Annotated in this window: 63 protein-coding genes and 3 tRNA genes; 14 read left to right on the top strand and 52 right to left on the bottom strand. The window is 65.4% G+C overall.

Going from position 1 to position 43,653, the window contains the following annotated elements; genetic code table 11:
* The 17 genes from CZ674_RS04585 to CZ674_RS04505 all read right to left on the bottom strand — a co-directional run.
* The coding region (locus CZ674_RS04585) for a phage tail family protein (RefSeq protein ID WP_143244635.1) at positions 1-702 on the bottom strand (702 nt) is incomplete at its 3' end.
* Positions 699-3,494 carry a tape measure protein gene (locus tag CZ674_RS04580; RefSeq protein WP_086991361.1) on the bottom strand — a complete coding sequence of 932 codons (2,796 nt, stop codon included), beginning with the start codon at positions 3,492-3,494 and terminating at the stop codon, positions 699-701. The genes CZ674_RS04585 and CZ674_RS04580, both read right to left, overlap by 4 nt.
* Positions 3,495-3,497: 3 nt before the next feature.
* Positions 3,498-3,698 carry a hypothetical protein gene (locus CZ674_RS13965; RefSeq protein WP_143244634.1) on the bottom strand — a complete coding sequence of 67 codons (201 nt, stop codon included), beginning with the start codon at positions 3,696-3,698 and terminating at the stop codon, positions 3,498-3,500.
* 167 nt (positions 3,699-3,865) lie between these two features.
* Positions 3,866-4,162 carry a hypothetical protein gene (locus tag CZ674_RS04570; protein ID WP_086991359.1) on the bottom strand — a complete coding sequence of 99 codons (297 nt, stop codon included), beginning with the start codon at positions 4,160-4,162 and terminating at the stop codon, positions 3,866-3,868.
* An 89-nt stretch (positions 4,163-4,251) separates the two neighbouring features.
* Positions 4,252-4,833, bottom strand: coding sequence for a phage tail tube protein (locus tag CZ674_RS04565; protein ID WP_086991358.1), 582 nt, complete (start codon positions 4,831-4,833; stop codon positions 4,252-4,254).
* 61 nt (positions 4,834-4,894) lie between these two features.
* On the bottom strand, positions 4,895-5,287 hold the full coding sequence (locus CZ674_RS04560) for a hypothetical protein (protein ID WP_086991357.1): 393 nt from the start codon (positions 5,285-5,287) through the stop codon (positions 4,895-4,897).
* 2 nt (positions 5,288-5,289) lie between these two features.
* Positions 5,290-5,541: a hypothetical protein gene (locus CZ674_RS04555; protein ID WP_086991356.1), complete on the bottom strand. Its 252-nt coding sequence runs from the start codon at positions 5,539-5,541 to the stop codon at positions 5,290-5,292.
* Complete coding sequence (locus CZ674_RS04550) at positions 5,541-5,882, bottom strand: head-tail adaptor protein (RefSeq protein WP_086991355.1); 342 nt, start codon at positions 5,880-5,882, stop codon at positions 5,541-5,543. Before CZ674_RS04550 ends, CZ674_RS04555 begins: the two co-directional genes overlap by 1 nt.
* The gene (locus CZ674_RS04545; RefSeq protein ID WP_086991354.1) at positions 5,879-6,436 is read right to left on the bottom strand and encodes a hypothetical protein; all 558 of its coding nucleotides are present in this window, start codon (positions 6,434-6,436) and stop codon (positions 5,879-5,881) included. Before CZ674_RS04545 ends, CZ674_RS04550 begins: the two co-directional genes overlap by 4 nt.
* Before the next feature lie 2 nt (positions 6,437-6,438).
* Positions 6,439-6,723, bottom strand: coding sequence for a hypothetical protein (locus CZ674_RS04540; RefSeq protein ID WP_086991353.1), 285 nt, complete (start codon positions 6,721-6,723; stop codon positions 6,439-6,441).
* 65 nt (positions 6,724-6,788) lie between these two features.
* On the bottom strand, positions 6,789-8,003 hold the full coding sequence (locus tag CZ674_RS04535) for a phage major capsid protein (RefSeq protein WP_086991352.1): 1,215 nt from the start codon (positions 8,001-8,003) through the stop codon (positions 6,789-6,791).
* A gap of 22 nt (positions 8,004-8,025) precedes the next feature.
* Positions 8,026-9,213, bottom strand: coding sequence for an HK97 family phage prohead protease (locus CZ674_RS14355; RefSeq protein WP_234988423.1), 1,188 nt, complete (start codon positions 9,211-9,213; stop codon positions 8,026-8,028).
* A gap of 10 nt (positions 9,214-9,223) precedes the next feature.
* Complete coding sequence (locus tag CZ674_RS04525; RefSeq protein ID WP_086991351.1) at positions 9,224-11,218, bottom strand: phage portal protein; 1,995 nt, start codon at positions 11,216-11,218, stop codon at positions 9,224-9,226.
* A 14-nt stretch (positions 11,219-11,232) separates the two neighbouring features.
* Positions 11,233-12,651 carry a hypothetical protein gene (locus CZ674_RS04520; RefSeq protein ID WP_200810042.1) on the bottom strand — a complete coding sequence of 473 codons (1,419 nt, stop codon included), beginning with the start codon at positions 12,649-12,651 and terminating at the stop codon, positions 11,233-11,235.
* A 190-nt stretch (positions 12,652-12,841) separates the two neighbouring features.
* Entirely contained in the window at positions 12,842-13,456 is a 615-nt protein-coding gene (locus CZ674_RS04515; RefSeq protein WP_086991350.1) for a terminase small subunit, read from the bottom strand.
* Positions 13,453-14,727, bottom strand: coding sequence for a DNA modification methylase (locus CZ674_RS04510; protein WP_086991349.1), 1,275 nt, complete (start codon positions 14,725-14,727; stop codon positions 13,453-13,455). Before CZ674_RS04510 ends, CZ674_RS04515 begins: the two co-directional genes overlap by 4 nt.
* An 85-nt stretch (positions 14,728-14,812) precedes the next feature.
* Positions 14,813-15,112, bottom strand: coding sequence for a hypothetical protein (locus tag CZ674_RS04505; RefSeq protein WP_086991348.1), 300 nt, complete (start codon positions 15,110-15,112; stop codon positions 14,813-14,815).
* A gap of 52 nt (positions 15,113-15,164) precedes the next feature.
* On the opposite strand from CZ674_RS04505, the gene CZ674_RS04500 reads away from it, so the two are divergent.
* Positions 15,165-15,368 (top strand): hypothetical protein, encoded by a 204-nt coding sequence (locus tag CZ674_RS04500; protein ID WP_086991347.1) that lies wholly within the window; start codon positions 15,165-15,167, stop codon positions 15,366-15,368.
* On the opposite strand, the gene metK is transcribed toward CZ674_RS04500, so the two are convergent.
* From metK to CZ674_RS04370, 29 genes are all read right to left on the bottom strand, one after another.
* Positions 15,365-16,537, bottom strand: coding sequence for a methionine adenosyltransferase (gene metK / locus CZ674_RS04495; protein ID WP_086991346.1), 1,173 nt, complete (start codon positions 16,535-16,537; stop codon positions 15,365-15,367). The two genes, CZ674_RS04500 and metK, sit on opposite strands and share 4 nt — an antisense overlap.
* A 323-nt stretch (positions 16,538-16,860) precedes the next feature.
* Complete coding sequence (locus tag CZ674_RS14125; RefSeq protein ID WP_159456894.1) at positions 16,861-17,025, bottom strand: hypothetical protein; 165 nt, start codon at positions 17,023-17,025, stop codon at positions 16,861-16,863.
* On the bottom strand, positions 17,022-17,354 hold the full coding sequence (locus CZ674_RS04490) for a hypothetical protein (RefSeq protein WP_086991345.1): 333 nt from the start codon (positions 17,352-17,354) through the stop codon (positions 17,022-17,024). The genes CZ674_RS14125 and CZ674_RS04490 overlap by 4 nt, the downstream gene beginning before the upstream one ends.
* Positions 17,351-17,707: a hypothetical protein gene (locus CZ674_RS04485; RefSeq protein WP_086991344.1), complete on the bottom strand. Its 357-nt coding sequence runs from the start codon at positions 17,705-17,707 to the stop codon at positions 17,351-17,353. The genes CZ674_RS04490 and CZ674_RS04485 overlap by 4 nt, the downstream gene beginning before the upstream one ends.
* Positions 17,704-17,919, bottom strand: coding sequence for a hypothetical protein (locus CZ674_RS04480; RefSeq protein ID WP_086991343.1), 216 nt, complete (start codon positions 17,917-17,919; stop codon positions 17,704-17,706). The genes CZ674_RS04485 and CZ674_RS04480 overlap by 4 nt, the downstream gene beginning before the upstream one ends.
* Positions 17,919-18,107, bottom strand: a complete 189-nt coding sequence (locus CZ674_RS04475) for a hypothetical protein (protein ID WP_086991342.1) — start codon at positions 18,105-18,107, stop codon at positions 17,919-17,921. The genes CZ674_RS04480 and CZ674_RS04475 overlap by 1 nt, the downstream gene beginning before the upstream one ends.
* A 74-nt stretch (positions 18,108-18,181) precedes the next feature.
* A complete protein-coding gene (locus CZ674_RS04470; RefSeq protein ID WP_143244633.1) occupies positions 18,182-18,556 on the bottom strand; it encodes a hypothetical protein in 375 nt (124 codons plus the stop codon).
* On the bottom strand, positions 18,537-18,971 hold the full coding sequence (locus tag CZ674_RS04465) for a hypothetical protein (protein ID WP_086991340.1): 435 nt from the start codon (positions 18,969-18,971) through the stop codon (positions 18,537-18,539). Before CZ674_RS04465 ends, CZ674_RS04470 begins: the two co-directional genes overlap by 20 nt.
* 71 nt (positions 18,972-19,042) lie before the next feature.
* The gene (locus CZ674_RS14245; RefSeq protein WP_086991339.1) at positions 19,043-19,537 is read right to left on the bottom strand and encodes a hypothetical protein; all 495 of its coding nucleotides are present in this window, start codon (positions 19,535-19,537) and stop codon (positions 19,043-19,045) included.
* Positions 19,538-19,580: 43 nt separating this feature from the next.
* Positions 19,581-19,862: an HNH endonuclease gene (locus CZ674_RS14600; protein WP_086991338.1), complete on the bottom strand. Its 282-nt coding sequence runs from the start codon at positions 19,860-19,862 to the stop codon at positions 19,581-19,583.
* Positions 19,863-20,033: 171 nt separating this feature from the next.
* The gene (locus CZ674_RS04450; protein WP_086991337.1) at positions 20,034-20,270 is read right to left on the bottom strand and encodes a hypothetical protein; all 237 of its coding nucleotides are present in this window, start codon (positions 20,268-20,270) and stop codon (positions 20,034-20,036) included.
* Complete coding sequence (locus tag CZ674_RS04445) at positions 20,267-20,710, bottom strand: GIY-YIG nuclease family protein (protein WP_086991336.1); 444 nt, start codon at positions 20,708-20,710, stop codon at positions 20,267-20,269. The genes CZ674_RS04450 and CZ674_RS04445 overlap by 4 nt, the downstream gene beginning before the upstream one ends.
* A 2-nt stretch (positions 20,711-20,712) precedes the next feature.
* A complete protein-coding gene (locus tag CZ674_RS04440; protein WP_086991335.1) occupies positions 20,713-20,931 on the bottom strand; it encodes a hypothetical protein in 219 nt (72 codons plus the stop codon).
* Positions 20,928-21,665, bottom strand: a complete 738-nt coding sequence (locus CZ674_RS04435) for a hypothetical protein (protein ID WP_159456893.1) — start codon at positions 21,663-21,665, stop codon at positions 20,928-20,930. The genes CZ674_RS04440 and CZ674_RS04435 overlap by 4 nt, the downstream gene beginning before the upstream one ends.
* A 186-nt stretch (positions 21,666-21,851) precedes the next feature.
* Positions 21,852-22,319, bottom strand: a complete 468-nt coding sequence (locus CZ674_RS04430; RefSeq protein ID WP_086991333.1) for a single-stranded DNA-binding protein — start codon at positions 22,317-22,319, stop codon at positions 21,852-21,854.
* Between the two features lie 158 nt (positions 22,320-22,477).
* A complete protein-coding gene (locus CZ674_RS04425; protein ID WP_200810041.1) occupies positions 22,478-23,179 on the bottom strand; it encodes a hypothetical protein in 702 nt (233 codons plus the stop codon).
* A gap of 351 nt (positions 23,180-23,530) precedes the next feature.
* The gene (locus CZ674_RS14120) at positions 23,531-23,695 is read right to left on the bottom strand and encodes a hypothetical protein (protein WP_159456892.1); all 165 of its coding nucleotides are present in this window, start codon (positions 23,693-23,695) and stop codon (positions 23,531-23,533) included.
* Positions 23,692-24,099, bottom strand: a complete 408-nt coding sequence (locus tag CZ674_RS04420) for a hypothetical protein (RefSeq protein WP_086991332.1) — start codon at positions 24,097-24,099, stop codon at positions 23,692-23,694. Before CZ674_RS04420 ends, CZ674_RS14120 begins: the two co-directional genes overlap by 4 nt.
* Complete coding sequence (locus CZ674_RS04415; protein ID WP_086991331.1) at positions 24,092-24,361, bottom strand: hypothetical protein; 270 nt, start codon at positions 24,359-24,361, stop codon at positions 24,092-24,094. The genes CZ674_RS04420 and CZ674_RS04415 overlap by 8 nt, the downstream gene beginning before the upstream one ends.
* 19 nt (positions 24,362-24,380) lie before the next feature.
* Complete coding sequence (locus CZ674_RS04410) at positions 24,381-24,677, bottom strand: hypothetical protein (RefSeq protein WP_086991330.1); 297 nt, start codon at positions 24,675-24,677, stop codon at positions 24,381-24,383.
* Positions 24,670-25,107 carry a hypothetical protein gene (locus CZ674_RS04405; RefSeq protein WP_086991329.1) on the bottom strand — a complete coding sequence of 146 codons (438 nt, stop codon included), beginning with the start codon at positions 25,105-25,107 and terminating at the stop codon, positions 24,670-24,672. Before CZ674_RS04405 ends, CZ674_RS04410 begins: the two co-directional genes overlap by 8 nt.
* Complete coding sequence (locus CZ674_RS04400) at positions 25,100-25,807, bottom strand: hypothetical protein (protein WP_086991328.1); 708 nt, start codon at positions 25,805-25,807, stop codon at positions 25,100-25,102. The genes CZ674_RS04405 and CZ674_RS04400 overlap by 8 nt, the downstream gene beginning before the upstream one ends.
* Entirely contained in the window at positions 25,804-26,463 is a 660-nt protein-coding gene (locus CZ674_RS04395; protein WP_086991327.1) for an ERF family protein, read from the bottom strand. Before CZ674_RS04395 ends, CZ674_RS04400 begins: the two co-directional genes overlap by 4 nt.
* A gap of 2 nt (positions 26,464-26,465) precedes the next feature.
* Positions 26,466-27,425: a YqaJ viral recombinase family protein gene (locus CZ674_RS04390; protein WP_086991326.1), complete on the bottom strand. Its 960-nt coding sequence runs from the start codon at positions 27,423-27,425 to the stop codon at positions 26,466-26,468.
* A complete protein-coding gene (locus CZ674_RS14510; RefSeq protein WP_268802385.1) occupies positions 27,422-27,553 on the bottom strand; it encodes a hypothetical protein in 132 nt (43 codons plus the stop codon). The genes CZ674_RS04390 and CZ674_RS14510 overlap by 4 nt, the downstream gene beginning before the upstream one ends.
* Positions 27,550-27,966, bottom strand: coding sequence for a hypothetical protein (locus CZ674_RS04385; protein ID WP_086991325.1), 417 nt, complete (start codon positions 27,964-27,966; stop codon positions 27,550-27,552). The genes CZ674_RS14510 and CZ674_RS04385 overlap by 4 nt, the downstream gene beginning before the upstream one ends.
* A complete protein-coding gene (locus tag CZ674_RS04380) occupies positions 27,963-28,244 on the bottom strand; it encodes a hypothetical protein (protein ID WP_086991324.1) in 282 nt (93 codons plus the stop codon). The genes CZ674_RS04385 and CZ674_RS04380 overlap by 4 nt, the downstream gene beginning before the upstream one ends.
* Positions 28,231-28,566: a hypothetical protein gene (locus CZ674_RS04375; protein ID WP_086991323.1), complete on the bottom strand. Its 336-nt coding sequence runs from the start codon at positions 28,564-28,566 to the stop codon at positions 28,231-28,233. Before CZ674_RS04375 ends, CZ674_RS04380 begins: the two co-directional genes overlap by 14 nt.
* A gap of 125 nt (positions 28,567-28,691) precedes the next feature.
* A complete protein-coding gene (locus CZ674_RS04370; protein WP_143244632.1) occupies positions 28,692-28,967 on the bottom strand; it encodes a helix-turn-helix domain-containing protein in 276 nt (91 codons plus the stop codon).
* Between the two features lie 47 nt (positions 28,968-29,014).
* Here CZ674_RS04370 and CZ674_RS04365 point away from each other — a divergent pair, with 47 nt between their 5' ends.
* From CZ674_RS04365 to CZ674_RS04355, 3 genes are read left to right on the top strand one after another with little or no spacing between them, the layout of a single operon-like run.
* On the top strand, positions 29,015-29,401 hold the full coding sequence (locus CZ674_RS04365) for a helix-turn-helix domain-containing protein (RefSeq protein ID WP_086991321.1): 387 nt from the start codon (positions 29,015-29,017) through the stop codon (positions 29,399-29,401).
* 28 nt (positions 29,402-29,429) lie between these two features.
* Positions 29,430-29,834 (top strand): ImmA/IrrE family metallo-endopeptidase, encoded by a 405-nt coding sequence (locus CZ674_RS04360; RefSeq protein ID WP_159456891.1) that lies wholly within the window; start codon positions 29,430-29,432, stop codon positions 29,832-29,834.
* Positions 29,831-31,318 carry a recombinase family protein gene (locus CZ674_RS04355; protein WP_086991319.1) on the top strand — a complete coding sequence of 496 codons (1,488 nt, stop codon included), beginning with the start codon at positions 29,831-29,833 and terminating at the stop codon, positions 31,316-31,318. Before CZ674_RS04360 ends, CZ674_RS04355 begins: the two co-directional genes overlap by 4 nt.
* A gap of 50 nt (positions 31,319-31,368) precedes the next feature.
* On the opposite strand, the gene CZ674_RS04350 is transcribed toward CZ674_RS04355, so the two are convergent.
* The 3 genes from CZ674_RS04350 to CZ674_RS04340 all read right to left on the bottom strand — a co-directional run bounded on the left by CZ674_RS04350 (position 31,369) and on the right by CZ674_RS04340 (position 33,244).
* Positions 31,369-31,641: a hypothetical protein gene (locus CZ674_RS04350; RefSeq protein ID WP_086991318.1), complete on the bottom strand. Its 273-nt coding sequence runs from the start codon at positions 31,639-31,641 to the stop codon at positions 31,369-31,371.
* Positions 31,634-32,167, bottom strand: coding sequence for a hypothetical protein (locus CZ674_RS04345; RefSeq protein WP_086991317.1), 534 nt, complete (start codon positions 32,165-32,167; stop codon positions 31,634-31,636). The genes CZ674_RS04350 and CZ674_RS04345 overlap by 8 nt, the downstream gene beginning before the upstream one ends.
* Positions 32,168-32,251: 84 nt before the next feature.
* Positions 32,252-33,244: an LCP family protein gene (locus CZ674_RS04340; protein WP_143244631.1), complete on the bottom strand. Its 993-nt coding sequence runs from the start codon at positions 33,242-33,244 to the stop codon at positions 32,252-32,254.
* 352 nt (positions 33,245-33,596) lie between these two features.
* Between CZ674_RS04340 and CZ674_RS04335 the strand changes: the two genes are divergently transcribed.
* Positions 33,597-34,190, top strand: coding sequence for a GNAT family N-acetyltransferase (locus CZ674_RS04335; protein ID WP_086991315.1), 594 nt, complete (start codon positions 33,597-33,599; stop codon positions 34,188-34,190).
* Between the two features lie 67 nt (positions 34,191-34,257).
* Positions 34,258-35,502: a YibE/F family protein gene (locus CZ674_RS04330; RefSeq protein ID WP_086991314.1), complete on the top strand. Its 1,245-nt coding sequence runs from the start codon at positions 34,258-34,260 to the stop codon at positions 35,500-35,502.
* 231 nt (positions 35,503-35,733) lie between these two features.
* Here the strand turns inward: CZ674_RS04330 and CZ674_RS04325 are convergent.
* A tRNA-Tyr gene (locus CZ674_RS04325) sits at positions 35,734-35,818 on the bottom strand.
* A 74-nt stretch (positions 35,819-35,892) separates the two neighbouring features.
* On the opposite strand from CZ674_RS04325, the gene CZ674_RS04320 reads away from it, so the two are divergent.
* Both CZ674_RS04320 and CZ674_RS04315 read left to right on the top strand, forming a co-directional pair.
* Positions 35,893-36,705: an inositol monophosphatase family protein gene (locus CZ674_RS04320; RefSeq protein WP_086991313.1), complete on the top strand. Its 813-nt coding sequence runs from the start codon at positions 35,893-35,895 to the stop codon at positions 36,703-36,705.
* Between the two features lie 122 nt (positions 36,706-36,827).
* A complete protein-coding gene (locus CZ674_RS04315) occupies positions 36,828-38,270 on the top strand; it encodes a M23 family metallopeptidase (protein WP_086991312.1) in 1,443 nt (480 codons plus the stop codon).
* 10 nt (positions 38,271-38,280) lie between these two features.
* On the opposite strand, the gene CZ674_RS04310 is transcribed toward CZ674_RS04315, so the two are convergent.
* On the bottom strand, positions 38,281-39,915 hold the full coding sequence (locus tag CZ674_RS04310) for a glycoside hydrolase family 13 protein (protein WP_086991311.1): 1,635 nt from the start codon (positions 39,913-39,915) through the stop codon (positions 38,281-38,283).
* A gap of 38 nt (positions 39,916-39,953) precedes the next feature.
* On the opposite strand from CZ674_RS04310, the gene CZ674_RS04305 reads away from it, so the two are divergent.
* The 6 genes from CZ674_RS04305 (at position 39,954) to CZ674_RS04280 (ending at position 43,351) form a co-directional block, all read left to right on the top strand.
* Complete coding sequence (locus CZ674_RS04305) at positions 39,954-41,531, top strand: sodium-dependent transporter (protein ID WP_086991310.1); 1,578 nt, start codon at positions 39,954-39,956, stop codon at positions 41,529-41,531.
* Entirely contained in the window at positions 41,528-41,641 is a 114-nt protein-coding gene (locus CZ674_RS13955) for a methionine/alanine import family NSS transporter small subunit (RefSeq protein ID WP_143244630.1), read from the top strand. Before CZ674_RS04305 ends, CZ674_RS13955 begins: the two co-directional genes overlap by 4 nt.
* Positions 41,641-42,636 (top strand): epimerase, encoded by a 996-nt coding sequence (locus tag CZ674_RS04300; RefSeq protein WP_086991309.1) that lies wholly within the window; start codon positions 41,641-41,643, stop codon positions 42,634-42,636. Before CZ674_RS13955 ends, CZ674_RS04300 begins: the two co-directional genes overlap by 1 nt.
* A 75-nt stretch (positions 42,637-42,711) precedes the next feature.
* A tRNA-Thr gene (locus tag CZ674_RS04295) sits at positions 42,712-42,783 on the top strand.
* A 4-nt stretch (positions 42,784-42,787) separates the two neighbouring features.
* Positions 42,788-42,864 (top strand) — tRNA-Met (locus tag CZ674_RS04290).
* A gap of 277 nt (positions 42,865-43,141) precedes the next feature.
* Positions 43,142-43,351 carry a hypothetical protein gene (locus CZ674_RS04280; RefSeq protein WP_086991307.1) on the top strand — a complete coding sequence of 70 codons (210 nt, stop codon included), beginning with the start codon at positions 43,142-43,144 and terminating at the stop codon, positions 43,349-43,351.
* Between the two features lie 12 nt (positions 43,352-43,363).
* Here the strand turns inward: CZ674_RS04280 and CZ674_RS04275 are convergent, their stop codons facing one another.
* Entirely contained in the window at positions 43,364-43,603 is a 240-nt protein-coding gene (locus CZ674_RS04275) for an integrase core domain-containing protein (RefSeq protein WP_086991306.1), read from the bottom strand.
* Positions 43,604-43,653: the final 50 nt, after the last annotated feature.

Genomic DNA, 43,653 nt, shown 5'->3' with positions numbered 1-43,653 from the left:
AGCCGTCACACTGGCGGCATAAACCCCCCGACTCAACCAAACCCTCAGCAGACCCACCTTCGTATTGCCGAGCCAACGGGCGAACTCGAAACGGTCCCAGTCCAACCGCAGCACTTCGCCACTCAGGAGCGGCCCCGTGACAGTCAGAGAGACAGCACCGATAGTCACTTGCACCGTCTGCTGGGCGGTCAGGCGGCCCTCGATTTCGACCGTTGGGAAGCTCCGAGCATTGCCGAGCGACCTCGTAATAGTTCCGATGAATGGAGTCGGGGTCCCGTCCCAGCTCTCGTCCTCAACCGGCCTGCCGTACGCTTCGAGCGCGTCGAACGCGACCTCGGAACGAAGCTGAAAGCCCGTGCCGGTGTCCCAGGTGAGCCGCTCCCACACGATGGGGGCGGCAACGATCGCCTGCCACTTCCAGCCAGGTACGGCGTCGATGGTCAGGTCCTGTTCACCGCGCGCCGGATCGACCGCGAGCACGAACGCTTCGCTGATCTCGCGGGCATCGTCGGGACTGTTCCCCTGCACGATCACGTCGAACGTGAACCGCGCCGAAGTGCGAGTGGTGCCACCGAGCATCACACCATCGGTGCCCGGGGCCTCCAGCGTTTCGAGCTGGAGACCCGCGAGCGAAGGCAACTCACGCAGCGTCGCAATGACGCACAGCGAGTCCGAATCGAACGGACCGAAGGTGAAGCTCATACCGTTGCTCCTCCGAGGTTGATTTTTCCGCCAGCGCGTGCGGCACGCTCAGCGCGCTCGTAAAGCGCCTTCGACAGTTCGTCGACACGGCGCTCGCTGTCGACGACGAGCTGCTCGACGTTCACGAGCGGACCATTCACGGTGGTACCAGCCGAGCCGTTACCCGACAGGCCCTCTTCCAATGCCCGGTTCACGAGCCCCGTGTCGACAACCGACTCGGGCCGCCCCGCCTCAGCGAGGATCGCCAGCGTGCCACCACGACGCGGCAGCACAGTCGCACCATCGGCGAGCATCGGGATAGACGGAATGTTCAGACCGAAAGTGCCGCCACCGACACCCGGCACCCAATCAGGGATCGATACAGACAGCCCGTTCAGTCCGCTGATCGCGGAGTTGACCAGGCTGATAATGCCGTTCACGGGGCCGCGAACGATGTTCACGATGCCCGAGAAGGCGTTGGACACGGCGTCACGGATGCCCTGAAAGACGTTGCCGAATGCGCGACCGGCGTTGCGGACCGCGCTCACGATCCCGTCCCACAGGTTCGAGAAGAACGAACCGACCGACGACCAGGTGGAGCGCCACCAGGACACGATGCTGCCGACCACAGACTGGATCGTGCTCTGCACGCCCCGAATCGCGTTCGAGGCTGCGTCGACGATCGACCGCCACAGGTTCGAGAAGAACGAACCGACCGACGACCATATGTTGTTCCACCAGGCGACGACGGCAGATACGATCGAGCGCACCGTGGCGACGTACCAAGTCAGGTAACTGACGACGAGCTGCACGATCGAGTCCCACAAATTCGTGAAGAACGAGCCGACACCTGACCACAGGTCGTTCCACCAGGTAGCGATCCCATTCGTCACCGACTGAATCCAGTCGGTGAACCCCTGCCAGGCGGACGTCGCGACGTCGACGATGCCCTGCCACAGGGCGACGAAGAACGCCGACACGGCCTCCCAGATCGCGATCGCTGTCTCCTTCACCCATTCCCAGGCGGCGACGAGCCAGTCGACGAAGCCCTGCCAGATTTCTTGGCCAAGCTCGGTCTGCGTGAAGAACCAGATCAGGCCAGCGACGAGAGCGACGATCGCCGTAATTATGAGGCCGATCGGGTTCGCCGACATCGCGGCATTCATCAGCCACTGCGCTGCGGTCACAGCACGGGAGGCAACCGCAGCGGCTACCAGCGCTGCACGCTGCGCAACCATGACCGCGGTGTTCTTGACCCACGCACCGGTCGACGCGGCAACCGCCGCGATCTGCCGACCGATCGCGACGACGAAGTCACGCGCGTACATGGCGCGCAATTGCGTCGTGACGACCAGGTCCTTGCCCTTCGCGACCGTCGAGGCCGTGAACGCGGCGGCCTTCTTGTAGAGGCCAGTGATCATGCCCACGAAGTTCATAGCCCCGGTGACGGCCTTGTAGCCGACCCAGGCGGTGGCAGCTGCACCCACTGCGATCGCGAGGCCCTGCAGCACACCCGGTGTCTCAGCCACCCATGTGATGAAGCCAGACAGGGCAGTGATCGCGCCGACAATAATCGGGGTCGCGATCTGCAGCGCCTGCACGAGCACACCGCCGACGACACCCGCGATCTCCGACAGTGCGGGTGCGGCGGCCGTCCCGGCATCGAGCACGGCGGCGAACAGGTCACCGAGAGCCGCCTGCAGCTCAGGGGTCACAGCGACCAGGCCGACGAACGCAGCGATCGCGAGACCGACCGGCCCACCGAGAATGCCGAGCTTGGAAGCGAACCCGCCGAGCCCGGGAACCATGCGCAGCAGCGGGCCGAGGCCGCTGGACCCGAGCGCGATGAACGCTCCGGTCAGCGGGGCGATGATCTGCGGCGCGACCTTGAACTCGCCGAGTCCGCCCTGGAGCGCTTCGGTAAGCCAGTCGAGCACCGGGGCGAGCTTGTCGCCGATCACCGCGCCAATGTCCGCGGCCTTATCTTCGAGTGGCCCGAGCGCGGTGGTGAGTCCCTGGAACAGTGGCGCAAGCTTCGGGAAGATGCCGCCGAGGATGCCCGAGCCGACGCGACCGATCGCGGCGAGCACGTTCGCCATAGCGCCCGAGAAGGTGTCGCCGCTGGATGCGGCAGCACCGCCAAGGCTGGTCTCCATCGCGGCCTGGAAGGTCTCGAAGTCGATCTCGCCACGCGATGCCATTTTGGAGGCTTCCTCCGCGGTGACACCCATGTAGTCCGCGAGAGATGCGAGCGCGGGCACACCCGCGTCGTGCAACTGGTTAATGACGTCCATCTGCACTTTGTTGGAGGCGGCAACCTTGTTGAAGATCGCGCCCATAGAACCCATGTCGGTCCCGGCGATCGTCGCAGCGTCAGCGACAAGCGACAGAGTCCGCTCCAGGTCCTTGCCCGGCTTGATGCCAGCAGCGACCGACGACGCGGCCACCGTGGCGGCGGCGTCCATGCCGAACGCTGTGCCCTTCACGGACGCGAGCGCGTTCTTCATGATCGCGTCGACCGAGTCGGCCGAGTGGCCAAGACCGTTCAGCTTCTGCGTCGCCTGGTCGAGCGCGTTCAGTCGACCCAGGCCCTTGACCAGGGCCGTGCCGAGCAGACCGGCGGCGACCGCGACTGTGCCGGTCGCGGCCGCCTTGATACCGGCACCGATGTTCGAGGCGAACTGGCCACCGAGGCCGCGCCCGACTTTACGGGTGTCGACACCGCCAAGCTCTTTCGCGATCTGCCCCTGGACACCCTCGAACGAGGGCACCAGGCGCACCCAGGCGGTTGCAAGTTCTACACCCTTAGCCATCGGTCACCTCCGCTCTTTGCGCTTCGATTCCCACCAGTCGTTGAACTGGCGAATCGGGATCGGCTTACTGCCGATCTGACGGCCGCGGCGCTTCTCCCAAGGCCGCTGCAGCGGCTTCGGCCGCGGCGCGTGCCTCTTGCCCGCCCGCTGCCAATTTGCGTGTGCGAGCAGGTCGAAGATGCCTGCCAGAATCTGGTCACGCACCGACCACTGCTCGCCGTGGATAGCTCTCGACGTCGCTGTTTCAGGGTTCGCCTGTAGTCGGCGGACCATGACCAACAGGTCACGCCAGGAGAACGTGAGGCCGACCTCCGCCAACCGCCAGCTGCGGTCGAGAAGGTCGGCCTCTACGTGCTCGTAGTGTTCGTCGATCAGCTCGACGAGAGCGAAGATTCCCCCAGGGTGATGCCGCTATCGGCCTGCCACGCCTCGAGCATCTCCTTCAGGTACTTGACCGGCACAGGCAGCAGTGCCGTGCCGAGGCCGGGAGCGATTTCGTCGAGCACGGCGTAGACGCCGCCTTCGTTCTCGTCAGCCTCCGCGAACGCCTGCGCCTGCGCGCCGGTCATGTACTCGGCCTTCGGCAGGCTGAACTTGCCGTCTGCCGTTTCGATCTCGAACTTGTCCTGCTTGATTGACTTTTTCCAGTCGGGCACCTTGTAGCCCATGGGAACCTCCGTGAATGGTTTTTGGGGAACGGGGGAACAGCAGAGCGCCCGGCCGGTTCCCCGCGGCCGAGCGCTCTGGTTAGGTTCGACTAGGCGCTGACCACGCCGTCGTCGGTGAAGATGTAGATCGAGTTGCCGACCGCATCCGGGTAGGTGGAGAGCGTCACCGGGAGGGTGACGGCCGCGGACGCGGTAAGAGGAATCTCGCCGCGCTCAGTGATCTGACCGTGCGGCACCATGACCAGTGCGCGGCGCTCGCCGTCCTTGAGCTTGAAGTACCAAGCCTTGATCGGGCGAACACTGGCACCGATCGCCGCACGCACCTGCGTGCCATGCTCGGCGGTCGCCTCCGTGACCTCGACGTTGTCGTCGCCCATGTAGTTCTTGAGCGCGCCGACAGACAGCTCCAGGTGCGTCCAGGCGATCGTGCCGTCGAACTCGGCCAGCACGCGACGGATCGTCTGCAGCGCCCAGTCCTTGATCGTTTCGGTCGACTCCGACGGCGTGATCGTCACGCCGTCCTCGTTGACGTATCCCGAATCTTCGAGAGCGGTCAGGACTGCATCGTCGATGGTGTCGGGAATGACGTCGGTTTCAGGGCCAGACAGGATCGCGCCGGTCGTGGCCTGGTCGGGTGCTCCGATGAACACCGCTTTGCTATTGACGCTCATGCGTCTGCCCCTTTCAGGCGTGGATGAAGCACGACCCGGTCGGGCCGCGCATGATGGGGAACTACGTCGTGCGCCGCAGGTCAGCGGTCACCGTTGCGGTGAACCGGTACCTGGTCGGCACAGACGGCATAGGAAGATTTGCAGGGAGCGCGACGACGCGGACGCCGTAGCAAGGGACGCCGCCGAGCGATCCCGCGCGACCTGCGGCTTGCAGGTGCGCGATCATCTCTGCGCTGATTCGGCGAGCCCGGCCCTCGGTCGTCGCGAACCCTTCGAGGGCGAGCGTCGCTGAGTCGGTGACCAGGTCGCGACTGGTACCGCCAGTGCTGACGATGCGGCCGAACTCCTCCAGCAGAGGGTTCGGCACTCGGGTGCCGATGTGCACGTCCATGCGGTCGTTCAGCTCGGCGACGGCCACAGCTTCGTCGTCGGTCGGTATGAGTAGTTCCGCCATGGTCACCGTCCCGCGTCGATCGCTTTACTGAGGCGGCGCTGTTCCGCTTCCGCTTTCCGTGCGGCCGTGTCCTTGGTGGTCACGAACACGACAGCACGGTCGCGGTTCACAGTCGCGTTGACGTCGTGCTTGTTGCCCGCCGCTGCGGCAATTCGCTTGCCTCGTGATTCCAGCTCGCGGGCGACCTCGGGCGATTGCAACAGCCGCACAATGCCCGTTGAGTTCAGCTTGATACGAACGTCCTTGATAGCCATTAGCCCTCCCAGCGCTCTAGACGAATGATCGAATGACTTGTCAGCGGCGTCGGTCCTGGCTGGCGCAGTACGCCGCCGTCGATCACGAACAGTTCGCCGAACAGCCGCACACGGTCGGTGGCGGTCACGTCAGCGACGAGGGGACCACGCAGCGTGTACGCGGTCGACGACCCGTCGCGGTTGGCCTCGTCCTCGGAGGTCGAGCCCGCGTCGATCGCCCAGCCCGTCGATTCGAGCTCGGCCGCGGTCGCCCAGTCACGAGTACGGTTGCCCCTTCCGTCGTCGACGAGCGGGGCGCGCACGATCGTGATGGTGTGCCGGGCGACGGCCCCCGCGATCACGGGAGCCGCCCTATCCGGTACTCGTCCAGCACCGACTCCTCCGCGGGCAGCAGCAGGACGCCACCGGCCTGGTTGAAGCCGATCTGCGTGTGAGTGACGGCGACGCCACCGGCCTGCTCGCGGACGAACCCGAGGGGGGACCCGAGCGCGCGAGCCGCGACCTGCAGGGTCAGCGACACAATCGACTCGGGCACCGGGTCGTACCCGGCGGTGAAAGTCACGTTGACGTCGCGGCCTTCGATGTTCGTCCATCCCACGTCGGGGTCGACGCGGACACGGTCGAGCAACTCGGCATCCCAATCGGTGCCGTCGACGGTGACCGAGTCCACCGACTTGATCTGCATGGCGCGCAGCCACACAGACTCGCGGCCATGACCACGGCGAACGTGCTGCACCGGCATGACCGGGGCAACGTGCCAGCGGCAGTAGTCGCGGATTATCCGCGACGCGGCCGCCAGCTCCTGCTCCAGGTACGGGTGAGTCTCGGTTGTGATCGCGCCCTGGGACCGGTCCTCCATGAGCTGCGCCGAGGCGAACGGCTCCGGGGCGGCCACGGTTACCAGTCCGTTTCGGCTGCTGATTCGTCCGCTGTGTCGGCAGTTGCCTCAGCGGCCGCTTCGGCAGTCGATTCGTCCGCCGTGTCGGAGGCCGACGCCTTCTTGTTTGCAGCGGGTGTCCGCGCCTTGTTCTTCGGCGCATCCTCCGCCTTGGAGTTCGGTTCGGCCTTCGCACGCCCCGGCTTGAGAACGGCTGCCTTGCCGTAGCGCTTGGCGTCGGCCTCGTTCAGTTCCATCGTGTGATCGATCCCGCCGATGTTGACGGTGTAGGTCTTGTGAGCCACGGGTCACTTCCTTTCGTGTGTGGCCGAGTGCTCGGCCCCGGGCGAACCCGAGGCCGAGCGTTGGGCTAGAGGCCCTCGGTGATGTTGACCTTCACGAAGGCCGACGGGTACTTGACCTGCAGACCCAGGCGGCGACGGACGCGCACCGTGATCTTGTCGTTGGTGAAGTCGTCCTGGTGCGAGTTCGTCGACTCGACGCGGACGCCACCCTTGTTGAACACCTTTGCCGACGCGAACGCGCCGACCAGGGGCTCGCCCTGCGGAGCAGCGAGGGTGACGATCGTGCGCAGTCCCCACACCGGGGGGTTTTCGAGGATGCCGCCCTGGCCGTACTGACCGGCGAAGTAGCCGCCGCCGAAGTACTGGCCGTTGCCGTCCTTGCCGAGGCGCAGTTCCTCGTAGTCGAGCGGGTGAATCATCAGGCCGTCAGCCGAGAACTGCGTCGCGGTCTGCACCTTCTGAATCGCCTTGAACAGCGCGTCGGCCACGGTGTCCTCGCCGCGCTCGTGCGTCTGCACGCCCGAGCGGTTGCGGATGCCGAGCAGGTTCTGGCCGGTGCCGTCACCCGAAAGGATCTGTACCTCCGACCGGTTGGCCAGGTCGTAGAGAGCCGTCGAGTTGATCTCGGACACGACATAGTCGAGGTCCTCAGCCATGTCGTCGGTCATCTTGAACCAGCCAGCGACCTCCGACAGAGCGTCGGTGCGCCAGGTCGGGTCGGCGACGTGCAGCTGCGGCTTCTGGCCGCCCTCCGCAACCATGCCGGTGCCGCCCTCGATCGCACCGAACACCGGGTAGGTGATCGCCGTGCCGCTGACGGTGCCGGAGCCGAGCAGGTCCTCGACGACCAGACGCTCGCGCTTCGGGAGCACGAACGAACGGTCAATGTCGGTGACGAGCGGGCCGTATGCTCCCTCGTGGCCGCCGACAGCCTGTGTGTCGGTTGCGGCCTTGAACTCGGGTGCGGTGATTGTGCCGCGCTCCTTGAGGCTGCGCTGGCCCAGGTGCTTGATGAAGTGCGCGCCGAGCGACTTCGCCGGGGTGTTGTCAGGGCCCTTGGGGGTCGGGTCAGTGTCCGACTTCATGTTGCTGATGCGATCCATGAGCGCCATCGACTTCTCGCCGCGCTCGATCTGCTCCTTCAGCTCCATGGCCTCGGTCGACTTCGTTTCGAGGTCGGTCATTTCCGTTTCGGTCAGGTCGCGGCTTGACGCCTTCGCGCCGTCCACGATTGCCCGCATCGCCTTCTGCAGCGCGGCGAGCTTCTCCTTGGGGTTCATGATGAAGCCCCTTTCTCCCTCGTCAGAGGGTCAGTGATATGAGGTAGTTCGCCCGGGCACGACGGGTCGGGTTGACGCCGAGGCCCTCGGACTTGACGCGATCAGCGCCCTCGTCCTTGGCATCGGCTTGACCGCCGGACGTTGCCTGGTCGTTCGCCTGCCCCGGCTGGGGCAGTACGTTCTTGATTGCGTCGACGGCGTCGGCGAGAGTGCCGAGCGCGTCGCGCAGAATCTCGGTGTGGTCGGTGCCGAGCAGCTGCCCGCCCTTCACCGCGGCCGCGAGTGCATCCGCAGCCGACTTGACGGCGACAACCGATGTGTCTCGGTTCGCGCCGACGGGCACGAAACTGAACTCGAACACGTCGAGGTCGCGCAGCTCGTATGCGTCGGTACCGTCCTCGAGTTTCACGAGGCCGCCGTCGAGCACGTCGTAGGCAAACGAAAGTTCGCGCAGACGGCCGGACTTGACGAGGCGGTAGACCTTCGCGGCGGTCGCGTCCTCCAGGTCGAATACGCCCTTGACCCACCAGCCGTGCTCGTCCTCGCCCTCGTCGATCGCGGACGCGATCCACATGTGCGGGTCGTCCATGCGGTGTCCGAACAGGCCAGGCAGGACCGCGCCAAGCTCCTTGCGCTGGACGATGCCGCGGGCGAATGCGCCCTTGGCGACGACGTCGCCGTAGGAGTCTGGTGTGCGGGTGAACGTCGACGGGTAGACGAGGAACTCGCCTTCATTGAGACCTTCGGTCTTGAACTTCACGGGCAGATTCTTGAACTTCATGTGCCCTCCCTTGGGGCGTAGGGTGCCGTTCGTCGGCACGTCGATTTGCGGAGGGTTCTCGTACCAGGCGCGGATCACGTCGGCGGTTCCGTCGGGTCGTTCCTTGGCTCGGTCGAGGCAGGTGTCGATGCCGGGGTCGAGCAAGATCAGCTGCGCGTCCGCTTCGCGGTACCGGTGGAGTTGCTCCTGTTTCGGAGAAGTGTGGATAATCCACGCCTCCGGTTCTGGGTCGTCGAGCAGGGCGTCGATCACGGCGGAACGGGCGAGGAACGCTGCCTGCGCCACCGCACCCTCCGCCGCATGCGACACGGACGAGCCGAGTGCCTGGGCGAGCTTGTCGAAGTCGACAACCACGGCACCTTCACTCGCGTTCTCAGCGCAGTAGGTGGACTTGCCCGCGCACGGCGGACCAATCACGATGTGGATCACTTGACCTCCATCAGGCGTAGTTGACGCGCACCTGGCATTCGCAGCCCGATACTCCGGCGGCACCGAGCGCGGGGTCGCCCGGCCAGTTCGCACCGTTGGAGAACTTCTCGTCGATGCCGACCGTTTCGCCGTTCACCGCTGCGTGCGCAGGCCGCGGGCTCGTTGACGTGACCAGCCAGGTCTTGGACTTAGCCCCGGTCTGCTTGCCCGCCTCGACCACAGCGAATGCCGCCAGGGTCGTGAGCAGAGTCGCGACGATCGTGCCGAGTCGGCCGTCCTTCGCGTTCTCGAAGGCATGCGCAGGATCACTGACCCCATCGGGTCCAGTGCCTGCAAGGATCGCCGCCACCTGGTCCCTGGTTGTCGCGTTGATCGCTCCGGCGCGGGACTTCGCGACCTCGGCTAGGAACGCTTCGGTTCTAGACACGTCGTAGTCACCGTCGGCGAAGCCGACAGCGTCGAGCGCCGCGGTCGCCACTTCCCGGGTGGTGTTCAGCGCCAGCGCCAGCAGGTCGGCCGCGAGTTCACGGTCCCACCGTGCGCCGTCCCACCAGTCGGGGTCTTTCGTCCCGAGGCGCGACAACACCGACTTCGCCTGCCGGTCAAAGAATGCGGCGATCACTTCCTCTGCCTTGGCTCGGTGAGAGTCCGGCACTTGCGACTTGCGACCAGCGATCTCGGCGGCCAAGTCGGGGTGCGATTTCGCCAGCTCTTCGAGCATCCGCGCAGCGGGAGTCGTAGTCCGACTGAACACGGCGTCGCCGACGTGCTTCGGTGCTGAGTCCAGCGGTGACGCCTGGCCACCGATCAGCACGTTCAGAGGGGTCGCGATCTGCGCCGCATCGCCTCCGAGGGCGGGCATGTTTCGCAGCCCGCGGCCCTCGTCGGGTGTCATCCAGGGGCGGCCGATAGCGGCCTGCAGCGCAGCCGCCTGCGACTCGAAGTCGCCCTGCAGCTTCTCCTCGATATTGAACTCGACGTAGGCGCGATCGTTGTTCGATACGCGAGGTACCAGAAATGTGTTGATGCGGTCCTCGATCATCGCGAGCATCGGCCCGAGAGTTTCCGTGTACAGCATCTTGCGGAACTCCTTGGTGTTCGAGAAGTTCGCGTTGTCGAGAATGCCGACCATTACTGGGTTGACGTGGTAGACGGCGGCGACGGTCGAGAGGGCGAGCTTCGCGACCTCAGACCACTCTTCTTCGCGGGCGTTGAAGCCAATGCGCTTCAGCTCCATCCCGTCCTCAAGAATTGGGGTGCCGCCAGCCTTCTTGCCGTCCTTGCCGGTCCATCGGTCCTTCCAGTCGCGGGCGAACCGCTCCCGTGCAGCGTCGGACCACTTCGCGTCCTTCGGCCGCGTGAGGTACGCGCCGACGCGGCCGCCGCGCTGCCAGACCTGTTCGCGGTAGGACCACGCCTGCACTTGCTCGGCGAGCACCTGCTTCAGAGTCTCGACCGGTGATGTGCCGTACTTCGGTCGGCCTGGGTTCCAGCCGTGGAACACAAGCATGTCCTCGGCCGGAATCTCAGAGCGTGTGCCGTCAGGGTTCTGAATGACGAAGCGGCCCGCCTGGTAGAACGTGCCGCCGCGCTGCTCAACGACCCACGCCGGGGGGATCGGCTGGATGCGCCAGCCCGACGGTGCCTCGTTGTCCAGGCCGACGAACCAATAGGCAGCGTCGTAGAGACCAATATCGGAGGCGAGACCCTGCAGCAGCTCGAACGTCGTCATAGACGGGTTCGGTCGCTTCAGCAGCACTGCCAGCGGGTCGTCCTGCAGCCGCTGGCGATCTGTGTCAGATGTGCGCGCGTACGCTTTCAAACCCAGGTGGGCGACGTTGCGCGCGACGAACGACATGACGATGCGAAGCTGCGGCTGCGTCCGGTACAGCTCTTCGGGCGTCAGCCCGAGGATCATCTTCCGAAACGTCGGTCCGAGGTATTCGATGTGCTGATTTTCGTCAGCACCGCCGAACAGGGCACCTATGGCGTCACGAATTCCCACGCTGACTCCTTCGGCTATTCGAGAACCATGAGGCCCTCGCTTTCATACGCCGACTCGTGAGTCGGCTCTGGGTTGGTCATGAGCAGCCCGACGGCTGCGATCGCGGCGACGAGCGCCGCCGGGTCGGTCGGGGACCCCTTGCGGTCGATCACCCAGCCGTCGCCGAGCGCTCGAATATCCGCCGAGTTCGCGGGCACGTCCAATGCCGGTTGACCGTTGTGCGTGAGCCGCACCACGGGGTCCTTCTCTGCAACGGCGGAGCGCAACAAGTCGAAGAAGATGCCGTGCCAGCCCGCAAGCTGTGGACCTTCCCACGGGTGCGGTTCCAGGCCCGCCTCTTCGAGCGCGTCCCACATAGACGAGATCGGTGCACCGCGCCGCTGCAGCGCCAGGTGCTCCGGCTTCACACGCCGATCCGGCGACAGCAGCCAACCGATCAGCCAGTCAGGGCCGGGGCGCTGCGCGGCAATGTCAACGCGCGCCCGCCCCTCGGTGTCCCAATAGGCGATCGCGACGTACACCCATTCGCGGTTGTGCGACATATCGATGCCATAGCAGGCGGGCCGGTTCGAGTCGCGGGTCACGCCGCGAGCGCGGCGATCCTCCAGGCGATCGAGTGACGTCGCCCACGACTTCGCGGGGAACGGACCGAGCCCGGCCATGTTCACGAACTGGCACATGACCTCGGTTCGGAACACCCACTCGGGGTCAGTCGCAGCAGCGGCCGCAATGGCGCGTTCTTCGATCGTGTAGCCCAGTGAAGGGTTCGCCTCGCACCAGCCGTCCCGATCCCACACGTCCCGGTCGGGCGCTGCAGACCACTCGAAGATGCCGAGCGAACTGTCGGGCTCGATCGCGTCCGGCAGGTCGACCATGCCGTCCTTACCGTCCGGCCAGCCGAGTTCACGGTGAGCCAGCGAGCGCAAGTGACGAAGCACGACCGACGCGAGGTCACCCGCGTTCGATGCCGCCCATATCTGGGCGTGCCGACGGGCCATCGTCGTCTTGGTGACAGCGCCCCACGCTTGCCAGTTCTGGTGTTCGCGCAGCTCGTCGAGCAGCACGAGATCACCTGAGAGGCCACGGCCACCGCGGCGCGATGCAGCAGCGACTTTGTACCGCTCGCCAGTGCTCAGGCGCAGTGCCTTCTTGCCGTTCGTGCGGTCGACGTGCTCGATCATCTCGGCAAGCTCGGGGATTGCCTCGGCGGTTTCGACCGCCCCCATCCACTGCTCTTCGGCGATGTCGAGGGACTGTGCCGTGCCGATCACAAGCGGTGCGCCGTCGACGTACATTCGCCAGAGCGACAGCACCTGCATCAGGAGCGACTTACCGTTCTGGCGCGCGACCAGCAGGACAACGGTCTTGAACCGGTACGTGCCGTCGGGGTTGAGCTCAAGCGCCCGGATCAGCAGCGCTTTCTGCCAAGGCAAGAGAGTGACGTCGAGGATCGATTCAGCGAACTCGATGCACTCGTAGCCGCGCGATGTTTCCCGCGTCAGCTCGCGCAGCGGGGCAGTCGAAATGCGCGGCTCGGTGCAACCGACCTTGCGCTTGAAGGACTGGCCCCTTGTGGGGCCACCGACCGCGGCCGCGTAAGTCGAGCCCGGGCCACGAGTACCGCTACGCCGCTGATGCCCCTCCGCGGAGCGCTTGTAGCTTTGCGCGTTTCGTTTGGTCTCCACTCGATGCCTTCGCCTTCAATGCAGCCCGAGCAGCTGGGGTAGCCCCCAGCTCTCGCAGAATGTTCATCAGGTGTGGCATCAAATAGAGCGCCTTCGTTTCGGCGGTAGCGTCACCAGACGCCGCAGCAGTGTCGATGCGCTCCGCAATGCGACGACCAGACGCGACGATTGATGCATCCTCCGGCTCGGTAGCGAGCGCCTCGATCGTCTGGTCGAATGACTCGGTCATGATCGACTCGCCACGGGCGGCGATCCCCGCCAGCCGGACCCGAGCCTCGGTGAGCTTCTGCGCTGTTTCCACAGCTTTCAGATCGCCCTTGATTGCTTTTACCCACACCGCCTGCTGCAGTCGGTCGAGCCGGTCGAGTTCCATCGCGCGTACGTCGGCGGGATCGAACTCGGTGCCCTGTGCCTGCATGGCACGATTGATGCTCGCCTGGGCAGCCGCCGTGGTCGAGAAGCCAAGCTGCTCGGCGATACGCGGCAGAGCCAGGCCAGCGCGTCGCAGGTCGAGTGCCTGGGCGTCACGCTTAGCGCGGTCGGTGGCCTTCATGGCGCATCGGTGAAGGTGACAGGTTCGCCGTCGCGAATCGGGGTGACGCCTGTGTGTTCCTCCCAACGGCGACAGATCACGTCCGCGTACTGGGGGTCAAGCTCGCACAGCAGCGCGCGAGCGCCGAGCCGGTGCGCGGCAATGAGCGTTGAGCCCGAGCCGCCGAAGGGGTCAAACACGAGCCCCCCCGTCTGTACCGAATTGCGCAGCATGCGCTCGATCAGCTCAACAGGCTTCATCGTCGGGTGCTCGCTGTTCGCTTTGGGCTTCGGGACCTGGAACACGGTCGACGACTTGTTGTCGCCGTACCAGCGCTTGCCGCCCCGGCCCAGCCTGCCCTCACCGCCAGGGGTGAAGCCGTAAGCGACGGGATCGAAGGACTCGTCGACGATCCCCGCCTCGGGCAGTTCGGCCTCGAGGATCGGTTCGTGCTTCCAGTGGTAATCGGCCCGCCCCATCACGAGAGCGTTCTTCACCCAGATCAGCGTCTGCCGGTACAGGATGCCCGCTTCACTCATGACCCGCTGGAACTCGCCGCGCATCAGATCAGCGTGCGCGACATAGACAGGTGCACCAGGTCGAGCGACAGCGAGGATGGTGCCAACAGCATCAGCGAATGTCTGAACGGCCTCGTCAGCCCCGTCGTTCTTGATGGTCATGCCGGTGCCGCCGACGTAGGAGACCCCGTAGGGCGGGTCCGTCCAGACCGCATCCACGGTGCCCTGGGCGGCGTCGGCGACGGCCTCGACGTTGCCCGACGAGCCGACGTAGAGCACATGGGGTCCAAGCCGCCACACATCGCCCTCGGCAGTGATGGTGGTGTCGGTGAGCGCGGGCACATCGTCGGGATCGGTGAGGCCGACGGGCTCGTCGAGCGCACGCAGCAGCTCGGTAAGGTCCTGGTCGGTGTAGCCGGTAGCGTCGAGCGACCCCGCCTCCTGCAGCGTTGCCAGCAGGTCGACATCGTCATACCCGCCCAGATCGGCGAGCTTGTTATCGGCAAGCACGATCTGCGCTGCCTCGGCATCGTTGACGTCGACCGTGACCACCTGGATCGTCGGCCAGTCCAGCGAGTGCGCGGCGAGGAAAGTGTGGTTGCCCGCAAGAATCTCCATCGGGCGGCCGGTGTGCGTGCCGAGGTTCACGACGATCGGCTTGTACTGGCCGCGCTTCGCGAGCGAGTCAGCGATCGCTGCAGTGTTCCCTCGACGGGGGTTCTGGTGGTAGGGCTTCAGCTCGGACAGCGGCCGCACGGTAACTTCGAGAGCCATGAGTCACTTCTTTCTTGAGAGGGAACCATGAGCAACGCCCGAGCCGTCAGGCCCGGGCGTCAACTCGTGTGCAAGGTGTTTCGACTCAGGCGAGCGCCGCCTGGATCAGACCGGCCAGGACGGCCGAGTCAACAAACGAGCCAGCGAGGCGGACCTCGCCCGCGAGCTGCATGTTTCCGGTGTAGGAGGTCACTGAGAAGGTGGTGTCGTCCTGAGCGACTCGGACCACCTGGTCGCCGACCTTGGCCTGGATGAAGCCATAGCGGGTGACGTGGGTCTCGACGCCTGCGACCTGGAACGCTGCGCGAATCGTCGCGAGGCCCTGGGCCGTGTAGTCGAAGTGAAGAGCGGGAGTGCCGAATGCGTTTGCCGTGTTGTTGTCCATGCCTCTACTATAACAGTTATAGTGACTCACTACAACCGGTATAGTGAAAAACATGGCGAACGTTCTGACCGACCTGGAGCAAGCAAGCAAGCGACTCAATGACCTCGACCAGCGCCGAAAAGATCAGCAGCGCTACCGGGACGACCTAATCAAGCAAGCCCGCGACAGCGGCGTCAGCTGGACTCAGATCAAGCGAGCCACTGGCATGGCCGACCGCAGCCTCGCCCTCGCCTACAAGCGCATCGACGGCAGCTAGCCGAGCGGACCGAGCGCCGCCCGCAGAGCGTCAACGGGGTGGTCCCGCTCCCAAGGGAACTCGGAACGGCCGAAGTGTCCGCCCGAGGCGGTCGCCTCGAAGATCGGGCGACGCAATCCGAAACGCTCAATGATCGCGCCGGGTCGAAGGTCGAACACAGCACGCACCGCTCGCACGAGCGCCTCGTTAGACACGCGGCCGGTACCGAACGTGTCGAGCGCGATGCCGACCGGCTCGACCACGCCGATCGCGTACGACGCTTGCACTTCGACACGCTCGGCGAGACCCGCCAGCACGATCGTCGAGGCGACGTGCCGCAGCGCATACGCCGCAGACCGATCGACCTTCGTCGAGTCCTTGCCAGAGAACGCTCCGCCGCCGTGACGAGCAGCGCCGCCGTAGGTGTCGACAATGATCTTGCGTCCCGTGAGCCCAGCGTCGGCGGCCGGGCCTCCGAGCACAAACGAACCCGAAGGGTTAACTAGCACGCGGACACCGACGGGCGACTGGTCAAAGTCACGCAGCACCGATGCCACGAGCCGCTCGACGTTGTCCTGGAAGAGCACCCGGTCGACGTCGGCCGCATGCTGCACAGAACAGAGCACCGAGCGCACCGTCGGAACATCGAAGCCAGGCGAGTACTCAACCGTCACTTGAGCCTTCGCGTCGGGGCCAGCCCCCGACAGCACCGGCAGAAGCCCCGTCAACCGGTGCGACAGCACCAGCGACAACGGCATCAGCTCAGCAGTCTCAGAACAGGCATAGCCGAACATCAACCCCTGGTCGCCAGCGCCGAGCACGTCGACCGCGTCGACGGCACCGCCGGAGCGCGCCTCGAGCGACAAATCGACGCCCGCCGCGATCTCCGGCGACTGCTGCACAAGAGCAACCTGCACATCACACGACGACGGGTCGAGACCATCGGCCTCCGAGATGAAGCCAGCACGCAGAATCGCGCCACGCACCACAGCGTCAACATTGACAACCGCGGTCGAGCGGACCTCGCCGAACACACGAACCCAGCCGGGACCGGCAGCGGTCTCGCACGCGACCCGCGACTCAGGGTCGAGCGCGAGATGGGCGTCGAGCACAGCGTCAGAGATTCGATCGCACAGCTTGTCAGGGTGGCCAGCAGAGACAGACTCGGATGAAAACAGGCCAGCAATCATGGGGAACTCCTTATCGGGGGTACGAGTGCCGCTCGCGCGTGCGCGCGTGCGCGAAGGGGTACCCATCGCGGAGGGGGATAGATCATTGCCGGACGACCGATTCCGTGAGCCGGTCGCCGCGATCTCGACCCCCCTCCCCTCGGGGCAGGCCCAGGGCGGGGCGGTGCGGCCGCGTGTGCGCCTGTCACGGCCTCAGCGAGGTAGCGGGCCGAGCGGCGCGAGTTAGGCGAGCGTGGGGGCGGCGTGCGCGGCGGCGTGCCTCGGGCACCCGCTATGCGGTCGAGCCAGCCGCCAGCAGGGGCCTTGCCCGCGGGCTCAGATGGTCATGTGATCAGGACGAGCAGCGGCACGAGCACACCCAAGGTCCAGCACACGGCACCAGCGACATACATGAGTCGGGCACGGCGCATGCGAACCGCAGCCACCTGGTAGTGCTTGGCAGCCTGCTCGTAGCGCTCCTTCGCGAGCGCCATGTCGGCGGGGGTCACGGGCGGACCACTTCACCGTCAGGGCTGCTCGACATACAGGGCTCGTACTGGTGACGCATCGTGTGCCAGGACCAGTCGAGCTGGGGGTCGTCGATGTAGAGCGTGTCGACCGTTCGACCCCGATGCCGGTTCGATCGCGCGGAAGCGAAGTAGATCACGCCCAGCTGCGAGAAGCCGATGCGCTGGTCACCGTTCGTGCGGCGGACCGTGGCGTCGGGCACAAGGTCCCTGAACTGGTCCAGCGCTTCGGCAGGCCGGTCAGTGAGCACCAGAATGCGTCGACCAGACCGAGCAGCCTCAGCCAGCCCGTGAGCCGTGTACTTGTTCATGCCGGGCGTCCCTTCGTGAGAAGGCCATTCAGTGCGCGCATGACGGGGCGCAACGGGATATCGAGCAGGCTCACGCGAAGGCGCAACCATGCCACCTGCACCGGGTCGCACGCCCAGTCCGGTGCGGTCATCACGGTCAGGTCATCGACGAGCAAGCCCACGCGGACCATGCGATGTGCAACCGTGCGGTGAATCGCCGCGCTCGCGGCGTAAAGCCGCTTGCAGTCAGAGTCTGACACGACAACCGTGTGAGGCAGTCGAGGGTGCTGGTGCATGGTGATGCCGACCTGCAGCTCGATCTGCTCGATCAGCTGGCGTCGGCCTCCGGGCAGGCCCCGTGCGTTCGGCGTCACGGGGTCAACTTCGCCTGCAGCGCCTCAGCGGCGGCCGTGACAGCCAGGCGCAGACCCTCCGCGAAGGCGGGTCCATCGACCGTGTACGTGGCTGACGAAGCATCACCGCCAGCGCGGGTCAGCTGCACCGGGGCCTCGAACTCAGCGACCAGCACCGGGTCATTGTCGGCGACCTGCAGCAGCAGTCGCATCGGCATGTTGGCGACAGCCATCAGTCGACCTTGTCAGCAGGCTCAGCGGACTGCCGCGAGCGCTCTGGCTCCCAGACAGCCTGCTTCTCGGTCACCCGATACTTGCCAGCCACATAGCCGACAGGCGGCTCGAATGAGGTCATGTTCTCGGGCACGGTGAACTTCTTACCGTGCAGCGGGCCGCCCTTGGCGGTGATCTTGCGAGGCATTTTCTGTTCCTTACTGTGAGCGGCAGTCGGACGGGCTCGATGCGCGAGGCCGCCCGACTGCGGCACGACGTGGGCTATGTCAGCTTGAGACTGCCCTTGAAGTAGCGGTGGGGGTGCAGGTATGTTCCCGAGAACTTCTCGCTGCGGCCGTTGAGTGCGTAGCGACCGCTGGGGATATTGGCGGAGTTGTTGCTACGGCGGAAGATCATGTTGTGCCCCCACTGTCCGGGGTTGATCTGGACCGATGCGATCTGTGATCCGCCGGTGTTTCGGAGCCCGAATCGGATATACCTGTTTGCCGAGGCGGCAGCGGTCGGGGCTCCGGCTCCCATCTTGTTGACGTTTGTCACGGCAATGGTTGATGTTCCCCCGGCGTGGTTACGGAAGGTGGGATACGAACGCACACCGCCACTGATTGGCAGGTCGCCCTCAATTGGATGAATCGTCATGCTGTCTCCTTTGCTCTGTTGCAATGTTGGTCTGGCCAACCCAGTCCCGCAGGGGACCGAATTCGCCTTGGAGCGCCGGGATTATCAGGCCATCTAGCCAGTCAAAGTCGCCCGGCACGTTGTAGGCGAGGTACACGTCCGTTTCGGGCCATGAGGCCGCGAGAAGTAGAAGCCGGTGGGCCTCGTCGTGCCTCCCTGCATCATGGGCTCGAATCGCCTCCTTCTCGACCGCGTCGATCCAGGCAAAGTATGCGGCGACCGTCCCGCAACCTGGGGCGTACTCGACACCGTCTTGAGCGTGTCCAGGGGCTCGTTCGGGGAACTCGAAGCCGGGGGCGAGTCGCAATGGGAAGTGGCGGACGGTCCTTTGGTATTCCTCGTCCATACCCGCGTAGTCGTAGAAGTCGTCGGCCATTTCACGTCCATTCGGTTGTGCGCAAGCAAAAGACCCCGTTCTGACAGAACGGGGTCTAGGTGTGTAGGTTCTTAGCCGATCCAGCCTTCGCAGATTGCTGCCTCGGCTTCGATCTGGTGATCTAGAACGCGCTGGCGGGCCTGGTCGCTCCATGCGCTGTTTCCGGGCAACTCATTGTCGGTAGCCTGGGCGGCCTGCTCGATTAGCTCGTGGGTAGTTTCTTCGTCGCCGATCTTCTCGGCCTCCCATGCTGCGGCAACGAGTCCGCAGCGCCATAGCGCGAAAGCGATCTCGGAGCCCGGCGCGTCAATGTCGGTGATGCTCGGGGCAGCCGGAGTAGGCATTTCGGTCGGGAACTGAAAGTTTGGGGCGAGGTTATAGGGGAAGTTCTCGACGGTCTCCCTGTATTCCTCGGCGGCATTCGACGTTGCCGGGGGTGTGGTTGTTTCGGCGGGCTCCCCGAACGCACTCGATTGCGCCGGTTCTGGTCCTGTCGTGCACCCGGTTACGGCGAGGGCGGCCGCGGCGAGGACCGCGAGCGCGGGCAGTCGATGGTGCTTCATCATGCTTCGATGTTCGCATCCGTCGAGCCGAAAGACCAGGCCCAGATCACCACTGTTCGGTAACAGTTCCGATCGCGGGCCGAGGCGGCCGGTTGCCCCTCGACCGGTTGCAGCGCACATGCGACGGTCGGCAGTTGTTGCGATCTAGCTCCAAGTGGGGGTGCGTCGAGCGTGGCTTCACGTGGTCGACGTCCAGCGCCTCCGGGTCATGGGCTGGGGCCAGGTAGTCGATCGGCTGCGCGCACACCCAGCACGGGGCCTGCTGAGCCGTCCACACGTCACGCAGCTCAGCACGCAACGCGCGATAGGCAGGCGAATCAAGAGCCATAGCGCAGCGCCTCCCGAGAACGGCAGAGAAGATGCTCGGAGGGGAGGCCACAACCCTCAACCCGCCGAGCAAGCGAAACGCCCCACACGAGCTAGACGTGAAGGGCGGATCGGGACAGCAAACACCATCCAATAAACAGATCATGTCACATACGACAGATACTTGCCAACATCACCCGGCGATTCCGCGCTTCGTGTCGCGGGCTTGCTCCCTGTGGCGCGGGTTCCCTCGACGGCGGGTCAGTGCAACCTTCGACACCTGGTCATGGTCCACGAGCGTCTTAGCAACCCCAGGCATCCGGTACACAACCAGGCCGCCCTTGGCCTCGATAAGTTCGATGTATCGCCACACACTGCGCTCCGACTTGCCAATCAGTTCTGCGCACTGCCTGACCGTCATGAGCTTCATAGCTTGCCTACTTTGAACGGCGCGCCATGCTTCGACCTAACCTCCGCCGCGTGATTCACTAGCTCGGGCCCGGCCTGGAACCATTCGCGGTACTCGGGAATCTTGAGTGATGCGAACTTCCGATGCATCTGCGCTTCCAGCACCCGGCCGCCGGGCTCGGCCGCGAGGACCTCGTCGAAGTAGATGTCGCGCGTGCGGTTGCGCAGGTTCTTGGTCGTTCCGATCTTCACCCGATCGGCCCATCGCAGGTAGTAGACAACGTTCCGCGTCGGGGCCGGAGACAGTGACAGCTTCGGTGCCTCTGGCGTCGACGGGTTCTCCATCTCTTCCAGCCGTGACAGCGTGAGTCGGACCTCAAGCAGGGCGCGGTAGTTCGCGGTCTGGAGGGACTCAGTCAGGCTCTCACGCAACTCGGCGATTTCTCGGTCGTAGTACCCCACCGTTACTTCATCTCCCCGTCGCTGAACTCGTGCTGCGGGGCTGGAGTCACGACCAACATCTGCGCGATCAGCGCATACTCCGGCACTCGTCGGCGCAGGTCAGCATCGCAGGCCAAATGCGCGACCCACTCATTGACCAGCAATGGATCGCCGCCGAGCGTGGGCAGGACCCGCACGCCCGAGGCAGCCTCGACGACATAGGTCTGGGTTCGATTGGTCATGCTGCTTCCCCTTCACTTTCTGCGGCCTGTTCGGCCTCTACTTGCTTGCGGTACTCGGTCAAGTCGACCTCGACCATGAACGGGTCCCATTCCCACTGGCAGTCCGGGTTGATGCACAGCACCGTGATCGCGTCGAGGTATTCCAGCGGGGCGCGCCGCTCCAAGGTCAGATGCCCGCAATTGCGGCACCTGGCGTAAGGGAGAGGGCGCGAGTACTCCTCGATCGGGAACATGTGCAACGCCCGCTGCACAGCCCGATAGAACCGGACCACCAGACGCGCCGTGTGCGCATTAGTGACGTCCGCGTGCGTGGCGAGGTCGACCGCGAGCGCGACGCGACCCCGCACATGCTCGATCGTGTCGCGGCTGCCGAAGCCGCCCGGTCGCGTGCCCCGGCGATCGACCTGCAGGAACTCCAACGGGTCACACCACAGCGCCAGCTCGTGCAGCTCCGACCAGGTGCGGTCGGCCTCCAGCCACGACGCCGGGATAATGACCTGGCTGCCCGGCTTCGTCGGCGACCGAGGCCCCTCCGGCACCGCTGCACGCTCGATCGACCGCATGTGCGTGACCAGGTCGACAGCGAGCCCCAGGGCGGCCTCGAACCGATCGAAGCACGACTCGCACAACACACCATGCGTTGCAGGCTGAGGCAAGCATCCGCGGCACTCGCCGACGCTGCGCCCGTCGCGTAGTTCGATCCCGAGGCAGCTCGACAGGTGTTCGCCGTGCACTCGGCACCCGCCGCGGCCCACCCACGTCGTGACGCAAGGCAACATGTCAATCCTCCTTGTGGCAAGCGCACGCGAGATCGCGAGCGCACTTGAACGGTGTCCAACAGCAGGCCCTCGTGCAGGCGGCCGTGTCCGGGCGATCGTGAGGGCGGGTCGGCGGGACAGCGCCGCGGTTCGTGAACATGCCTAGAAGGGCGTTTCGTCGCCGTAGGGGCCAGCGGCCCATGCGTCCTGCGGAGCCGGTGACGAACCCTGCTGGGCCTGCTGGGTCTGCTGGGGTCGCTGGTTGCCCCGAGCTCGAGTCACCTGAGCGGTAGCGAACCGAAGCGACGGTCCGATCTCTTCGACCTCCAGCTCGATCACAGTCCGCCGATCGCCCTCCTTCGTTTCGTAATCCCGCTGCTTGAGCCTGCCCTGGACGATCACCCGCATGCCCTTCTGCAGACTGTTCGCGACCTGCTCGGCGAAGTCCCGCCACACGGACGCGCGGATGAACAGGGCGTCGCCGTCCTTCCACTCGTTCGATTTCCGGTCGAACACCCTCGGGGTCGACGCGATCGTGAATTTCGAGACCGCCAAGCCCCCTTGCGTGTATCGCAGCTCCGGGTCGCTCGTCAGGTTGCCAACAATGGTCAAAGTCGTTTCGCCGCTCATGATTTGTCCTCTCGATAGCGGTGGGATGGTTGAAAAATTGCGACTCAGGTAAGAGCCGCTCGATGGGGGTGTTGTGCATGCGGGCGATGAAGTTCGCCAGCGCTATGTCCGACGGCAGCACCGTCATGGCGCGCCCGCCCGCTCAGGGGTTCGGCGCATCACCCGCCCGGGTTGCTGGCGCAGTAGCCCTCGAACGGGTCCTCGTCGTCGGCCGCGTAGTGCCCCGTCAGTGCATCCTCGTACCGGGCCTCGGACACCCAACGATCGTGACGACGCCTGCCAGTACCGCAAGGGCCACAGTTCTGAAACGTGCCATGCGGATGCTCGGGGCAGCCGATCGGCGGAGCATCTGCCAGCAGCGGCCGACGGGGCGGTTCCTGGGAACGCCCCCGCTCCTGCTGGCCCTCCCACGCCGCCCACTCGTCCGCCCGCACACGCGCCTGCTCGCCCATCTGCGCCCGCGCCCGCTCCCGCGCACTCGCACGCCCGCTCGCACCCGCGCCCCCCACAGCCATGGAAGTCCATGGAAGTCCCTGTGGCGGCTCCGGGCAGTCGGTTGTCGCACCGCGCCGATCCGCTTTCAGCGGCCGAGCCAGCTGAATGCACTCGATCCCCTCGACTCGGTAGATCGTCAGGAACCCGGCCTCGTCGAGCATCAGCAGGTGATCGGTCACCGAGTCGGTCATCGCCCGGCCCGGGTACAGGTCGGCCGCGATCAGCTCCGGGATCAGCCTCCGCCGCCCGAACACGTCCGTGTGCACCCACAGGCCCATCGCCGTCAGCTTCGCCTCGTCGGGCACCCTCATGAACTCCGGCGAGCGGAGGTCGGCTGCACTGATCGTTCGTTGTTTCGTTGACACCTTGGTCATTCCCTTTCGCAAAGCCATGGAAGATGCAGTCGACCGCGAACTGCAGGTCGTCGTGGTCGACGGCAAAGCACTCGGTCCAGCCGCGGCCCATGAACAGCAGCCCCTCGGACTCCCACGAGCGCTTGAACGCCTTGGGGAAGTGGTGAGCCATGACCCGCAGCGCTTCCCGTTCCCAGGTCGCGTCGGTATTTCGGGCGAGGATCAACACCTGTGCGCCCGAGCGGACCATGAGCTGCACCCGGTGGAACTTCCAGGCGCGGCCGATCTTCACGACGTGACGGTCGGGGCCGAGCGCGTCCGGCCAGGCCACGACATAGGTCATGGCGTACTTCGGCATCGGGCTCACCGTCGACCCCCGATACGCCGGTCGAAGTCGCGTCGCTCCCACTCGCGCCGATCCCGTTCGGCGGCAGCGTCGAGGCGGGCCTGCTCGTCCTGGTTGTGCACCTTCTTGCTGCAGGGCAGCGGGCGGCCGCAGCCGAGGCAGTAGAGGCGGTTCATAGTCATGCTGCGACCGCCTCGGGGCCACGGGGGTCGGGCGCGTAAACGTCGTTCATCATGCGCACGGCCTCGGCCCGGCTGATCTCGCGACGCCACGGTCCATCAGCCGCGAGCGCATACCAGCGGCCGGTCGCGACATGGAAGTACGGCACCCGAGAGGGGTCCTGCACCCAGCGGCGAACCTTCCACCCGTTGAGCAGCGCGAGGGTCTGCATGTTGCCCTCGAACCGAGCGTTGCAGTCGGCGCAGGCGGCGAGGCCGTCGGCGTAGCCGGGGCGCTCCTTCGAGCCCCCCATGCCGACCGCACGACGGTGCTGGAACGTGATCGCCCACATGGTGCCGCATGCCACGCAGCGCTCGCCGTCGCGCTCACGCACGCCGCGGCGCACCTTGTCTGTCGGATCAGCCATGGTCTGTTCCTCCTGTTTTCATGACGGCGGCTATGACCTCGACCTGCTCGGCGGTGATGCCGGACTCGGCAAGGTGAGTGAAGGCGTCGAGCATGCGGGCATCGGCCGCGGCGGCGATCCGGCCAAGTCGCTGCAAGACCTTCGGGTCCGGTGCCACGGCAATGATCCGGTTGATCGCCTGCTCCCGATCCGCGGCGTGCGTGACGCCCCGTGCCGCAAACGAGTTCAGGCCAGCGGCGAGCGAGGCGGTCGCGTTCGACATGCCCTCTGGCGTCAAGCCCTTAGCCACGGCGGTTCACCGCCTCGGCGAGGGCGAGGGTCGCGTGCACCTGCGCCTCGGCCGCGAGCGCGGTCTTCTGCTCCGACGTCTTGCCGCCCGCGCGGATCGTGGCGAGCAACGCCTCGGCACGCGCCTTGTGGTGGGGACGGGCCTGTCGCCCCATGTGGTCGGACTCGATGCGCAGCATCCGCTCAAAGGCACCCATGCGCTGCTCTGCCGTCCGCCCCATGTTGAGGTAGTCGGCGCGGGCCTCGATCCACGCGGGATTGTCGCGGTAATTGGTGAACTTCTCAGGCATTGCGTCGCCCTCCCTCGTACATCGCGGACTGCAGCCCGCGGTTCACGTTCATCAGCGAGTAGTGCTTGGCCTGGAGCGCCTTCTGGGTGTCCTCGGCGTGGTGGAAGATCACCTTGAGGTCGTCGGCTTTCTTGCGCTCGTCGAGGGCGGCGACGTCGCCCTGAGCCCGGGCGAACGTGGCACCGTGCTCGATGTAGCGGACCATGGTCACGTTGCGGACCCGAGTCCACTCGCGCTCGGCGGCGTACCGTTCATCGTTCAAGCGAGCGAGCAGCAGGCCGATATCGAGCAGCAGCACATGGCACTCGTGCATGAGCGGCTGGAACATGCCGGGGTCTCCGGCCTCCTGCTCGACGACGGCCTCGGCGCGTTTCGTGAGCAGCTCCCATTCAGCCTGCGTGGTTGGCTCGGTCGTGGTCGTTTCAGGCATCGCCGTACACCTCCCAGTCGCGGGCGGGTCGCTGCGGCTGGATCAGCGCGCGGGCGGTGCCCTCGGTGTTCACGACGAGGAACGCCTGATGCGAACCCTTTGCGCCCGCCCTCGGGACCACGAACCGGAGCGACCCTTGCCCGCTGCGCAGGTAACGGGTGTCGGCGAGGAACGCCGGGTCGAGGAACATCTGCGACACCGGCTCGGTGCTCTGGTCGGAGGGGTCGTCGGGGAACAACCGCTCGACCGGCGGGTAGGGGCCGCGAACCTGGGGCGCACCGTGGCTGATCAGCTCGGCGGCGTCCGTCAAGTCGGACAAGACGGTGAACTCGACCCAGCCGGTGTGCTTCGGCGTGACCGGCATGCCGACTTTGGTCGTGGCATTCGGATCGCGGTCCTCCCACGCAATGTCGACGACCTGGTCGGGGAACAGGCTGCGGGACCCGTGCCACGACTTCAACAGTCGCTGCACCTGGCGGCGGCTCATGACGAACTCGCCGTCCGGCGCTCCCGGCGCGACCGGCACAAACAGTTGATGGACCCTGTAACGGTCGGTCGCTATCGCCGTCACGCGGTCGTTCTTCACGGTGAGTTTCACCGCGCAGATGATCGGCGTCACGTCCTGGTCCGATGTGGCCGCGAGCGCGCCGCGGAACAGCCACTCGGCCTCGGCTCGGGCAAGACGGATCGTGCCGCTCATGATGTGCCCTCGGAGACAGCCGCCTCTGCCAGGCGGCGTGCGGCCTGGCGGGCGAGTTCTGCGACGGCGTCGAGGGTGGCCTGCTCGGCACGCCCAGCCTTGACCTCGTCGCGCAGCTCATGCCACATCGACTTGATCTGCTCGGGGTCGTCAATCTGCCCGGCCTCAGCGATCCAGTCTCGAGCAGGGGCGGGCGGCGCTTGCGGTTCGGGAGCAGCCTGCCGTGCGGCCTCGTCCGACCCGCCCGGCGCTACACCCGTGATCGCGCACAGAGCGATGCGGCGAGCGCGAGCGACCTGGTACCCGAACTCGTCGGCCGGGGTGGTCATCGGGTCGGGCAGCGGGAATCTCCCGGCGCGGATGCCGCCCTTCTCGTGCTGCAGTTCGTAGTTCAGCGAGAAGCCGTGTTCGTCATGCATCCCCGGGCGGGTGATGAACATGAGTCCGTGGCGGCCAAGGGCAGGTAGCACTGCGGCGCTGATATCAGGCAGCCCTGCGTACCGGTAGGTGCGCACGGTGCCGTCCTGCTCTTCGACAGCGGCCTCGTTCGCTTTCCCAATTTCGGGAAGTTCGGCCTGGAATGCAGCCATGGCCTCGACAAGGTTCTCGTGCTCGACCTTGCCCGACGGGGCGGTCTTAGTGGCTCGGGTGTTCATGATCAGCTCCTAGCGGTGATGGAGAGGCGCGGCTGCGACTCAGACGTCTTGGTGAACTTCTTGTAGGTGTCGGGTTCGGCCGCTTTGAACGCGGCCGAGTCGAACGATGTGCGGGTCGAGGGCTTGCCAGTCCACGAGAGGTTCGCGTCCGACCCCTCGAACTTCACCGGCTGACCGTGCTCGACGAGCAGGTCACGGACCTTCGCCTCTGCCTCCTTGTGCGCGGCGGCCGCGGCGTCGGCGGCTTCCTTCGCGCGCTGCCTTGCCGACAGGAGATCGTCGAGGGGCAGCAGCGCCTCGGGCAGCTCTTCGGTGTCGGCGGTGCGCCAGGCGTTGACCTGGTCGATTGCGACCTGAATGTCGTCGGCGACGTCGGCGCGCTCGATCGTGAACACCCGCGGCTCCATGTGCACGGGGACGAAGTTCTCGTGCGCCTCGAAGATGAAGCGGCAGCGGCGAGCGCCAGTGACGTGGAACTGCCACACGACCTGCCAGTAGTACGACTTCGGCACGTCCTCCCAGCTGGCCCAGTCTTTGACCGTGGTCTTGTATTCGCCGAACTCGTCGACGGTGTACTCGACCCCCTTCGCCATTGCCGAGACCGGTGCCGCCGTCGGCAGCCACGCAGTGTCGATCCGCGAGAGCGCGTCGGGCGTTGCCAGGTCGAGGGCGTGCGCAGGGCAGTCGGTGCGGCCGATCAGCGCTGCCGACGGAGACAGGCCGAACCGGTCGCGACCGTAAGCGGCGATCACGGCTTCGCGCTCGTTGCCGTGGCGCGTGAACTTGTTGCCGCCGAAACTGCCCTTGCCGGTCAGCTTCTCCTTGCGCAGCGAGGCCCAAGTGCCTGCACCGCCGGTCATGATGCGGGCCGCATCGGTCGCGCTGACGCGGCCGACACCCGCTCGTGCAGCCAGCCACTCCTTGCGGTCGGTGCCGTCGTCGATCAATTCAAAGGTGCTCATTTGGTCCCTCCCCGGGTGCCGTCGATATCCATAAGGTGTGCCTCCCACATGCCCGTCGCGAGCAGAGCAGCCACGAAGGCGAAGATGAAGATCGCGATCCAGCCGCGATCGGTGATGCGAAGTTTCATCGGGCACCTGCAACCTGCGTGTGGGGGATCGTTTCGTCGAGCCCCGCGACTTTCACGCTCTTTCGGTTCCAGCGTTCGACCGGGTGCCAGCGACCGCTCAACACCCAAAGGACCTCGCCGCACTCGCCATAGCGGGCCTTCAAGTCGGCCGCGTCATGGGCGGCGACCTTCGCCTCTCGGCGCGCTGGCGCTTCGGTGAGCCAGCGAGCGCGGGCCAGCTTGTGACGCCAGTAGCGGACTGCATCGGTGAGGCGACGGTAGGTGTTCAGGTCGGCGTCCGTGATGCCGCGCTGCGCCAGCGGCAAGTTGAGGGTGCCGTGGTCGAGCTTGGTGCCCGGGAACTTTCTTCGATTCCAGTTCTCAAGCTCGGTCTCGGCCGCCGCCAGGCGACGCTCGTAGTCGGCGACCATCATTGGTCGTCCTCCTCGGTTGGGGCCTGCCATCCGAGGCGGAGCGCCCGGTCGTAGTTGCGATTCATTCGCTCGATCAACTCGCTCTGTTCGTCGATGCGGCCAATGAGTTCGACCGAGTGGTCACGCGCGGCGATGAAGTACCGATGCCAGGTGGCCGACTCCTTGTGCCGACGGTCGGCAAGACGGTTCGCGGCATCCAACTTGACCTGCAGCTCCTGCAGCTTCGCCGCGTCGGCGGCTTCACGCTCGGCTGCACGAGCACGGTTACGACTGAACATCGGTCGCTCCTTCCGCTGCAGCGGCCCACACGGTGGAAGCGGGCAGGCCGGGGAAGCCAGAGACTTCTCCGGTGTTGACGACCCGGCCGTCGTTCTTCAGCTCGGCGCGGCGCTTGCGGACGGAGTCGCGCTGCGTCGCGGGCCAGCCATGCCGCAACCTGTTTCGGTCGTACTGCCAGGTCAGTTCGTGGTCCGTCATTGGGCCGACGGTGCGGAGCAGCCAGAGGATCGCGCTCTTCTGCAGTTCTCGGCGCTCACGGGGAGGCACGGCATCGTGGCTCGTGTGCGGATCAGTCGCTCGAGCGAGGTTCTGTGTGTTCATGTTCAAACTCCTTAGTTGTGGTTGCGGAGTGCGGCGCTATGCGGCCGCGGGCTGTGAGTAGTAGGTCTCGTTAAGCACTTGCTCGACGACTTCGCCGAAGAGGTCGAAGCACTCCTCGCGGGTCGTCATGCCGCTTCCTTGTGCCAGAAGGTCGTCACCGGCACGTCGAGGAATGTGGCAATCGCTTCAAGCTCGTCCGTGTCGAACGGGGTGTCGGTGAACCGGCTGTAGACGGTGTTGCGCGCATGCCCGAGCACCGGCACGAGGTCAGCCTTGGTCTTTCCCTTGCGAGCGAGTTCGGCGGCGACGTTTGCAGCGACGGAACCGGGGCGGAGGCGAGCCGGTCGTGGTTCGTGTCTATTCGGGTACATGACGTTCATCTTGTACCCGAATAGACACATATGCAAGTTCTTGCTTCGGCGTGTCCCTAAACAGGTACACTGTCCCTATGGCACGTACACCTGCACCGCCGCTCGGACGCTTCTCGCGTCAGATCATCGGCCACACCCTCGACCGGCTTTCAGAAGCCGGGCGCGATGCCAGCGGCCGCTGGCTCGCCTCCCAGATCGACATGTCGCACACCTACGTCGCCAAGCGGCTGCGCTTTGAGCTGCCCTTCACGACTACCGACGTCGAACGAATTGCGGCCGCATTCGACATGAGCGCGGCCGCCTACGTCGACGCGGCCGTCGGCGAGGCGACGCCGCCCATGGCCAATGTCACACGTCTTGAGGATCATGCAGCTGTGACTATCCACACGGAAGGAGTCAGAAGTGCCGACAAGCTCGCCGCAAAGAAGGGCCGACGCAAGGCCGACGAACCACACGCTGAGTGACCTCCTGGCTTCGGCGCTGGAGATCGGCGTGACGGTGCACATCTCCCACCTGGTGGACTGCCTCGGCCTTTACGACTCCCGCACCCGAGAGATACACATCGACTTCGGCCTAACCCCCATCGAACAGCGCTGCATCACAGCGCACGAACTCGGCCACGCCTTGTACGGCCACGACTGCTCAACGCCCCGAGCCGAGCGCGAGGCAGACATTTACGCGGCCGACGTGCTGATCGATGCCTCGGAGCTTGAGAACCTAGACCAGCTCGGCCTCCACGATCACGACATAGCAATCGAACTGGACGTGACCACAGACGTCCTCACCACCTACCGCGAGCACCACATGCAGCGCCTCGGCAGCATCGTCTACCCTCGACGAGGCCGCGGGAAGTTCAGCAACGCACTAGCCCGAGCCCTGCACGAGGCCCGGCTATGAGCGTCCGTCCGATCACCAGTGCCCGACCAGCACGCCGGGGCCTCGGGCTGATCCGCGTATCGAAGGATCGCGACGGCCTCACATCGCCCGACGTGCAACGGCACGCGATCGAACAGTGCGCCGCCGACCGGGGCATCGAGATCGTCGACTGGGTAGAGGGCATCGACGAATCGGGATCGAGCCGCAACAGTGCATGGTGGCCGCGGCTCGACCAGTCCATCGGCCGCATGGAGCAAGGCGACGTCGACACCATCCTCGTGTGGAAGTTCAGCCGCATCGGCCGCGCCCGCCTCAAGTGGGCGATCGCCCTCGACCGAGTCGATACCCTCGGCGGACAGATCGTTGCCGCAACCGAACCGATCGAATCAGCCACCGCGTCCGGCCGCTTCGCACGCGGCATGCTCGGTGAGATGAACGCATACCAAGCCGAGCTGATCGGAGAGACCTGGCGAGAGGCCCACGCCCGCCGCATCCGCGCAGGACTCCCGCCGACCGGCGGCCCCCGCTTCGGCTACACCCGGGCCGACGACGGCACCTACACGCCGGACCCAGACACCGGCCCCGTCCTCGCCAGCCTTTACCGGCTCTACCTCGGCGGCATGGGAACCGCGCAGCTCACCCGTTGGCTGAACGACCGTGGCATCCTCGGCGACCGCGAGCGCTGGACCTTCCAAGGCGTCGGCCGCATGCTTGACGCCGGGTTTGGTGCTGGGCTACTCGGACGCACCGAAGTGCGGGCAGGCAAGCGACGCATCCCGCCACCATGGGAACGCTCCTATGAGCCCGGCATTCACGAGCCCGTGATCGACCACGACACCTGGCGGGCATACGTTGCCCGTCGCAAAGCCAGCAGCGGCCGACGCACCCGAGCACGCAGCCCGTACCTGCTGACCGGTCTACTGCGGTGCGGTGACTGCGGTGGTCGCATGCACGGCAAGTTCACTGACGGCCGCGCCACCTACACCTGCTCGACCGCATCCACAACCACCGGGGTCCGCAAGGTCTCAGTCGTCGCATGGCGCGTCGACCAGTACGTCGAGCAATGGCTGTTCAGTTACTCCGCCGACGCCGACGCCCAGATCGCTGCCCGAGCCCGAGGCACCGCGCGCAGACGCGACAGCGAGTTCATCACCCGCCGCGCACACGCCCGCCTCGCGAAGGCCGACGAGCGGCTCTCGTCGCTGACGATCAAGCTCGTCGACGGGACGATCAGCGACGACGCCTACAAGATCGCCGCCGAAGCGATCCGGGCCGACCGAGCGTCGGCCGAGGAAGTACTGCAACAGGCGGCACCGAACCCCGTCGAGGAACAGGCCGTGACACCGCCTCGCGACCTCGCAGCCCTGTGGCCAGACATCAGCACCGAGCACCGCGCGCTCCTGCTGCGGCCGCTGGTCGACCACGTAGTTGTCGACCCCGCCAGATACCGAGGCGACGTCGCCGACAGGTTTCGAGTCGTGCCCTCGTGGGAGGTTGGCAGTTAATTCACCGCTTTATCAAAGGAGGAATCAGCCATGCGTGCAGTCTAGCCGGGTCACCAGATCGGGCGGTCAAGTCCCTGAGTGAACTCACGCATCGCGATGCGGGGTCGCATGGCGCGCAACAGCTGCCACCGCCCATCCGTCATCTTTCGCGCACGGTACACGGCCTCGTGCTGCTCCGACACATTGAGGCCCGTTCCGACGCGGTAGGCGACTCCGCGGAACGGCATGGGCGCGAGCTCGATGCCCTGTTTCGCCAGAATCTCTTTGGGTTTGTGGTGGGATCCGAACATATTCTCGGCCCAGTTTGGGTCGAACTCAGTCATGCCAGGTTGCCAACCAGCGAGATCGCTGCGAATCACCAGAGTTGAGCCGTTGGCGGTGTGCATAGCCTGTTCGATGGCGTAGACGATGCGGCCGGTGTCGAAGGATGAAGCCAGACTCGGCCCGCCAGCCGGGAGCCTCGGGATTGTCAGCAACGAGCTGCGAGATCCGCGGCGAGACGAGGTCATCCCAGTCAGCGACCATGATGTGGCCACCTGGTGCAGCTGCCAGAACGCCGGCGGCGACACGTGCGCCCTTGTCGCGACGGATCTCGATCCAGCGCCGCTTCCCCTGGCCTTCTGACAGCTCTGAGTACGGCAACTCGACCTCAACCAGAGTGACACCGGGCCACGATGCTGACTCGGGCGGACGGTCTCCTCGGGTCATGACCAGCACCACATGCGGAGTGGGCCCGTGCTGGCGCAGCGCTCGAGCCACCGTGACATCGAGCAGTCGCATCGCTGAATCCCACTGTGAGACCCCACGGCTGTCGCGCACGGGAATGATCATGGTCAGGCTGCCGTCCATGCCTCAAAGGTAGTACGCGTAGCCGAATAGCACTGCGAGGGACAGCCTCTCGCGATTCCGTTCGAATCAGCTCGGGTGAGCTCGTCAGCGTTCGGTGGGGGTGTAGTCCAGCCCGTACGCGTCAACGTACGACGAGATGTCGCCAGCGGCGAGTGCTTCTCCGAGCTCACGGAGTCGGCTTTCGTTCGGAATGTTGACCGACTGGCCGCCGTGACTGCCGAAGCCGGCGAGCGGCAGCATGAGCGAGGTGACCTGCTCTGGATCGACCTGCATGAGAGGCGTGACGAGGTCGGTCACCGCATCCTTTTCGATTCCGTTCATCTGGCAGCGTCCGGCAAGGTTCTTCACGAGCTTGTTCATGACGCGAGGAGTCTTCTCCTGCACGAACTGCATGCCCTTGATGATGCCCGTGAGCAATGCGCGGTGACGCTCGGCCCTGTCGAGGTCACCCTGCGGCAGACCGTAGCGCTGACGGGCGTAGATGAGTGCGTCGGTGTTCTCAAGCAGCAGCTCGCCCTCTGGGAAGTCTAGGAAGCGGCCGGTCGAAGACACGGTGACCGATGAGGCGTGCTTGTTGAGCACACGGATGCCCTCCAAGAACCTGGTGATCGCGATGAACCCAGCGAAGTTCGTGTGCAGCGTCACATCGATGGGGATGCCGCCCAGAGCCTTGGAAACCGACGAGACGAGCAGGTCGCGGCCGCCGATCGGATACGCCGAGTTGATCTTCGCTTTGCTGTTGCCGACGGGCAGGAGCGTGTCGCGAGCGATGGACACAAACGTGACGCGCTCGCGATCCGCAGAAATCTGCGCGAACACGATGGCGTCGGTGTTGCCGCCGTAATCCGAGTCTTCGCGAGAGTCGGTGCCGTAGAGCAGTGCGTTGACAATGCCCTCCGGGAGAGGATCCTCGGGCCCTGTCGGTGACGGCGAGGGGCTTGGAGTCGGCGACGGCGTAGGGCTCGGTGTCGGAGCGCTGGGGCTAGGCGCCGGTGCTGGCTCGTCGCGTGTGCACGCCGTGAGCGTCAGCGCTCCCATTCCAAGAAGCATGAGGTACGCGCGACGTGTCAGGCCCATGGCCCCCATAGTAGGACGGTCTTGCTTGGAGCATGGCATCTCGGTTGATCTCAGCCGCCAGCTGGTGGGCGCGAGCGACGTCGTTTGGCCTGATTGCTTCGAAGATGAGCGCCTCGCCCTGAGGAGTGATGATTGTGAGGTACACCGACGGCAGCAGCAGGACTCGCGCAGGGCCGTTCGCAACGTAGGCGGCGGATCCTGCCCCCAGGTGCCACTTGGCTGGACGCCATGAGTGCACAATGGAGCGCGAGAGTACGCCGTCGCGGTACCGGTACTCGTAGATCTGTCGCACTTTGGCCATGTCTCGATCGTCGAGCAGACCGCTGACACGAGCCTGCAATACGATTGCGCCATGAAGCTGCATGAGAACCCTGTGCTCGAGAACGACTTCGTCAGACTCGAGCCGCTTGCAGAAGCCCACCACGACGGCCTATGTGAAGCCGTGAAGGACGGCGAGCTGTGGAACGCGTGGTTCACCTTCGCGCCCAAGCCCGATGCAGTTCGCGCAGAGATTGAGCGCAGGCTCGCCCTGCAGCGGGCTGGGTCGATGTCTCCGTGGACGGTGGTCGACCCATCCGACGACCGGATCGTGGGCATGACGACGTTCATGAACATCGACGCACCGAATCGGCACGTCGAGATCGGCTCGACGTGGCTCGCAGCGGGGGTGCAGGGGACGCTGATCAACCCAGCGATGAAGCTGCTGATGCTGGCTCGTGCGTTCGATGAACTGGACTGCATCGCGGTCGAGTTCAGGACGCACTGGCACAACCGCCGCTCGCGTGCAGCGATCGAGAAGCTCGGCGCGAAGCTCGACGGCGTGCTGCGCAGCAACCAGCTGATGGCCGGCGGGCAGCTGCGTGACACCGTGGTCTACTCGATCATCGCCGCTGAGTGGCCGACCGTGCAGCTCGGCCTCGAGCATCGGCTCGGCATCGGCGGCTGAGCACCAAAGCTCGCGCCGGTCGGCACGGCACCGGCCAGCTCAGTGGGCAGTGTCATAGCGTTGCCGCATGGCAGCCGGGCACAGTCATGACGAGCCGAGTGCGGAACCGCTCCGCGCAGGACGCATTCGCAGGATCCTGTTGTTCATAACGGTGCCGCTCGCGGTGCTCACAGCGATCGGCATCGGCCTGCTCTGGCCCCAGGAAGCGCCGATCAACTCGCGGGCCTATTACACGACCGGGGCGACGATGGCGACCGTTGAGGTCGTGTCCGTCGACGGAGCCGGATGCGGCGTGGAAGTCCCAGCAGACCCCACGCCAGGCTCAGGGCAGCAGATGTGCGTCGAAGTCACCGAGGGCATTGATGTCGGTCAAACAGTGCCGATGGTGGTGCCCGCGCAGTTCCTTGAAGCAGTCGAAGACGGCACCGCGTTGCAGGCGGTTCGCCACGAGCAGCAGGACTCTGGGGATGTGCGGTTCGTGTTCGTCGACATCGAACGTACGACGCCAATGTTCTGGCTCCTGGGCATCTACGGGCTGCTTGTGCTTGCAGTTGCTCGCTGGCGCGGCCTCGGCGCGATCCTCGGCCTGTCAGCGTCAGTCGGCACGCTGATCGTGTGGGTGATCCCTGCACTCATGTCTGGGCAGCCGCCGATGCTGGTCACCCTCGTGGGAGTCAGCGCCATGCTGTTCTTCTCGGTGTACCTGGCGCACGGCATCTCTATCCGAACGACCACCGCCCTGCTAGGCACGTTCGGCGGTGTTGCGCTCGCCATCGTGATTGCGATGTGGCAGGTTCGGTCGACGGGATTGAGCACTTCTGGTGACGAAGCCGAGGCAACGATTCTCACCATGCTGCCGGACGTCAGCCTGCAGTCGCTGCTCGTGTGCGGCATCGTGATCGCCGGTCTCGGGGCGCTGAATGACGTCACGATCACGCAGGCGTCTGCGGTCTGGGAACTGCACGCCACCGATCCTTCGATGACCAGAACGCAGCTGTTTCGCAGGGCGATGCGGATCGGCGCTGACCACATCGCCTCGACCGTCTACACACTTGCGTTTGCCTACGCCGGCACTGCGCTCGCGACCCTCGTGGTGCTGATGACGCTCGACAGGGGGCCGCTGGAGACGCTGATGTCGAGCGAGCTTGCATCGGAGATCGTGCGAACCGTCGTCGCTTCCATCGGGCTCATTGTTGCGATACCGGTCACAACGCTGCTCGCGACTGTGTTGGTCATGCCGCGCAAATCGGATGACGTAGACGAACAGCCTCGAGGCGCGAGACTTCCGTCTGCCTTTGACGACGACTTCTGATCGAGGAGTCCGCCCCCGTTGGTCGAGGAACCGCTGTGCCGCATCTCGAGACCGTGAGCGGTTCTGATTTCGAGACGGCACTGCGCGCCTCCTCAATCAGCGGATCTGCTCGGACCGTTGGCGGGCGAACGCTGTGCGTCCGCTGTGCCGCCAACGCCCACGGAGGGGTTCGAATCCCCCTGTAACCAGAAAAGGATCTGCCGCCCCGCAGTAGCGGAGCGGCAGATCCATTGGTGGCGAGTGAGGGATTCGAACCCCCGAATGCTGAGCAGTCTGATTTACAGTCAGATCCCTTTGGCCGCTTGGGTAACTCGCCATTTGCTGAAAGACAGCAGAAGCCAGAATACACGCTCAACGGCATGGTCGGGAAACCGGCGATAGCGTTGAGCCATGCATGACCTTCTCGAACTCGCTCGAACGACCGCTGTCGAAGCATCTGATCTGGCCAGAACCCGCCGCGCAGAAGGTGTCGAGATTGCAGACCGCAAGTCGTCGATCACCGATGTCGTGACTGCCGCCGACCGCGAGGTTGAACAGCTTGTGCTCGAGCGCATCCGTGCTACCCGGCCCGATGACGGGATCCTCGGCGAGGAGGGAACATCTATTGAGGGCACCAGCGGCGTCACCTGGGTGGTCGACCCGATCGACGGAACCGTCAACTACCTCTACGGGGTGGGGGAGTACGCGGTGTCGATCGCCGCGGTCGAAGGCCCGACGTCGCTCAGCGAGCTGCGTCCTTCGAACTGGACGGGCCTGGCAGGCGTCATCGCCGCCCCGGTCAGCGGCCGCGTATTCGAGGCAGCGAGAGGCGCTGGAGCCACTGTCAACGGTTCAGGGTTGGCTCCAAGCGCGCCGGCTTCGCTGGAGGAGGCGCTCGTCGCGACTGGTTTCGGCTATGACGACCAGCGTCGCCGTAAGCAGGGCGAGGTCGTGGCGAAGCTGTTGCCGAGAGTTCGCGACGTGCGGCGGATGGGCGCGGCCGCCATCGACATCGCCTCGTGCGCTGCGGGTCAGGTCGACGCTTACTACGAGCGCGGTGTGCGCCCATGGGATGTCGCGGCAGGTCTGCTCATTGCCGAAGAAGCTGGCTGCACGACGTTCGTCAGCACCGACGCCACAGACTTATTCGTAGCGATGGCGCCACCGAGCATCGCGGAGGACTTCCTGGCGATGCTGCGCGAGCTCAGGGCTGACGAATCATAGCCCAAGTCTTGCGCGCTTGTTACCGAACTGTTACTTTAGACACTTCGGTCAGCGTGCCGTTGGCAATTCATGCCGACAGCTGATTGGATGGTTCTCGTTGTTCTGATGGAAGGCCTGGTGCTGTGCACGACGCAAATCTTGATCCCGAAGGGGTATCAGAGGCGTCGCATCCGACCCGCCGTTCATTGAGAGCACAGCGCGAAGCGGCTGAGGCAGCGCCCGCTGTCGAAGCACCGCAGAAGCTCACTCGCCGACAGGTTCGAGAGATCGAGCGCAAGCAGCGGCTTGAGAACGCATTCGGCACCAAGCCGGTTTCTGTGGTCGAAGCTCCTGTTGAGGCAACTCCCGCAGCTCCCGCTGCAGCCAACATCGCGGCTGAGCAGGCTCCTTCGGTCTCGATCCGCAACCACGTCTCGTACCAGCAGCGCGCGACCAACAGCATTCCCGCATCCGGCCTCCAGGCTCCCGTCGGAGCTCCGAAGCAGGTCTCGGCAGTCCGCGGCAACATCGCTCGCGTGCTCTCGGCCGAATCGCTCTTCGATGTCGACTTCAGCAAGGTGGCGAAGCCGCTCACAGAGCCGAACGGCGCAGAATCTGCGGAGACTGGCTTCAACGAGACTGGCCCGCAGCCGCGCATCGAAGGCGCAGCGCCCAAGCCGAAGCTCCACTCCGACCCTGAGGTTCTGCGCAAGGCTCGCGCGCACACGCTTCGCGGCCGACGCCCCGTCGTCGAGCCCGAGCCGACTCCCGACCACTCGCGCCGTCGCGGCCGCCGCTCCGGCGCAGTGCTGCGCAAGGTCGCAGCCGGCGGCATCCTGCTGGTCGCAAGCGCATTCGTCGTGGCGACCACAGTGCCTGTCACGCAGGCCACGCAGAACCAGGGCGGCACCGGCCCCCTCGCCGTTGCCGACTCGCAGAGCCTCACGGTCTCAGCCAGCGCAGTGCAGGCCGGACTCGTGCAGGACGGCGCACTGGGCATCAACGACGCCCTCGCATCGGCGCGCATGAGCGAAGCCGACATCGCCCAGGTGCAGGCCATCGCTGACACCGACGCTGTCGCAGGCACCTACTGGACTTCGGTCAGTGGCTACGAGCAGGCGCTCGAGCTTATGAACACCAGCTACGTGCAGTCGCCGTTCCCGCACATGGAGAACGTGCCGATCACGAGCCCGTTCGAGGCTCGCTGGGGCACCTTCCACGAGGGCCTCGACTTCGGTCCCGGTGCCGGCACCGAGATCCGGCCCGTCGCAAACGGCATCGTCTCGCACGTCATGCAGGGCGTCGGCGCTGGCGGCTACATGGTGACCGTCGACCACATCATCGACGGCAAGCGCGTCCAGACCGGCTACGCACACATGCAGGCTGGCTCGATCGACGTTCGCGAGGGCCAGGTCGTCACGATCGACACCGTGCTCGGCAACGTCGGCTCGACCGGCTTCTCGACCGGACCCCACCTGCACCTCGAGGTCCGCACGGCCGAAGTCGTGCTCATCGACCCGTACCGCTGGCTGCACGACCGCTCAGAGGTCTCGCAGGCCAACTGGACGTCGATCGACGTCCAGTAAGCCCCCCGGCTCACTCTGTGGCTGTCAGCCACACCGTCTGATCGGCCGTGATGGTCGACTCGACGTGCCCCGATGCCAACTGAATCGTCAGCCCTGCAGGAACCTCGATCGGTTCAGCACCGAAGTTCGTGATCACCGTCGTCTGACCGTTTCGGAACGCGACTGCAGAGGGCCCGAAGTCGACCCACTCGATGGCTCCTGAGCCGAGCCCGAGCACACTGCGCAGGCGAATGGCTTCGCGGTAGAGCTCGAGCATCGAACCGTCGTCGCCGATCTGGCGATCACGAGCGAATTCTGCCCACTCAGCAGGCTGCGGCAGCCACGAGCGACCTGAGTTGTTGAAGCCGTAGGCAGGCGCGTCAGCCTCCCACGGAATCGGAACACGGCATCCGTCGCGCCCGTACTGCTCTCCCTGCGTTCTCGCGAACGTCGGATCCTCACGTGCGTCGTCGGGAATGTCTCGAACCTCGGTCAGCCCGAGCTCTTCGCCTTGGTAGATGTATGCCCCACCGGGCAGCGCGAGCATCAGCATCGTCGCGGCACGTGCACGGATGCGCGAGCGCTTCGGATCTGCATGCTCTGGGGAGTCGGGGCCAAGGCCGCGTCCGTGGGGCGGCTTCGGCTCGAGCGAGAGACGCGTGCGGTGGCGAATCGTGTCGTGGTTCGACAGCACCCACGTGGCTGGCGCACCGACATTGCCGAATGCCTGCAGCGACTCTTCGATCGCAGCGCGCAGGCCCCGCGCATCCCACTCCTGCTCGAGGTAGCCGAAGTTGAACGCCTGGTGCATCTCATCGGGTCGCACGTACTTGGCGATGTTCTCGATCGGGTGCACCCACGCCTCAGCGCACAGCACGCGGTCGCCCTCGTACGAGTCGAAGATCCGGCGCCAGCGTCGGTAGATCTCGTGGGTTTCGTCGTGTCCGAAGTAGGGCGGATCCATTTCGCCGACGTGCAGATCGTGTGTCTCCATATCGGGTAGCCCCTCGGGCTTGATGCAGCCGTGGGCGACGTCGACTCTGAAGCCGTCGACGCCGCGGTCGAGCCAGAATCGCAGCACGTCTTCGAACATGTCGCCGACGGCAGGGTTTCGCCAGTTGAAGTCGGGTTGCGACGTGTCGAAGATGTGCAGGTACCACTGGCCGTCGTCGACGCGCGTCCATGCCGGGCCGCCGAAGATGCTCGGCCAGTTGTTCGGCGGCTCGGAGCCGTCGGCGCCCTTGCCGTCGCGGAACATGTAGCGGTCGCGCTCGGGGCTGCCGGGAGCCGCTGCGAGCGCAGCCTGGAACCACTCGTGCTGGTCTGAGGAGTGGTTCGGCACGGTGTCGATGATCACGCGCAGGCCGAGGGCATGCGCCTTCTCGAGCATCGCGTCGAAGTCGGCCAGTGTGCCGAACAGCGGGTCGACGTCGGTGTAGTCGGAGACGTCGTAGCCGGCGTCGTTCTGCGGCGACTTGTAGAAGGGGCTCAGCCACACCGCATCGACGCCGAGCGCCGCGATGTGATCGAGCCGATCGGTGATGCCGCGCAGGTCTCCGACACCCGAACCGGTCGAGTCCGCGAAGCTGCGAGGGTAGATCTGATAGATGACTGCGTCGCGCCACCAGGGCTGCTGACCGGACTCGACTGCGATGGTGTTCGTCACGGTTTCAGCCTATTGGTGTTGTGCGTAGGATGTGAGGCATGTCGCAACAGGTTGCAAGCGCAGAGAAGCGCAGGGGCGGATTCTCGTCCCGCAAGATATTCGTCTTCGCCGCGATCGGCTCGGCGGTCGGTCTCGGCAACATCTGGCGGTTCCCGTACGTCGCGTACGAGAACGGCGGCGGATCGTTCATGATCCCGTACCTCACGGCGCTGCTCGTGGCGGGCATCCCGTTCCTGTTCTTTGACTACGCGATCGGCCACATCACGCGCGGCTCGTCGCCGCTGGCAATGCGCCGGCTCGGCAAGCGCAACGAGTTCATCGGCTGGTGGCACGTCATCATCTGCTTCGTGATCGCCGTCTACTACGCGGCGATCCTCGCGTGGGCGGCACAGTTCACGATCTTCTCCTTCACGAAGAAGTGGGGAGACGATCCCGAAGCCTTCATGTTCGGCGAGTTCCTCAAGACCGCCGATGCGAACGCAGGCGTCACGTTCGAGTTCGTGCCGGCAGTGCTGATCCCCATGGTGCTCGTGTGGCTCGCCGTGATCGTCGTCATGACGCTCGGCGTGCAGAAAGGCATCGGAGCAACCGCTGTCATCTTCATCCCGCTGCTGGTCGTGGCCTTCGTGTGGCTCGTCATCCAGTCGCTCTTCCTGCCGGGTGCCGTCGACGGCATCAACGCGCTGTTCACGCCAGAGTGGAGCAAGCTGGCTGATCCAACGGTCTGGACGGCCGCGGTCGGGCAGATATTCTTCTCGCTCTCGGTCGGCTTCGCGATCATGATCACCTACGCCTCGTACGTGAAGCGCAAGACCGACATGACCGGCTCGGGCCTCGTCGTCGGCTTCGCCAACTCGGGCTTCGAGCTGCTCGCCGGAATCGGCGTGTTCGCAGCCCTCGGATTCCTCGCGACGGCACAGAACGTGGCTGTCGGCGACGTCGCCACCAGCGGCCTGGTGCTCGCCTTCGTGGCCTTCCCGACCATCCTCAACGAGGCGCCCATGGGCGAGCTGCTCGGCGTGCTGTTCTTCGGGTCGCTGTTCATCGCCGGAGTCACGTCGCTCATCTCGATCGTCGAGGTCGTCATCTCGGCCTTCCGCGACAAGTTCGAGCTCGGACGCGTGCAGGCCACGCTGCTGGTGACGATCCCGATCGCTCTCGTCAGCATCATCCTGCTGTCGACGACGAGCGGCCTCAACGTGCTCGACATCGCCGACAGGTTCATCAACCAGTACGGCATCGTGCTGGCGGCAGTCGTGAGCATCATCGCCCTCGGCTGGTTCGGCCGCAAGCTGCCGATGTTCGCGAAGCACCTCTCGCAGTACGGCTCGTTCAAGCTCGGCAGGGTGTGGGTGGCGATCGTCGCATTCGTGCTGCCCATCGCTCTCATCGCGCTGCTGCTGCAGAGCTTCCTGATCGAGATCTCAGCGCCGTACGCGGGCTACCCGCAATGGCTCATCAACATCTTCGGCTGGGGCGTCGCCGCCGGGGCGATCGTGCTGGGCTTCCTGCTCAGCCTCATGCCCTGGAACAAGGCGGTCTCGCTCGAGCTGCCCGAGCCCGCACACACAGCAGCGAACCGCACGCTGCGCGAGACGAAGCAGGAGCAGTCATGAACATCGAAGCAATCGTCATGCTCGCGGCCTCCGCGGTCGTGATCTGGGGCGGCCTGATCGCCGCGATCATCAACCTCTCGCGCTCGCCAGAAGAGCATGAGTCCGAGTAGTGGCTGACCGCGTCGTCGTCGCCGGAGCCAGCGGCTTCATTGGCAAGGCGGTGCAGCGTGCCTGGCGCGCCCGCGGCGACGAGGTCGTCACCATCGGGCGCAGCGGGGCGGATGTGCGGTGGGGCGACGCAGACGGCATCCGTCGCGCAGTCAGCGGCAGTGCGATGCTTGTCAACCTCGCGGGCCGCTCGGTCAACTGCCGCTACAACGACCGCAATCGCGCCGAGATCCTGAACTCGCGCATCCGCACGACCAGTGCGCTGCGCACGGCCGTCGCTCGCGCATCCGACCCGCCTCCCGTGTGGCTGAACGCCTCGACTGCCACGACCTACTCGCACACCACCGAGCAGGCCCACACCGAGGCTGACCCGGCAGGGCAGAAGGGCTTCAGCGAAGACGTCGCGAGGGCCTGGGAGGCCGCACTCATGCACGGCGACCTGCCCGGCACCAGGCGGATTCCGCTGCGCATGACGATCGTGCTCGGATCTGAGGGCGACGCCACGAATCTGCTGTTCACACTGGCGAGGCTCGGCATCGGCGGCACGCAGTTCGACGGCCCCTGGCTGCCGCATTCGCGGTATCGCAGCCTCGGAAGCCGCAAGGGCACGGCGGATGCGGTGGCACCGAGCGGCGCGCGTCCCACGGGCGGCCAGCAGCGATTCAGCTGGATGCACGTCGACGACATCGTGCGGGCGATGGAGCACATCCGCGCCCATGACGAGATCGACGGGCCGGTGAACCTCGCAACCGATGACGCGCATCCGAATGCCGACTTCATGCGGGTGCTTCGCGAGACCGTCGGAGCCCCCGTCGGGATGCCGGCGTTCCGGTGGATGCTCGAGCCCGCGATGTGGGCGCTGCGCACCGAATCAGAGCTCGTGCTCAAGAGCCGCTGGGTGCGCTCGCAGGTGCTTGCCGACACGGGATTCGAGTTCGCGCATCCGACGCTTTCGGGGGCGCTGCAGTCGATCTGGCAAGAGGTTCGGCAGGGCTGATCTCGCGGCGTCGGCTCGTGTTGCAACTCAGGTGCATTCTGGTGTTACAATAATCCGGTTGCCTTCTTGGCATACGCCCCGGTAGCTCAGTGGTAGAGCACTTCCATGGTAAGGAAGGGGTCGCGAGTTCGATCCTCGCTTGGGGCACTGCGGCGGGGTAGCTCAGTTGGTGAGAGCGCACGACTCATAATCGTGAGGTCGCGGGTTCAAGCCCCGCTCCCGCTACCAAATTGATAAGGCTGAAACCCACGACCTTACGATCAAGGATGGAACTCGGGTCCTCCTTGGTCTTGGTTGGGTGCTGCCAGGGGTTGGATGGGCTCTGCAGTCGCTCCGGTGTCGGGGTGGGGCGGCTGGGTTCGATCCCCTTTGCCACGTCGACGAGCGTCTCGAAAGGACGGGCGAGGTCGCTACGGATTTCGTCGTCGTTGTCTATGTAGATCTTGCGGAACAGTGCCTGATTGCACAGGCGTTTGCCGACGTCGTCGCTGAGGCTGTATAGGGCATGGCAGTTCTCGAGAAAGTCGACGGTGTCCGCGAGATATTCCTTGGTGTCTTGGTACTCGGAGTGCCGTTCCGTGATCAGCTGGCGAACCACTTCGAGTTCATCGCGGATGCGGTCCTGCTGGCGGATGAACTGGTTCATGTCGATGGCGTCGGCGAAGTGCAGTTCGAGCAGCTTGTCTTGCTCGCGGGTGAGACGGTCACGGGTTGAATCGCCCCGGGTTTAGTGGAGGGCGAGTTCTCCCACTGCCGACTGGCGCTGGGAGTTGATCTCACGGTAGTACTCGTTCTCTTTCTCGGTGGGTGTGAGGTATCCGATCGAGGAGTGCAGCCGGTTCTCGTTGAACCAGTGCACCCAGGACAAGGTGGCCAGTTCCAGGTCGTCGGCGCTGCGGAACGGGCCGTCGATCTTCACGCACTCGGTCTTGTAGAGGCCGACGACGCTCTCGGCGAGGGCATTGATGCTCCTATAGTTGTCAACTCATGATCTCGCCGGTTTTCGGGTCGGTCTTG

The organism is Agrococcus casei LMG 22410, from assembly GCF_900163565.1.
In the GTDB taxonomy this organism is placed as follows: Bacteria; Actinomycetota; Actinomycetes; order Actinomycetales; family Microbacteriaceae; genus Agrococcus; species Agrococcus casei.
Note: the sequence above shows the minus strand (reverse complement) of the source record. Positions and strands in the feature narration are given on the sequence as shown.

What these genes read in the sequence shown, in the direction of transcription:
- CZ674_RS04580 (WP_086991361.1), bottom strand. Translation starts at nt 3,494, where the DNA reads ATGGCTAAGGGTGTAGAACTTGCAACCGCCTGGGTGCGCCTGGTGCCC.
- CZ674_RS04400 (WP_086991328.1), bottom strand. Translation starts at nt 25,807, where the DNA reads ATGAGCGGCACGATCCGTCTTGCCCGAGCCGAGGCCGAGTGGCTGTTC.
- CZ674_RS04560 (WP_086991357.1), bottom strand. Translation starts at nt 5,287, where the DNA reads ATGGCGGAACTACTCATACCGACCGACGACGAAGCTGTGGCCGTCGCC.
- CZ674_RS04345 (WP_086991317.1), bottom strand. Translation starts at nt 32,167, where the DNA reads ATGGACGGCAGCCTGACCATGATCATTCCCGTGCGCGACAGCCGTGGG.
- CZ674_RS14120 (WP_159456892.1), bottom strand. Translation starts at nt 23,695, where the DNA reads ATGACTATGAACCGCCTCTACTGCCTCGGCTGCGGCCGCCCGCTGCCC.
- CZ674_RS14600 (WP_086991338.1), bottom strand. Translation starts at nt 19,862, where the DNA reads ATGGCTCTTGATTCGCCTGCCTATCGCGCGTTGCGTGCTGAGCTGCGT.
- CZ674_RS04535 (WP_086991352.1), bottom strand. Translation starts at nt 8,003, where the DNA reads ATGAACCCCAAGGAGAAGCTCGCCGCGCTGCAGAAGGCGATGCGGGCA.
- metK (WP_086991346.1), bottom strand. Translation starts at nt 16,537, where the DNA reads ATGATTGCTGGCCTGTTTTCATCCGAGTCTGTCTCTGCTGGCCACCCT.
- CZ674_RS04480 (WP_086991343.1), bottom strand. Translation starts at nt 17,919, where the DNA reads ATGGCTGTCGCCAACATGCCGATGCGACTGCTGCTGCAGGTCGCCGAC.
- CZ674_RS04340 (WP_143244631.1), bottom strand. Translation starts at nt 33,244, where the DNA reads ATGGGCCTGACACGTCGCGCGTACCTCATGCTTCTTGGAATGGGAGCG.
- CZ674_RS04500 (WP_086991347.1), top strand. Translation starts at nt 15,165, where the DNA reads ATGGCGAACGTTCTGACCGACCTGGAGCAAGCAAGCAAGCGACTCAAT.
- CZ674_RS04380 (WP_086991324.1), bottom strand. Translation starts at nt 28,244, where the DNA reads ATGTTCAGTCGTAACCGTGCTCGTGCAGCCGAGCGTGAAGCCGCCGAC.
- CZ674_RS04330 (WP_086991314.1), top strand. Translation starts at nt 34,258, where the DNA reads ATGGCAGCCGGGCACAGTCATGACGAGCCGAGTGCGGAACCGCTCCGC.
- CZ674_RS04320 (WP_086991313.1), top strand. Translation starts at nt 35,893, where the DNA reads ATGCATGACCTTCTCGAACTCGCTCGAACGACCGCTGTCGAAGCATCT.
- CZ674_RS04410 (WP_086991330.1), bottom strand. Translation starts at nt 24,677, where the DNA reads ATGCCTGAGAAGTTCACCAATTACCGCGACAATCCCGCGTGGATCGAG.
- CZ674_RS04305 (WP_086991310.1), top strand. Translation starts at nt 39,954, where the DNA reads ATGTCGCAACAGGTTGCAAGCGCAGAGAAGCGCAGGGGCGGATTCTCG.
- CZ674_RS04570 (WP_086991359.1), bottom strand. Translation starts at nt 4,162, where the DNA reads ATGGGCTACAAGGTGCCCGACTGGAAAAAGTCAATCAAGCAGGACAAG.
- CZ674_RS04430 (WP_086991333.1), bottom strand. Translation starts at nt 22,319, where the DNA reads ATGAGCGGCGAAACGACTTTGACCATTGTTGGCAACCTGACGAGCGAC.
- CZ674_RS04405 (WP_086991329.1), bottom strand. Translation starts at nt 25,107, where the DNA reads ATGCCTGAAACGACCACGACCGAGCCAACCACGCAGGCTGAATGGGAG.
- CZ674_RS04350 (WP_086991318.1), bottom strand. Translation starts at nt 31,641, where the DNA reads ATGACTGAGTTCGACCCAAACTGGGCCGAGAATATGTTCGGATCCCAC.
- CZ674_RS04515 (WP_086991350.1), bottom strand. Translation starts at nt 13,456, where the DNA reads ATGAAGGCCACCGACCGCGCTAAGCGTGACGCCCAGGCACTCGACCTG.
- CZ674_RS04420 (WP_086991332.1), bottom strand. Translation starts at nt 24,099, where the DNA reads ATGGCTGATCCGACAGACAAGGTGCGCCGCGGCGTGCGTGAGCGCGAC.
- CZ674_RS04375 (WP_086991323.1), bottom strand. Translation starts at nt 28,566, where the DNA reads ATGAACACACAGAACCTCGCTCGAGCGACTGATCCGCACACGAGCCAC.
- CZ674_RS04450 (WP_086991337.1), bottom strand. Translation starts at nt 20,270, where the DNA reads ATGAAGCTCATGACGGTCAGGCAGTGCGCAGAACTGATTGGCAAGTCG.
- CZ674_RS04465 (WP_086991340.1), bottom strand. Translation starts at nt 18,971, where the DNA reads ATGGCCGACGACTTCTACGACTACGCGGGTATGGACGAGGAATACCAA.
- CZ674_RS04505 (WP_086991348.1), bottom strand. Translation starts at nt 15,112, where the DNA reads ATGGACAACAACACGGCAAACGCATTCGGCACTCCCGCTCTTCACTTC.
- CZ674_RS04510 (WP_086991349.1), bottom strand. Translation starts at nt 14,727, where the DNA reads ATGGCTCTCGAAGTTACCGTGCGGCCGCTGTCCGAGCTGAAGCCCTAC.
- CZ674_RS04390 (WP_086991326.1), bottom strand. Translation starts at nt 27,425, where the DNA reads ATGAGCACCTTTGAATTGATCGACGACGGCACCGACCGCAAGGAGTGG.
- CZ674_RS04565 (WP_086991358.1), bottom strand. Translation starts at nt 4,833, where the DNA reads ATGAGCGTCAATAGCAAAGCGGTGTTCATCGGAGCACCCGACCAGGCC.
- CZ674_RS13955 (WP_143244630.1), top strand. Translation starts at nt 41,528, where the DNA reads ATGAACATCGAAGCAATCGTCATGCTCGCGGCCTCCGCGGTCGTGATC.
- CZ674_RS04470 (WP_143244633.1), bottom strand. Translation starts at nt 18,556, where the DNA reads ATGACGATTCATCCAATTGAGGGCGACCTGCCAATCAGTGGCGGTGTG.
- CZ674_RS04385 (WP_086991325.1), bottom strand. Translation starts at nt 27,966, where the DNA reads ATGATGGTCGCCGACTACGAGCGTCGCCTGGCGGCGGCCGAGACCGAG.
- CZ674_RS04475 (WP_086991342.1), bottom strand. Translation starts at nt 18,107, where the DNA reads ATGCCTCGCAAGATCACCGCCAAGGGCGGCCCGCTGCACGGTAAGAAG.
- CZ674_RS04415 (WP_086991331.1), bottom strand. Translation starts at nt 24,361, where the DNA reads ATGTCGAACGCGACCGCCTCGCTCGCCGCTGGCCTGAACTCGTTTGCG.
- CZ674_RS14510 (WP_268802385.1), bottom strand. Translation starts at nt 27,553, where the DNA reads ATGAAACTTCGCATCACCGATCGCGGCTGGATCGCGATCTTCATCTTC.
- CZ674_RS04355 (WP_086991319.1), top strand. Translation starts at nt 29,831, where the DNA reads ATGAGCGTCCGTCCGATCACCAGTGCCCGACCAGCACGCCGGGGCCTC.
- CZ674_RS04370 (WP_143244632.1), bottom strand. Translation starts at nt 28,967, where the DNA reads ATGTGTCTATTCGGGTACAAGATGAACGTCATGTACCCGAATAGACAC.
- CZ674_RS04280 (WP_086991307.1), top strand. Translation starts at nt 43,142, where the DNA reads ATGGCAGTTCTCGAGAAAGTCGACGGTGTCCGCGAGATATTCCTTGGT.
- CZ674_RS04365 (WP_086991321.1), top strand. Translation starts at nt 29,015, where the DNA reads ATGGCACGTACACCTGCACCGCCGCTCGGACGCTTCTCGCGTCAGATC.
- CZ674_RS04490 (WP_086991345.1), bottom strand. Translation starts at nt 17,354, where the DNA reads ATGAACAAGTACACGGCTCACGGGCTGGCTGAGGCTGCTCGGTCTGGT.
- CZ674_RS14245 (WP_086991339.1), bottom strand. Translation starts at nt 19,537, where the DNA reads ATGATGAAGCACCATCGACTGCCCGCGCTCGCGGTCCTCGCCGCGGCC.
- CZ674_RS04555 (WP_086991356.1), bottom strand. Translation starts at nt 5,541, where the DNA reads ATGGCTATCAAGGACGTTCGTATCAAGCTGAACTCAACGGGCATTGTG.
- CZ674_RS04440 (WP_086991335.1), bottom strand. Translation starts at nt 20,931, where the DNA reads ATGACCAATCGAACCCAGACCTATGTCGTCGAGGCTGCCTCGGGCGTG.
- CZ674_RS04395 (WP_086991327.1), bottom strand. Translation starts at nt 26,463, where the DNA reads ATGAACACCCGAGCCACTAAGACCGCCCCGTCGGGCAAGGTCGAGCAC.
- CZ674_RS04335 (WP_086991315.1), top strand. Translation starts at nt 33,597, where the DNA reads ATGAAGCTGCATGAGAACCCTGTGCTCGAGAACGACTTCGTCAGACTC.